Below are 51,090 nucleotides of genomic sequence, written 5' to 3'. Positions count from 1 at the left end.
AGCCGCCGCGCCCTTAGCAATCCCGGCTCCCGGCAACAAAAATCGCCGCTGCGCGGAACCTCAGATTCTGACGTCTGGCTTTCGGGTACGGCTCGACTCGGCATCCATGCCTCGTTTCGCCTCAGCCCGCCTCCCTGCGGGCTGCCCCGGCCAGACGTCAGAATCTGAGGCGATTTTTAGCCGGAACTTAAAACCCTCAGCCAAGATAAGCGTCGGGCTGGCTTATCCTGGCTGAGGGTTTGTGTATAAGAGACAGCCTTTGGAGAAAGAGTTAAGGTGAGGCCCAACTTTTTCCGCTGCTGCCGATTTCTGCTATCCTGCCCCCCGCTATCAAGGGGGCAGTATGCTTAACATCGTCTTATTCGAACCAGAGATCCCGCCGAACACCGGCAATATCATTCGCCTGTGCGCCAACACCGGCTTTCGCCTGCACATTATCGAGCCGATGGGCTTTGCCTGGGACGATAAACGCCTGCGCCGGGCGGGGCTGGACTACCACGAGTTCGCCGCCGTGCAGCGCCACGCCGACTACGCCGCCTTCCTGGCCGCTGAAGCTCCGCAGCGCCTGTTCGCCCTCACCACCAAAGGCACGCCGGCCCACAGCGCGGTGAGCTATCAGGAAGGGGACTATCTGATGTTTGGCCCGGAGACGCGCGGCCTGCCCGCCGCTATTCTTGACGCGCTGCCTGCCGGGCAGAAGATCCGCATTCCGATGATGCCGGACAGCCGCAGCATGAACCTGTCTAACGCGGTGTCGGTGGTGGTGTATGAGGCCTGGCGCCAGCTGGGATATGCCGGCGCGGTGCTCAGAGATTAGATGCCGTCGCCGTACTCAAAGGATTGGTGGCCGTTAAAGTGCTGATCCATATCCATTGACGGCATATCGCTGTCCGGCCTACCGACGATGCGCGCCGGTACGCCGGCGGCGGTGGTGTGCGGCGGTACGGGCTGCAGGACCACGGAGCCGGCGCCGATCTTAGCCCCGGCGCCCACTTCGATATTGCCGAGAATTTTTGCTCCGGCGCCGATCATTACGCCTTCGCGAATTTTCGGATGGCGATCGCCGCTGGTCTTGCCGGTCCCGCCGAGGGTGACCGACTGCAGGATTGAGACGTCGTTTTCAATCACCGCCGTTTCGCCCACGACAATGCCGGTGGCGTGGTCAAGCATGATGCCGCGGCCAATCTTCGCCGCCGGATGAATATCGACCTGAAAAGTGACCGACACCTGATTCTGCAGGAAAATCGCCAGCGCCTGGCGGCCCTGGTGCCACAGCCAGTGGCCGATGCGGTAGGCCTGCAGGGCGTGGAAGCCTTTGAGGTAAAGCAGCGGCGTGGAGTATTTATCGACGGCCGGGTCGCGGGTGCGCACCGCCTGAATGTCGCAGGCGGCGGAGGCGATCATTTCCGGATCGGCGGCGTAGGCCTCTTCGACCACTTCGCGGATGGCGATAGCGGGCATGATCGGCGACGCCAGCTTGTTCGCCAGCATATAGCTCAGGGCGCTGCCGAGGTTCTCATGTTTGAGGAGAGTTGCGTGATAGAAACTGGCCAGCATCGGCTCACAGTCGGCCAGCGCCCGGGCTTCGGCTTTAATATTTTTCCAGACAATTTCCAGTTCTACACACGGCATTGCTCACTCCAGGGACGATGGAAACGACCGGCCAGTTCTGCGCCGGCCGGGTCATTCAGGGGTTAGTCGTGGCTGCGCTCATCTTTGCGGGCGCGACCTAATAAGGTCAATGCTGCCTCGCGCGCGTTTTTTCCGCAATACAGTACCTGATATATTTCCTCGGTAATCGGCATTTCGACGCCGAAGCGCTGCGCCAGCGCCCTTACCTCTTTGGTATTGCGATAGCCTTCCACCACCTGACCAATTTCGTCCTGGGCGGTCTGCACATCCTGCCCCTGGCCGAGCTTCATGCCGAAGCGGCGGTTGCGCGACTGGTTGTCGGTACAGGTCAGCACCAGATCGCCCAGCCCCGCCATGCCCATAAAGGTGGCGGCATCGGCGCCGAGCGCCGTTCCCAGGCGGGTCATTTCCGTCAGACCGCGGGTGATCAGCGCCGTACGGGCATTGGCGCCAAAGCCGATGCCGTCTGACATCCCGGCACCGATGGCGATGACGTTCTTCACCGCGCCGCCCAGCTGTACGCCGATAAAATCGGGGTTGTTGTAGACGCGGAAGCTCTTGCCGCAGTGCAGCAGGGTCTGCAGGTCATCGGCGAACTGCGGGTCCGGGGAGGCCAGCGAGATGGCGGTCGGCAGTCCGGCGGCCAGCTCTTTGGCAAAGGTCGGGCCGGAAATCACCGCCAACGGGATCGCATCGCCCAGCGCTTCGCGGGCCACGTCCTGCAGCAGGCGGCCGGTTTCGGCCTCCAGCCCCTTGGTTGCCCACACCAGGCGCGCGTCGGGGCGCAGCAGCGGCTTCAGCTGGCGCAGCACGTCGCCAAAGACGTGGCTCGGCACCACCACCAGAATATCGCGGCTGGCGGCCAGCGCCTGCGCAAGGTCGCTTTCAAGGTGAAGCGTGTCGGGAAAAGGGACGTCGGGGAGGAAAGCCACGTTGCAGCGGTCGCGCTCAAGGGTCGCGATGTGCTGAGGGTCGTGTCCCCACAGCACCACCTCGTGGCCATTTCTTGCCAGGGTGATGGCAAGAGCGGTGCCGTACGAGCCGGCACCGATCACAGTCATTGCAGCATTACGTGCGTTCATCAGGCATCCTGATGTTGTTCAGCACCTTCGCCGCCAGCCTGCTGCTGCAGATAGTTCATAAACAGCGCATCAAAGTTGACCGGCGCAAGGTTCAGTTGCGGGAATGTGCCGCGACCCACCAGGCTTGTGATGCACTCGCGGGCATACGGGAACAGAATGTTCGGGCAGTATGCACCCAGGCAGTGCGCCAGCTGGTTGCCGTCGATACCTTCGATGGAGAAAATACCGGCCTGCTGTGCTTCGCACAGGAACGCGGTCTCTTCGCCCAGGGAAGCGGTAACGGTCACGCGCAGCACGACTTCGTACACGCCTTCTGCCAGCTGGGTAGAGGCGGTATCCAGATCAAGTTTAACCTCTGGCTGCCACTCTTTCTGGAAAACGTGCGGCGCGTTCGGTGCTTCGTAGGAAACGTCCTTGGTGTAAATGCGCTGGATCTGGAAAGTCATTTCCGGGTTGTTTTGTTCTGACATCTTTTTGTCCTTAAAAGGGAAAATTAACGCAACAGCGGATCGAGTCCACCACGCGCATCAAGTGCATACAAGTCATCGCAGCCGCCAATGTGCTGCGCATCAATAAAAATCTGCGGCACCGTGGTGCGGCCACTACGTTCAATCATCTCTTCACGCTTTGCGGCGTCGCCGTCGATAGGCAGCTCCGAAAAGCTGACGCCTTTGCTGCTCAGCAGCGCTTTCGCGCGGTGGCAGAACGGGCATGTTGCTTTGGTATAGATCTCAATATTGGCCATAAAACACCTCGATTATTTGCCACGAACGAGCGGCAGGTTCTCGCCGCTCCAGCCCGCCACGCCGTCCTTAAGAACGAATACGCGCTCGAAGCCCGCTTTGTTCAGCGCGCTTGCCGGATCCTGCGCCTGCATACCGGAACCATCAACCACAATAATGGGTTTATCTTTATGCTTTTCAAGCTCGCCCAGATTATTGGCCTTAATGTCGGTCGGCAGCAGGTTAATGGCGCTGGCGATGTGGCCTTTGCGGAAATCATCGCGCTGGCGCAGATCGACCACCACGGCGTCTTCTTTATTGATCAGGCGCGTCGCTTCACCGCGGGTGATCACTTTCACCTTCGAGGTGAGCCCTTTCAGGCTGGTAACAATGACGGCTGCCAGCAGGCCAATCCACGCGATGCTCAGAACAGGGTGGCGACCAACAAATTGCATAATTTCTTGCATGGGGGGTACAGACTCCCGACTGTGTGATTAAAAAAACCAGCAGGGAGTATACCTGTGCGTGGTGGCAAATACAGCAAAGCGAACGCCTCCGGATTTAATTTCTGCGCACCAGGCCGTGAAAATCACGGTCAAATGCGGCTGATGAAACGCCCTCCTGACCCGATCTTTGATCTTGGGCGTCAGTTTGATCGATTCAGCTGTAGTAAAATTACGCAAATTTTTTCTCTTTGAGCATAGAGGTTGTCGCAATGTCGGTTACGAAAAAACCTATGGTACTGGTGATTCTGGATGGCTACGGCTACCGCGAAGATCAGCAGGATAACGCGATTTTCAGCGCAAAAACGCCGGTGATGGATAGCCTGTGGGCAACGCGTCCGCATACCCTGATCGATGCCTCGGGCCTCGAAGTGGGTCTCCCGGACGGTCAGATGGGTAACTCCGAAGTCGGTCACGTCAACCTGGGCGCCGGCCGCATCGTCTATCAGGACCTGACGCGCCTGGACGTGGCAATCAAAGAGCGCACCTTCTTTGAAAACAGCGTCCTGACCGGCGCCGTTGATAAAGCCGTTGCCGCAGGTAAAGCCGTGCACATCATGGGCCTGCTCTCCCCCGGCGGCGTGCACAGCCACGAAGACCACATCATGGCGATGGTGGAACTGGCCGCCGAACGCGGTGCGGAAAAAATCTACCTGCACGCCTTCCTCGACGGCCGCGATACGCCGCCGCGCAGCGCCAGACCGTCGCTGGAGAAATTCGCCGCCAAATTTGCCGCGCTGGGCAAAGGCCGCATCGCCTCCCTGATTGGCCGCTACTACGCCATGGACCGCGATAACCGCTGGGACCGCGTTGAGCAGGCCTACGATCTGATGACCCTGGCTAAAGGCGAGTTTGAGTTCGACAGCGCCGTTGCCGGTCTGGACGCGGCCTACGCCCGCGATGAGAACGACGAGTTCGTTAAAGCCACCGTCATTCGCGCCGCAGGCGAAGACAGCGCGGCAATGGAAGACGGCGACGCGCTGATCTTTATGAACTTCCGCGCCGACCGCGCCCGCGAAATCACCCGCGCGTTCGTCAACAGCGACTTTGACGGCTTTGCCCGCAAAAAAGTGGTCAACCTCGACTACATCATGCTGACCGAATACGCCGCCGACATTAAAGCGCCGTGCGCCTACCCGCCCGCGTCGCTGGCGAACACCTTCGGCGAGTGGATGGCGAAGCACGATAAAACCCAGCTGCGCATCTCTGAAACCGAGAAATACGCCCACGTGACCTTCTTCTTTAACGGCGGCGTTGAAGCGCCGTTCGCCGGTGAAGAGCGCATTCTGATCAACTCGCCGAAAGTTGCCACCTACGACCTGCAGCCGGAGATGAGCTCCGCCGAGCTGACTGAAAAGCTGGTTGGCGCCATCAAGGGCGGCAAGTTCGACGCCATCATCTGTAACTACCCGAACGGCGATATGGTCGGCCATACCGGGGTGATGGAAGCCGCCGTCAAAGCGGTGGAAGCGCTGGACCACTGCATCGATGAAGTGAGCAAAGCGGTCGAGTCCGTCGGCGGCCAGCTGCTGATCACCGCCGACCACGGTAACGCCGAGCAGATGCGCGATCCCGCCACCGGCCAGGCGCACACCGCGCACACCAGCCTGCCGGTGCCGCTGATCTACGTTGGCGACAAAGCGCTGAAGCCGGTCGAAGGCGGCAAGCTGTCGGATATTGCGCCGACCATGCTGTCGCTGATGGGAATGGCGATCCCGCAAGAGATGACTGGTAAGCCGCTGTTCATCGTGGAATAATCCCTCCCCATGAGGGGAACGGCGATAAATTCCAGAACATGGATTGCGACGGTAGTCCGATCCGTATGCTACGCCAGCGCGCTCAGCGCTGGCGTATTGCTGTGCGCGTCATATGCCCGGGCCGATGACCGCGACCAGCTGAAATCCATTCAGGCCGATATCGCCGCCAAAGAGCGCGCGGTACGCCAGCAGCAGCAGCAGCGCGCCTCCCTGCTCGCCCAGCTTAAGGCCCAGGAGCAGGCCATCGCCGCCGCCGCCCGCACGCTTCGCGAGACTCAGGACTCGCTGGCGCAGATCAATAAGCAGGTTGACGCCATGAATGCGTCGCTTGCGAAGCTCGAAAAGCAGAAGGCCGTGCAGGAGAAAAATCTCGCGGCCCAGCTCGATGCCGCCTTCCGCCAGGGTGAACACACCGGAATTCAGATGATTCTGAGCGGTGAAGAGGGCCAGCGCGCCCAGCGCCTGCAGGCCTACTTCGGCTACCTCAACCAGGCCCGGCAGGAGACCATCGCCCAGCTTAAGCAAACCCGCGAAGACGTCGCCGCGCAGAAGGCGGCGCTGGAAGAGAAGCAGAGCCAGCAGCAGACCCTGCTGTACGAGCAGAAGGCCCAGCAGGCGAAGCTTGAGCAGGCGCGCAACGAGCGTAAGAAAACCCTCTCCGGACTCGAATCCTCTATTCAGGCAGGCCAGCAGCAGCTGGGCGAAATGCGCGCCAACGAGTCGCGCCTGCGCAGCAGCATCGCCCGCGCAGAGGCCGCCGCCAAGGCCCGCGCCGATCGCGAAGCGCGCGACGCCCAGGCGGTGCGCAACAAGCAGCAGGACGCCTCCCGCAAAGGCACCACCTACAAGCCGACCGAAAGCGAGCGCTCGCTGATGTCCCGCACCGGCGGGCTCGGCTCGCCGCGCGGACAGGCCTACTGGCCGGTGCGCGGCCCGATCCTCCACCGCTACGGCGAACAGCTCCAGGGTGAGCTACGCTGGAAGGGCATGGTTATCGGCGCCTCTGAAGGCACCGACGTGCGGGCCATTGCCGACGGCCGGGTGATCCTCGCCGACTGGCTGCAGGGCTACGGCCTGGTGGTGGTGGTCGAGCACGGCAAAGGCGACATGAGTCTGTACGGCTATAACCAGAGCGCGCTGGTCAGCGTCGGAACCCAGGTTCGCGCCGGCCAGCCGATTGCCCTCGTGGGCAGCAGCGGCGGCCAGGGCAGACCGTCGCTCTACTTCGAAATTCGCCGCCAGGGTCAGGCGGTCAATCCACAGCCGTGGTTGGGAAGATAAGTTTTGCTTCAATTTCGCGCTATTGTGTTATCCGCCGTCGCTGCTTTAGCGATAGCGGCTCCGGTCCACGCCGGTAAACTGGCTATCGTTATCGACGATTTCGGCTATCGCCCGCACCAGGAGAATCAGGTGCTGGCCCTGCCGAACGCGGTCTCGGTTGCCGTCCTGCCTAATGCGCCCCACGCCCATGAGATGGCGACCAAAGCCCACAGCGGCGGTCACGAGGTGCTGATCCATCTGCCGATGGCGCCGCTCAGCAAGCAGCCGCTGGAAAAAGATACCCTGCGCCCGGAGATGAGCAGCGAGGAGATCGAGCGCATCATCCGCGATGCGGTGAACAAGGTGCCCTACGCCGTGGGTCTGAACAACCATATGGGCAGCGCCATGACCTCCAGCCTGTTCGGCATGCAGAAGGTGATGCAGACCCTTAGCCACTATAATCTCTACTTCCTCGACAGCATGACCATCGGCAACAGCCAGGCCATGCGCGCCGCCGCCGGCACCGGCGTGAAGGTGATTAAGCGCCGGGTATTCCTCGACGATACCCAGAACGAGGCCGACATCCGCAGCCAGTTTAACCGCGCGGTGCAGCTGGCGCGCCGCAACGGCTCCACCATCGCCATCGGCCACCCGCACCCGACAACGGTGCGCGTGCTGCAGCAGATGATTTACAGCCTGCCGCCGGATATCACCCTCGTGCGCCCGAGCAGCCTGCTCAACGAACCGCAGGTGGATACCTCGACGCCGGGCAGCGCCCGGCCGCCGGTCAGTCAGCCCGCCCAGCCGCCGCGCAATCCGTTCCGCGCCGCGAAGCTGTGTAAGCCGAAAAAACCGATTGAGCCGGTGTACGCCAGCCGCTTCTTTGAGGTACTCGGAGAGAGCATCAGCAACAGCACGCTGGTGCAGTATATGACGCTGCAGTGGCAGGGCTGGGGTAAGTAAGGTTCTGCCCACAAACGCCCGGCGGCGCTGCGCTTACCGGGCCTACGCACTCAGACGCCGCCGGTAGTGTAGATACTTTTATGGCCTGTAAATACAAAATCCCATTCTGTACAGGATTGTGGAAGAGTTCCGTTCACTCGCAGCACTCTGCTTCTCTGTAAGAATTTCTGCGGTGAACGTGCAAAAGGGGCTCGCCGCCGCCCCCTTTGCAATCCCGGCTCCCGGCAACAAAAATCGCCGCTGCGCGGAACCTCAGATTCTGCCGTCTGGCTTTCGGGTACGGCTCGACTCGTGATTACTCGGCCCATCCCTGGGCCTCGCCCCTCCGGGGGCCAATGCTGCGCATTATTCAAAATCGTTCCGGACGATTTTGTCCATGCCTCGTTTCGCCTCAGCCCGCATCCCTGCGGGCTGCCCCGGCCAGACGGCAGAATCTGAGGCGATTTTAAGCCGGACTTTTAACACCCTCAGTAAATTAACCACCTTTGCCTGATTTTGTAGGCCGGGCAAGCGCAGCGCCGCCCGGCAAAAACCGCTCTGCTACTTCTTCAGCTGCGACAAGATCGCATGGCACTGATTGTTATCGCCTTCCGACGGTGAGATCAGCGCCAGCAGCGCCGCCGCCGGGGTGACCAGCGTCGCCAGCGCGGCGGCGACCGCGCCGCGCACGATAAGCGGCCCCGGCTTAACGCCGTAGTCCGGGTGCTTGAAGGTACCGCGCACGTACAGCGGCGAGCGCAGGGTAATCACCCGCAGACCCTTACTCTCAGGATCGATGGTTAAATCCATCTGCTCGGAGGCAAAGCGCAGATTACCGGTGACGTTGACCAGCGCGTTTTGCGTATCAAAGGCGAAGATCCGCGGCGTCACCACGCCGCTGCGGATATCGAGGTTCGCCGCCGCGCAGTTGACCCGCACCTCATCGTCGCCAAAGATCTGCCCGACGATAAAGTTGCCGACGTTGAGGCCCAGGATCTCCATCAGGTTGCGGCTCACCACCCCGTCGTTCATCAACAGCTTGAGGCTGCCGTTGCTCGAACCAAGCAGCGCCGCCACCGAGTTGCCGGTTCCCTGCAGCTTCGCGTCGCCGTTAAGCTCGCCGATGGTTTTCTGCATCATCTCCGCTTTCGGCATCAGCTCTTTGAGGCGCAGCCGCCGGGCCTGAATATCCGCCTCGCCGCGCATCGGCTTTCTGTTACCGGCGAGGTGAATATCGGCGTCAATGGTGCCGCTGGCCATGCCAAACTTGATCGGCTGCAGCCGCAGGTCGCCGTTTTCAAGGATAACGTGGGTGGAGAGATTATTCAGCGGCAGCGTCGTACCGTGCTCGATGCGGTTGCCCTTAAAGCGCACGTCCGCGTCCATGACGTCCCACTTGTCGGTCTCAAAGCGGTCGTAGGGCAGCACTTTGTCCGCAGGCTGAACGTCTTTCTTCACCTCCGCCGATTTGGTGCCCTTCCCGGAGTCCACGCCGATAAGCGGCCCCAGGTCCGCCAGCCGCAGCTGTTTCGATACCAGATCGCCGCTCAGCTTCGGGCGTGGCTTGCCGGTGGAATACTTCAGCGAGCCGTGGATGTCGCTGTCGCCGATGCGGCCGTTGAAGTCGCGGTAATCAAACACCGAGCCTTTATCGGCGTCGATTTTCGCCACCAGCCGACCGTCAGTTTCAAACGGCGGCGAGTCCGGCAGCAGCACGCCGGTGAGATCGTAGAGATTGCCGAGCGAGTCGCCGGAAAACTTCAGCCGCAGATCGACGCCGCCCATTTTCATCGGATCGTTGACCGTACCACTGAACGCCACCCGGGTATTACCGGAGCGAAAGTCCGCCTGCACCGGGAAGGGCGTCCCCTCGCTTTTAAGCGCCAGCATGCCGCCGATTTTGCCGCTGCCGGTGAGCGGCTCGCCGTTATAGCGGCCGCTGGCCTTGAGGCCAAAGACGTAGTCGCCCGCTTTTTTGTCGCCCTTGCCCGCATCGCCCGTCACTTCGCTAAACGGCAGCGGCTTGCCCAGCGGATCGACGAGGATCTCAATATCGGCGCGGGTCACCTTGTCGTCGATGGCGATCCGCCCGCGATCGAAGAGAATATTGTCGAGCCGGAAGGACCACGCGGACGGCTGTTTATCTTTATCGCCCTCTTTGTCAGAGGCCAGATTGAAGGTCCAGTTGTTGGTTTTTTCCGACAGGCGAATGATGCGCGCGTCCGGCTGCACCAGCTTGATCCACGGCAGGTAGACGGTTTTGCTCAGCAGCGACAGCGGCGCCAGGGTGGCCTCCACGCGCGGCAGATGGACCATCGTCACCTGCGGAATATCCGGCGGATTGCCGAGGATAACATCGTCGGCGTGGACGTGCGGCCACGGCACCCAGCTTCGCCAGCCGCGCTCCGAGGGCTGCCGCTCCCAGACCACCCCAAGATCGCCGCGAATGGCAAAGGGGCGGTTCAGCTCCGCCGAGACTTTCTGATTAATGGTCGGCTTGAGCCGGTTCCAGTCAAAGGTCGCAATGAAAATGATCGCAACCACAATGAGCAGCACCAGCGTCCCTGAAACGATGCTGATGGCCTTTTTGGTTTTTGTCATGCCGGGAGCACTCCTGTTTTTCCTCACCATTCATGACTATAGCTGAGGGTTGCGGATCAGGAGAGATTGAGTGCCACCTCACTCAGACGGCTGATGGGAGCCGGGCGCGATAAAAAATAGCCCTGGGCCGCGAAGGCCGGGGAGTCCTGAACGGCCCGCCACTCCTCCTCCGTTTCGACGCCTTCAACGATAACGCCGCGGCAGTAGCGGTTCATCAGCAGGATAAGCTGACCAAACAGGGTGTGCCCCTCCGGACTTTGCCGCAGCATGATGAACAGCTCCCGGGCAAGCTTAATAAAGTCGTATTTGACCTCACCAAGCGCTGAAAAATTCGCCAGACCGGTGCCGAAATCATCCAGCCACAGCGGGCCAAACTCGCTCAGGCTGGTAACCGGGGCGTCGTCCGGCAGCCGGGCATGCTCCACCAGCTCAAAGCGCAGCCACGGCGAGTCATCGATCAGCGCCATCAGAGAGGGATCCTGGCGCATCACCAGCAGCGTGGGCCCGTCAACGTTAACCGAGACCAGGATCTCGTTGCGGATAAACAGGCTGCGGTGCTCAAAGAGCATCGCCAGCTGCTCTTTCACCACGTCAAGACGCTGGCGCACGGCCACTTCGGAGAAATAGCGGTCCGGGGCGATATATTTTCCCGGATGGGCCGGATGCGTCACGACCGTCAGCAGCTCAATGGCCATCAGCCTGCCGCAGGTCCGGTAGATTGGCTGCCAGGTATATGCCCGCTCGCACTCCAGCCAGTAGCGGCGCTCCTGCAGGCTTTCAAACCCACCGTCGGGAACATTTATCTGCCGGATAACCTGACTTAACTTCATCGCCGTTTTCCTGTTAAGTACTGAATCAGTGATGATGCATTACAGCATTATCGGCAGCCCTAAGCAGAACTTTATCACTCACGACGGCGCTTTTAATACCGGAATACGCGTTAGCTCAAAGAAATAATGGAACGTTGTTTTAATATCATTGACCACCTCTGTGGCTCAGCGCACACTAGCGCTGTTTTTCGATTCCGGATTGGGTTTGACGACTATGTCTAAAAAAATTGCCGTCATCGGCGAATGCATGATTGAGCTGTCGGAACAGGGCTCCGCGGTGAATCGCGGCTTTGGCGGCGATACTTTAAACACTTCCGTCTATATTGCCCGCCAGGTAGACGAAGCAGACCTGCAGGTCTGCTACGTAACCGCGCTGGGCACTGATACCTTCAGCCAGCAGATGATGGACGCCTGGCAGGCCGAGCGGGTGCAGACGTCGCTTATCCAGCGCATGGAAAACCGTCTGCCGGGACTCTACTACATTGAAACCGATGAAACCGGCGAGCGCACGTTCTACTACTGGCGCAACGAAGCGGCGGCAAAGTTCTGGCTGGAGAGCGACCAGGCGTCTGAGATTTGCGAAGCGCTGGCGACGTTTGACTATCTCTACCTGAGCGGCATCAGCCTGGCTATCTTAAGCCCGGCCAGCCGCGAAAAGCTGTTCTCCCTGCTGCGCGAATGCCGCGCCAACGGCGGTAAGGTTATCTTTGATAACAACTATCGCCCCCGGCTGTGGGGCAGCCGCGAAGAGACGCAGCGGATCTATCAGCAGATGCTGACCTGCACCGATATCGCGTTCCTGACGCTTGATGACGAAGATGCGCTGTGGGGCGTGAAGCCGGTTGAGGAAGTGATTGCCCGCACGCAGGCCGCCGGCGTTAGCGAGGTGGTGATTAAGCGCGGCGCAGACTCCTGCCTGGTGGCAATCAGCGGCGAGGCGCTGGCGGAAGTACCGGCGGTGAAGCTGCCGAAAGAGAAGGTGGTTGATACTACTGCAGCCGGGGACTCCTTCAGCGCCGGCTATCTGGCCGTGCGTCTCACCGGCGGCAGCGCGGAAGAGGCGGCAAAGCGCGGTCACCTGACGGCCAGCACGGTGATTCAGTACCGCGGGGCAATCATTCCCCGCGAGGCCATGCCGGCCTGACCGTTCGGCCCTCTCCGGTCCGGGAGAGGGCTTTTAACATCACTGCTGTCCGGCAGGAATATCCGTCACGTCCTGATGCGCGGCGTCTGCGGCGACCGGCGCGGGTGCTGCCGACGGCGCCATCAGCTTATCCCACGTCGCCTGCAGCTCCTTCATATTAAATTCCGGCTCGCCCTTCGGCAGATGCAGCACCAGCGCCATCTCCTGCGACAGCTGCTGGCGCAGGTCCTGGTTGAGGCCGTTGAGCGTTAGCGAGTCGAGAAAGCCCTCGCGCAGCTTCTGGTACTGCTCAGGCGCAATGTCCACCACCTGATTCTGCAGCGAGCGCAGCCGCTGGCCCATCAGCACGCGGGTATCGGTGCGGGCGTAGGTGGCAAACAGCTTCTGCAGCTCAAGGTTTTTCTGCGCCACCAGCGCGTCAAACTCCTCCTGAGACAGCCCGCGATCGCGCACCTCTGCCAGCGCCTTTGCCAGCAGGTCAAGGTTGCCGTTGAGGCTGTCGTAGGGCGAGTCCAGGTTGATGCCGCACTGGGCGCGCAGCCAGATAACCCGGCAGTCGAAGCCGAGGCCGGTATCCTTCATATTATTCTTGCTCAGCTGCTGCTGGACGTGCCAGAACAGCGCTTCGCGCGCCAGGTCGGCGCGCCAGTAGCGCTCCAGCGCGGCCGAGTCGCGGATCGGCGACCACGGCGTATCCCACATAATGGCCAGCCGCGGCTGGGTCACCGTATCACTCATGATGCTGACCGGCGCGGTGGGCAGCGGCGAGAGCGTCGGCACCGGCGCCGGCGTTTCGCGTTTACCTTTCAGCTCACCGAAAGTCTTACCGATCTGCTCCGCGACGCTGCGGCTGTCAACGTTGCCGACAATCACCAGCTGCATCGCATCCGGGGTGTACCAGCGGTGGTAGAACTTTTTCAGCTGGGCAATATCGACCGGCTGCTTGACCGGGTCGGAAGGATCGTGGCCGAGCATGGCCGAGCCCTTCAGGCGATAGCGCCACCAGCCGTCCTTCGGGTCCTGCGGCCAGGTCGCCACCATATCTTCACTGCTGAGGGCGTGATTGACGGCCTCCGGCGTGATGTCGACATTGCCGCCGGCGTCCGCGAGCCACGTCAGGGCCTCTTTCAGCAGATCGCTGCGGTTGTTGGGCAGGCTGAGGCTGAACTGGGTGTAGTCATAGGAGACGACGGCGGGCGGCTGCGGGTGTGCGGGCACCATGCTCTGCTGCCACAGCGAACGCGCCTGCGTAGCCTGCAGGCTGCCGCTCTGGGTTAAGGCAAGACGGGAAAGAAGATGGCTGAAGCCGGTCTGCTGGGTACTTTCGGCGAGCGAACCGGCATTGATCTGAAAACGGACCTCGATACGGTCGCTTGGGCGTTGGGGCGTCGCCAGCACCTGCCACTGCAGGCCATTGGCCAGCGTCCCCTGCTGCCAGGCCTGATCGGGCTGGAGTGTTTCAGCCTGCGCGTAGCCAGCCGCCGCCAGTATCAGCATCCCGCCCGCGACGAGTCGAATTTTTTTGCCCTGCATATCAACCCCTGAACAATCCTGGTTATGAGAACGACTCACTGTTGCGGTGAGTTAAAGACGTGATTTAGACCGTATAAACGATTAAATGTCACACGTCTGCGAAAAATTATGGCGAATTATGCGTGGGTGCCCGCAGTCGTTCAAGGACTGCGGGCTATTTGCAGGGATAAGTTAGCGTTTAATTAGGAAATTTCACCCGTTTTCGGGGCGGGAACGCGGTTATTAAGGGTGTCATCAAGCTGCTTCGGGTCGAGTTCTTTGACCCACTTCGCGACCACGATGGTTGCCACGCCGTTTCCGACGAGGTTAGTCAGGGCGCGGGCTTCAGACATAAAGCGGTCGATACCGAGGATCAGCGCCAGCCCGGCGACCGGCAGATGCCCTACCGCAGAAATGGTGGCCGCCAGCACGATAAATCCGCTGCCCGTGACCCCGGCGGCACCTTTCGAAGAGAGCAGCAGCACCACCAGCAGCGTTACCTGATGGAAAATGTCCATATGGCTGTTAGTCGCCTGGGCGATAAACACCGCCGCCATCGTCAGGTATATCGAGGTGCCGTCAAGGTTGAAAGAGTAGCCCGTCGGGATCACCAGCCCCACCACCGATTTGCGGCAGCCGAGCTTCTCCATTTTATCGAGCATCCGCGGCAGCGCCGATTCCGAGGAGGAGGTCCCGAGGACGATCAGCAGCTCTTCGCGAATGTAGCGGATAAATTTAAAGATGCTGAAGCCCGTAGCGCGGGCAATCGAGCCGAGCACCACCACCACGAACAGAATACAGGTGATGTAGAAGCAGACGATCAGCTGCCCCAACTGCACCAGCGTACCGACGCCGTATTTACCGATAGTAAAGGCCATCGCCCCGAAGGCACCGATTGGCGCCAGGCGCATGATCATATTGATGATGCCGAAGATAACCTGCGAGAAGCTCTCGATAACGTTGAAAATCAGCTGGCCCTTGCTGCCCAGGCGATGCAGCGCAAAGCCAAACAGCACCGCAAACAGCAGCACCTGCAGAATGTTGCCGCTGGCGAAAGCGCCGATCACGCTGCCGGGAATGATATCCAGCAGGAAGGCGACGATGCCCTGATCTTTGGCCTGCGCGGCGTAGACGGCAACCGCCTTCGCATCAAGCGTGGAGGGGTCGACGTTCATGCCCGCGCCCGGCTGGACTACGTTGACGATGATAAGGCCAATGATCAGCGCGATGGTACTGACGATTTCAAAGTAGAGCAGCGCCACTGCGCCGGTACGGCCAACCGCCTTCATGCTCTCCATGCCGGCGATGCCCGTCACCACGGTACAGAAGATGACCGGGGCGATGACCATTTTGATGAGCTTAACAAACGCGTCACCAAGCGGTTTCATTTGTGCACCCAGCTCCGGGTAGAAATGGCCCAGCAAAATACCGATAGCAATGGCCGTCAATACCTGAAAATAGAGACTTTTGAACAGAGAGGTTTTCATAGGATGTCCTTAAGATAAAACCACAGGCTGGGTAAGGTTTTTATTCGCCTGCGGCCCTAAAATAACATCCTGTAAACAATTACAGATACAAACAGAAATACAAATATTAAAAACTTTGAGCTGGCTCGCGAAAGCAGGCAACAGGTCAGACGTTTTCACTCCTCTCAGGCACGCAGAGGTAATCCTGATCGAACAGTTCCGGCGGCAGCGCGCGCCCAAAAAGGAAGCCCTGCAGCACGTCGACCCCGGCGTCGCGCAGCCACGCCCGCTGGGCCTCGCTCTCCACGCCTTCGGCGACAATGCCCAGACCGAGCGCCTTCGCCAGCTGCACAATCATGGCGATCACCGTCGAATCGTCAGGCAGCGCGTCGACGAACAGCTTGTCGATTTTGAGAATATCTATCGGCAGCGCCTTCATCTGCTGCAGCTGGCTCAGTCCCGCATAGCCCATGCCGAAATCATCCAGCGCTATCCTGACGCCCGCCGTGCGCAGCGGCCTCAGCGTCGCCATCACCACCTCGGGATCGTCAATTCGCCGGCTCTCGGTCACTTCCAGCACCAGGGTGCCGGGGGCGATACGGTAGCGGTTAAGCAGCTCCAGCGCGCCGGAGAGCATATCGTGATGCATCAGCTGCAGGGCGGAGAGGTTTACCGACAGCGGCATCGCGATGCCCCGGCTCTGCCATGCGGCCAGCTGCTGACAGGCGGCCTCCAGCACCCAGTAGCCGACGGTCACCATCAGGCCGCAGGTCTCGATACGTTCAATCAGGTCGGCCGGCAGCGTCCAGCTGCCGTCGGGCTGGCGCATGCGCAGCAGCGCCTCCGCGCCGGCGACTCTGCCGCTGGCGGCATCGAACTGCGGCTGCAGCCAGAGAGCGAACTGGCGGTTATCCAGCGCGGCCAGAATGTCGCTCTCTTCGGTCAGGCGACGGCGGGCGCTCTCGGCCTGCTGCGGATCGTAGAATTCAATCTTATTCTTGCCCTTACGCCGCGCGGTAAACGCCGCGGAACAGGCCCGGTAATAGAGCTCTGCGGCGCTGAGTTCGCCGTGGAACATGGCAATTCCGATGCTGGCGGCGGGCCGCAGCTGGAACTCGTCGAGCGGCAGGCGCTCGTTTATGAGAGTGAGTACTTGCTGACTTAACGTCACGGCGTGCCCCGGCTCTTTTACGCCGTGGGCCAGAATGGCAAAGTCGCTGGCCCCCGTCTGGCATAGCGCCATGCGCGGCGAGAGCGCAGATTTGATTCTGTCCACTACCGCCAGCAGCAGCGCCTCGCGCTGGCCCTCGGTGAGCACGCCCGCCGTCTCCTGCAGCGTTTCGCAGCCGACAACGATAAGCGCCGTGGTCTTCTGGTCGCTTACCGCCCCGGCAAGCCAGAGGTCGAGAGCGGCCTTATCGGGCAATCCGGAGAGCGGATGGCGGCCGTCACCGGCCGCCAGCTCCTGCTGCAGGATCAGCTGATTGCGGTTATAGCTGCGCACCAGCATGCCGATTTCATCATCATTGTGCAGCCGGGGCTGGGTCAGCTGATGGCCGACCCGCGCCTCGGGAGAGACGTCGGTAATGTCGCGGGCAATGGCCCGCAGCGGGCGGACAATCAGGCGATTGATGCACCACGTCAGCGCCACCGTCAGCATCAGCACCAGAAGAAAGTAAGTGGTCACCAACGTGGAGAGCGCGCTCATCACGAACTTGTAGGTGCGCCAGGAGTCAGACTGCAGCACCAGATAGGCCAGCGGCTGGGGATTCGCCTGCCGCTGCAGGGAGTAGATCGGCAGCGAGATCTGCACCGGCAGCTCGAACAGCCGGGTCACGCTCACCGGCACCGGCCGCTCTTGCGTAAAGCGCATGCGCAGGGCCTGGAACTGGTTGGGCAGCACCACGTCGGCGCGGCTGACGATCCCCGCCGGCTTAATGCGCTCAAGGATGGTTTCCGCCTCGGGAATGTCGCCTTTCAGGATCGCAGATGACAGCGGTTCCCGCACCGAGCGCGCAACCGTCTCCATCTGGGTTGCCACCAGGTAGCGGTGCTGCTGGACAAAGTGGAACAGCAATATGGAACAAAAAATAAACACGAAAACCATGGTGACGCCCGCCACCATGGCCATCTGCTTGATTGTAAGTGAGCGACTGACGCGCAAAAGGAGTCTCCCCGAAATAAACCCGTACGCCCGCGGACGCAACACGATAAGCCGGGTTAACACAAATTAGCCCGGCATTTAGTGATTTTTGCCACATTATACGTCAACAAAGGGCAGAGAGAGACAGGCGCGCGCGTATTTAAGCCTATTCTGTTACCAGTCGGCGTAAGGGATGAGCGGCCTCGGCGGCATATCCATATCGCCCTGCCAGCCCGCCGCCGAGTAGCGTACGTACAGCAGGGCGTGGCTCGGGGTGTAATCCTTCGCTTCCTGGACATCAATCGCCGCGCCGACAAACCAGTTGGAGGTTACCCGCCGCTCAATCAGCGCGTGGGCGGTATAGCCCACGCCGGAGGAGGTACTGCCGTCGTCAACGAGCTGCCGTCCGGCGCTGCGGAAGTTATCCGGCAGCAGGCCGGGCTTCGGATAGCGCGGCTGGTCGTCGGTTTTCGAGTGCGACCAGGAGACCGAACCGCCCAGCTCCCACGACCAGTTCTCCGTGCGCTCGCGCCAGTTCACCGGCACCGCAAATGAGAGATACTGCTGCGGGCTGTAGTAGCCTCCCTTGCCGAGGGTGTAATCGCTGAGGTCTTTATCGTAGTGCCAGACCATGTTGTTGAGGCCCACCGTCACCCGGCGGTTATTGTCGTTAATGAGCTTATAGTAGTAGCCCGCCATCCAGCGCACGCGCCAGTTGTCTTCCACATTTTTGCCGGTGAGCGTATCCCCGCTGAGCGAGGCCCAGACGCCGTTGCGATCGCCCCGGTCGTAGCTCATGCTCACCCCGCCGCCGTCGGCGCGCACGCCGCCCCAGGTGGTTCCGGTATTGGTGTCGGTCTGGCCACCGAAGGCCAGCAGCGAGCTGGAGATGGGGCGCCGGTGCCCCTCGACGGTATAGCCGACGTGGCCGATGCTGTCGCTGTAGCTCAGGCCGCCGACCATATCTACCACGTCGAATCCCATCGGCGTGGTGCCGATGTCCATATTCCACGTCTGGTTGCGCCAGCCTACCGCCACGCTGGTGCCGGTATCGCGCTGGCGCGTGCTGCCGCCGCGGCACGGAAGGTCCCGGCAGGTGCCCCACTTCGGCGCGTAGACGCCGTTGTCGTCTGTTGAGAAGCGCCCGGCGTTCATGCTGACGAAATCGCTGCGAAAGAACATCCGCCCGTCGGCGAGCGGGGCATCCACTTCCAGCATGGTGGTATGCGCCTTGAGGTCGGAGTAGCCGCCGGTGCCGCTGGAGCCCCAGAAGTCGTGCTCAAGCGTCACGTTAAGATCCTGCTGGCGATAGAGGTCGGCGGCGTCGCTGCGAATGCCCCGCTTCAGCCAGTCGTCTTTTGCGTCATTGCGGGTCAGGCGGGTGAAGCCGTCATTATCCCGCGGGCGGTCTGGCGCGATACCCGCCGCCACCATCGCATCCTTATAGGTCTCCAGCGCCCGCTGCGGATTGCCCTGCTGGTCTTCCAGCCGGGCGGCGTCGCGCAGTACCATCGCACTCTCCATGGAGGGCGGCGCGGCCTTCGCCTTCGCCGCAATCTGGCGGAACCTGCGCGCCGCCCCCGCCTCATCGCCGGTGCGGGCCTGCACCAGCGCCATGCGCCGCTGCATATTGAGCGAAACCGCGCCAGGATCGATGCGCGACAGCTCCGCCCTGGCCGCCGTCGGCGCCTCGCCTTCGGCGTAAACTTCAGCCAGCCCGAGGTGGGCGTCGGCATTATCCGGCTCGCGGACCAGCGCCGCCCGGTAAAAGCCCGCCGCCGCCTCGCCGTCGCCCCGCTGCTGCGCCCAGTCGGCGAGCGTTAAATCGTAGCGAACGGCGGCCGGCTGCTGGCGCAGCAGGGCCACCGCCTGCGCTTCGCTGCCCGCGTCGCGCAGCTGATTAGCCCGCTGCAGGATAGCGCCCTGCCGCAGGCGCTGGTCCAGCTCGCGAATGTTGTCGTTCCAGCGGCTTTTCGCCAGGGTATTGAGATGCGCTATCGCCGCCGCGTCCCGGTCGCGCCCGGAGAGGTAGAGGCCAACCGCGTACACCTGCTGCGGATCGCCGGGTTTACGGCGGGCCAGATTGTCCATCAGGGCGTCCGCTTCGCGGTTTTCTCCGCGCTGCGAAAGATCCTTCGCCAGCCGGTAGGTGATCCACACGCTGTCGGGATCCTGAGCCAGCCGACGGCGCTGAATTTCCGCCGCCTGCGCCCAGCGCCCCTGGCTCTCCAGGGTTTCCGCCTGGCGGGCCAGCCGGTCGTCGGTCAGGCTGCGCTCGATGTCGTTGATGCTGCGCCGCTGGCGGGGAGAGAGGCCGTTAATGAACGCCGTCGCCTTGTCCGCCGACTGCTGGCGATAGATATTTGCCAGCCTGCGCACGGCGCTGCTGTTGCCGCTGTCCAGGCGCAGGGTTTGCAGATAGTAAGCCTCCGCGGCCGCGGTCTGCTGGCGCGCCAGGGCCACGTCGCCGAGGCCCAGCACCGCATAGCTATTGCCGGGATCGGTCCGCCGGGCCTGGCGGTAATAGCGCTCGGCCGCGGGGAGGTTATTCGCCTTCAGCGCCGCGTCGCCCCGGCGGATCAGCGGCCAGTAGATCTGCCAGGTCTGCGGTCGGCTGGCCTGCGCCTCAGCCACCCTTGCCGCGCGGGCCTGCCGCTCGGCGAGGGCGCGAAACTGCGGATCGGCCAGCTGTTTTTGCTGCGCTGCCAGCCGCTGGCGGGCGTCGTCGGCCTGCTCGCCGCTGTTAAAGACCTGCAAAAAGCGCTGCAGGGCCTTAACGCTGTCGGCGCTGGTCGGCTGGTTTTTGATCCGGTCGTACCAGATATCGGCGGCAGTATTACGCCCGCCGTTCGAGCGGGCCATCTGCTCAAGCAGCGCGTAGGCCTGCGGCTCGCGGTTATCGCGCAGCAGCATTCTCGCCAGCGTCGACTGCAGCTGCACGTTACCGGGCATTCTGCCGTTCAGCGCCTGCAGTTTGCCCAGCGCCTCGGCGCGCCGGGCGGGGATGCCGGCGACGGCGGTCCAGTACTCTGTCGCCAAATCGCCGTCCGGCGGCGGCCCGTTAAACAGCTTATCGTAGAGTGCCACGCCCTCCGGGACGTGCCCGGTGGCGACCTGCAGACGCGCCTGCTGCAGCGCCTGGCGGCCCGCAGGCGTGCCGACCTGCAGTTCGGCGCGCGCCGCCTGATAAATCGCCGCGTCCGCGCTCGCCTTTTGCAGCCGCGCGAGCTGCTTCTGCGCGCCGGCCAGATCGCCCTGACGCTGGAGATAGCGCATTCTGGCGGCAATCACCTGCGGATCGTCCGGGGCGATAAGCTCCAGGCGATAGAGGGACTGGCGCACCAGATCTTCCCGCTTGCTGGCCTCGCCCAGGCGGACCTGCTCAAGCAGCTGATCCTGCGCCGACGATGCGCCGTGCGCGGCGGGCAGCAGCAGACCGAAAGCCAGGGCAAGAAAACAGCTTCGCGATGCAATAACCCTTTTCATCTGCCGTTACTCGTCGTCCGCATCGAGACGGCGGCGGCTGAGGATGCGCAGCAGACGCCACAGGACCCAGGCCAGCAGCACCACGCTGATTGCCGCCAGAATGGCCAGCAGTACCGGATGCGTAGAGAGGGCAAACCAGACCCGCTCATACCAGGGCAGATGGCCGATATAGTAGACGTCGCCGACCCGCAGGCTGTTAACGCCCGATTCGCGGATCACCGCTACTGAGCCAAACATCGCCGCCCGCTTGCCGCTGTCGTTGAGCGCGCCGTTGAGCAGCTCAAAACCGCGCGGGCTGTCCGCCATAAAGGCAATGACGCTGCGCTGATCGCTGTACGGCGACTGGAAGCCAATGATGGCGGCCATCGGCCCGTTGGCGCTGACGGTGGTCTGCACCATCGCCTGGCGCTCCCGATCCGCCGGCGTAACGCTCGCCAGCTCGTGGTGGCGGGAAGGCGTCTTTACCCAGCTCTTCGCGGCATCTACCAGCAGGTCGATATGCTTATCGTCCTTTAGCGCCGGCGGAATGTTGCCGATCAGCAGGATGTCGGCATCCTGCTTCTGCATCTGCGCGCCGTCGCTGGTGATGTTCAGTTTCGCGCCGGTCAGCCCGGTCTGGCCGCCGACGGTCGCCACCACGTCCAGCAGGGTGCTCACCTGGCTGGCGGTCGGCGCCGGCGGCATGACGATCAGCGTCTCAGAGAGATCGGCCATCCGGCTGAAGGGGAAGCCGGCGTTGGCAAAAGCGCGCAGATCCGGCATCGCCATGAAGTGGTAGTAGTGCGAGAAGTCGATGGTCGAATCATCGCCAATCACCACGTAGTTTTTTACCGGCTGGAAGGTAATGCAGTTATCAATCGAGCCGCCCGGCATCGGGTTCATGTACTGAAAATCGAAGCGGATCTGGTTGGTCGCTCCCAGCCTCAGCGCCGGAATGGTGACCTCGCTTTTCCCGTCCAGCAGCCCCTGCACGATCGGCAGGTGCAGCAGCAGGCTTTTGGTATCCTGGGTTGAGCTGAGGCTCCAGGACTCGAGGAACTGGTTGTTGAGGCTGATATCCATCCGCGAACTGTCCTTAATCGCCGGCATGGTGTAGCGATACTTCAGGTCCATATCAATGCCGTTGCTGCGCAGCAGATAGAGGTCCGGGGGCAGATTGAGGGTCAGGTTAATGGAGGCCGGCTCCAGCCCCGAGGACTGCAGCTGCTCGTCATATTTTTTCAGCTCGCCGAAGGTGACCGGACGGTCGGTGCTGACCCAGTTTGGCGCATCGTAGGGCCTGCGCGGCTGCAGCGGCTTGATCTCATCCACCGTCACGCGGCTGCCGCGAAACAGAATATTGCCGGCGGCGATGCCCTGCGCGGCTTTCAGCAGATCGCTGTCATCGCGGCCAAACACCACCAGCAGCTTGACGTAGGGATTATCGGGGCTGTCCATCATCTCGATGGTCGGCGCCGCGACCGGCGGATGATCGCGCAGGAAGTCGGGCCGCCTGTCGTTGGTGGCGAAGACAATCGCATTGCTGGCAGGCACGGCGTTGTAGATAACCGGGAATGTCTGCCCGCGCCACTCGGCCTGCGCGCCAAACCACGAGGCGATGACCGCGGCGGCCTTCTGCTGCATGGTGTCCGGCGTTGCGGCAAAGACAAACGGCAGCGTCAGCTGGCGGCTGTCGCGGGCGTCAAAGAACGGCACCGGGAAGTGGGAGAGATCGTTTTTCACGTTCAGCTTCTGCACGTTCATCTCAAGCGAGGTTGCGCGGGCAACGTCCAGCCACAGCGTGGTGCTGGCCTGGTTTTCACAGACGTCGCGGTAGTGGCCGACGAACTCCAGCCGCACGTTGTTCAGATCGGTAATGTAGAGCGGATCGATAGGCACCTGGGCCATCACCTTTTTACCTAATTGCTCCTTCGTCACCGGCAGCACGCCCATCAGCTCGTCGTTGAGATAGACCTTCAGCTGCGACTCTACCGGCAGCAGCGAGGGCGACGGCGTATAAATCAGGTTCAGCACCGCGTTCGAGACCACTTCATCGCTGCGGGTGCCGAACTGCACATTGCCGTTGGGATTGGCCCCGCGCAGCGTCATGCTGCCCGGCGCCGGCGCTATCTGCGCAAAGCTGAGCTTCACGTCGCGGGAGGACGCGCCGTTGACCACCGGCGGACTGGCGGTGGCCGACATGGCGGTGGCCGCCGGCTCGTGAGCGGCATCCGCCGCCGCGGTCTCAGACCAGGACGCTGACGGGAGTAAGCTCCCTACCCCCATCGCCACGGCATACTTCCAGAATGTTTTGTTTTTCATCATCTTGTCATCATTGTTGTGCGAGTGCCTGAGCCGGCGCTGGCGTCGCGGCGCGCCGCTCGGGAGGGCGCGGCACAAACGACACGAACCAGGCGGTCGTGGCAAGGAGGAAACGGAAAAGATATTTCACCGCCGGCGGCGTGAATTCTGCCAGGTGGCGGTAGCCGTGGAAGCCAAGCCTCAGCACGTCAAACATGCTCTCAACCGGCTTATCTTCAGGAAAACTGTTCTGCCAGCGCGCCCAGGTATCGGCCCTGGCGAAGGTGCACTGCACGAAGTCGATGTGCTGGCGGGTGGTCATCGGCAGCAGGTTCAGCCCCAGCTCGCGCCCCATCACCCGGACCACCTTCGCCGGGAACATAAATTCCTGCTGCCCGCGTCTGAGCAGCAGCTTCACCTGCTGGCCCTCCACCACCAGGCTGTCGCCGTTGATGTGCAGGCCGACGCCGCCGTCGGAAAAATCGTGCAGCGTGCAGGAGAAGAGGTGGCCGTCCTGGCGGGCAATGGCCGCAGGCAGGTTGATCTCGACCCGATGGGAGCGGCGGATCTGCTTGCTCTCGACCGAAACGGCGACAGCGCCGCCGAGCACAATCAGGTTGTACATCACCCACAGCAGGCTTATCCAGACGGTGGGGATTTCATTCTCCGGACCGTAAAAGCAGCGCCAGATGCCGAAGGCAACGCCGAGCAGATTCAGCAGCACCAGCCCCAGATAGGGGCGGGAGATCACCCAGTCCACGTACTCCTCTTTAACCAGCCCGCCCTTTGCCGTGACGTTGAATTTGCCGATTTTTGGGTTGATCAGCGCCATCACGGTCGGCGGGGCGATATACCAGGCCAGCACCGTCTCATAGATTTCGCTCCAGAAAGAGTAGCGGTAGCGGCCCTGAATGCGCGACGTGGTAATACTGCCGTGAAGCATGTGCGGGATGACGAACAGGGCAATCATCAGTGCCGGGGCGTAGATGATGTAGGCGTGCAGCAGCAGAAACGCCAGCGGCGCGGTGAGAAACACCAGCCGCGGAATGCCGGAGAGAAAGTGCAGCATGGCGTTGGCGTAGCAGATGCGCTGGGCCATGGTCAGCCCCTTGCCGAGCAGCGGGTTGTCCATGCGAAAAATCTGCACCATCCCCCGCGCCCAGCGTATGCGCTGGCCGATGTGCGCAGAGAGGCTCTCCGTCGCCAGCCCCGCAGCCTGCGGAATACGGATATAGGCCGAGGTATAGCCCTTGCGGTGCAGGCGCAGAGAGGTGTGGGCATCTTCGGTGACGGTTTCTACCGCGATGCCGCCAATCTCATCGAGTGCGATGCGGCGGATAATCGCGCAGGAGCCGCAGAAGAAGGTGGCGTTCCACATATCGTTCCCATCCTGCACCAGGCCGTAAAACAGCGTGCCTTCGTTGGGCGTTTTGCGAAAGCGGCCCAGGTTGCGCTCAAAGGGATCCGGCGAGAAGAAGTGGTGCGGCGTCTGCATTACCCCCAGCTTACGGTCCTTCAGAAACCAGCCCATGGTCATCTGCAGGAAGGAGCGGGTGGGCACGTGGTCGCAGTCGAAAATCGCTACGTAATCGGCCTTCGCCCGGCTCAGGGCATTGTTGATGTTGCCCGCTTTTGCATGTTCATGGGTCGCGCGGGCGATATACTCCACGCCCACCTCCCGGGCAAATTCGCGGAAGGCCGCCCGCCCGCCGTCGTCGAGGATCCAGATGGTGAGCTTCTCTTTCGGCCAGTCGAGGCCGAGCGAAGCGTAGACGGTATTTTTAACCACCGACAGCTCTTCGTTATAGGTGGGAATGAAGATATCCACCGAGGGCCACTCTTCTGTCGACTCCGGCAGCGGCGCGGGCTTGCGGTTAAGGGGCCACACCACCTGGAAGTAGCCAAACACCAGCACGACCCACGCGTAGGTCTCGGCGACCAGCAGGATCAGGCCGCAGGTCAGGCTGACCGGATCGTCCCAGTTCAGCGTCGCGGTGTAGCGCCACCAGATGTAGCGGCAGGAGACGGTCAGCGAGAGCACGATGAGCATCAGGATCGAAAAACGACCGGGGATGCGCCGCACCAGCAGGGCAACGCCCCACAGCAGCAGCAGGAAAATAAACTGCGACAGCGGGTTGAACGGCTGGGTGACGCAGAGCAGGGCCAGCAGCAGCGAACCGCCCACCACGATACCGAGGAGTACCCGCCGCAGGCCGGGGCTCACGTCCTCCAGCGAACGTCCTTCCCGCTGGGCGATTTTACCGCTGACGCGCCCGGGCAGCAGATCCAGCCAGCCGTGATAGCGCGCCATTATCTCCCCCACCCGCTTCACGGCCCGGGGGCTTATCAGCCAGCCGTTTTGCGTCTGGCGTACCGCTATCAGCCAGAGGCTCTGAATAAGGTAGCGCAGGGGATCGAGCGGCCGCGGCCGGCGGGGATCGATATGCGGGTAGAGCGCGCGATGGTGGCTGCGGACCCGCTGCCACGGGCCGCGCTCGAGCGGCAAAAAGAGCCAGGCCAGCAGCACCCACAGGCAGCCGCAGAGCGCAGAAAACCACGAAGCGCGGCGCTGTCGCCCGGCGTCGTAGCGCAGGCGCAGGCTCTGCGCAACCTCCGCAGGTAGCAACAGGGCGGTCAGGCGGGTCACGATGATTTCTCCGCGCCGCCCGCCTGTGCCAGGCACCAGTTTGCCAGGGTCAGGATCTCTTCCGCCGCCAGCGCATCGAACCGGTATTCGCCCAGCGGCTGCTTGGCGGCCAGGCACTCGGCCACCGCCTCATCGCGATGAACAATCGTCGGCAGCAGGCGCGCCTGCGTTTGCGTCCACAGCTGGTAAAGGTCTTCCTGCAGCTGGCTGCCGGTGTTCAACATATTGACCAGCAGATGGCTCTTTTCCGGCAACACCTGCTGGTGAAGGCGAATGTGCGTGTTGGCATCAGGCGTCACCACGGTGAGATGGTAGTCGCAGGCATTGGCCAGCGGCAGAAGAGCGGGCACGGGTTCAGAGGGAAGATCGACCACAACCCAGCGATAGCCGCCCCGCTGATGCAGGGCATCAATAAGCGCCGGAAACGGCTCCACGGCTGACGACAGGGCGGGTAAATTGAGAGATTCGGCGGCAGAAAGTTTGCCAAATGACAGGAAATCGAGGCGCGAAGTGTAGCTCATTCCGGCATCCTGCCACGGCGTGCCGTCGATGAGCGCGCGCGCCCAGCCCGCATCGCGATGAATGTCATCATTGAAAAAAAAGCGCAGCATATTATTGGGACAGGCATCCACAACGATGGCGGACTCGCCCAGTACCTGCAGCGCCCAGCCCAGCGCGGCGGTCAGGGAGCTGGTGCCGACGCCTCCCCGCACGCCTTGTAATACCAGCACGGGCATTCAGATATCCTTATTTCGGCTAGCAAACTCTGATAATAGCGGCCAGCGCTGAAGCGCAGCGGCAAGATGCTCACTCTGAGATATATCATTGTAATTTATTTCGGCCAGCGAAAAGATCTGACTTAATACTAAAAAGTCATTTTGCATAGAATAGTCATTCGGGAGTTCCCGAGTTTTTTCCTCAGACATGGTTGTCAGTCCTTAGAGGGTATTACGCAAATAAGAAAAAATCCCATTAACACAGACAAGTGCAATAAAACCTCATAGCCAGGTGAGACGTCTGTGAAATTGGCGAGTATTCTATGACTGCCGTAGTTTAATTACAATATTAGTCCCCAATGACAGTTTTTACGAGTAGACTTAGCAGCAGACAATGTTGTGGATAGAGGGTAAGGTGACTCCAGTATTTTCTTTCGGGATCCAATCGTTATGGAGTGAGGTAAGCCATATGCCGGCTGGCGGCGTGTGGTGGGTTAACGTTGAGCGGCGTCAGGACGCAGTACGCCTGTTAAATCAAACGGTTGCCATGCAGGAAGAGCACGCCCGCGTCGCGGTAATTACGATGAGCGAAAATCCGCATCACATCGTAAAAATAGATCAAGATCAAGGTCCGCAAAAAATAGATTTATTTTCAATGCCCAATGAACAAGATAGTCTATACTTTTTACGCCGCGATCTTCTTTGCTCACTCAATCCGACTAATTACTTATTTATCATATTAATCGCCGATAGCATTTGGGAAAATATTCCATTAACGCGATTAAAACACTGGTTAAACAAAAACCAGCGCTGGGCCAGCGACTATCAGTGTTCGCTATTAATTTTAAATTACGGCACCGGTACCGATACCCGACAATCCGCGCTATTCAATCAGCATCAGTCTCTGTCCGGGCTTGCCCGCCTGCATTATCAGGGCGATAACCATCTCTTCGATATTACCTTCTGGCGTAATGAGCAGGGCGTCAGCGCCCACCAGCAGCTCACGATTATCAATATGGACGATCGCTGGTTAATTTCAGAGAATGAAATCGCCGACGTCCAGCCCAGAAGCGACGAACAGCAGGTGCTCTGTACGGCGATTGCGCTGGAAGGGGCGCCGCTGCTCTCTGAGTACTGGTCGGTTTTTGATTCCAATAGTGAACTGTTCAATGCCGCCCGCAGCGCCCAGGCGGCAACGCTGCTCTTCTCGGTGGAAACCATTGCCCAGATAGAGCCGCTGGCCCGCGAGATTCACACCCTGCGCCGCCAGCGCGGCAACGCCCTGAAAATCGTAGTGCGCGAGGTCATCGCCTGCCTGCGTACGCCGGACGAGCGGCTGCTGCTCGGCTGCGGCGCCAATCTGATCATTCCGTGGAATGCGCCCCTCTCGCGGGGGCTAACGCTGATTGAGAGCGTACAGCGGCAGCTGTTCCAGCGCCACGTCCCGGACGATCTGCGCCCGCTGCTGGAGATGACGCATCCCCTGGCGCTGCGCGGCTTTCAGAAATGGGATGACTTTTGCGACGGCGTGCTGAGCGTGCTGGATCACCCGCTGCTGGCGCCAGACACCCGGGGGGGTAATGGTTGCCCTGCGGCCGGTGCCCGGCCTGCGCGCCGAGCAGGCCCTGACGCTGTGCCGTCCGAGCCGTACCGGCGATATCGTAACGATCGGCAACAATACGCTGATCCTGTTTCTGGTGTTCTGCCGCATCAACGATATTGAAATCGCCCTTAACCACATTTTTCCGCTGCCCATCGGGGACATCTTTACCCACCGCAAAGTCTGGTACGAAGATCGTCAGCTTCGCAGCGAACTTATTGAGATGCAGGCGAACTCCGCAAAGGACTGGACGCCGCCGCTGCCGCCTACGGTGAAGAAAAGCGCGGTCATCAATGCGACCCACGACGGGCGCGGCTGGCGGCGCACGCCAAAGCCGCGCCGTCTGCTCGATGCTGAAGGGAGTTCCGGGAAATGATGTCCATCGCCGATATTATCCAGCTGGTGCTTCTCTGCGCGCTGCTCTTCATCCCGCTGGGCTACCTGCTGCGCAAGCACGCCAGGCGTATTGAAATTATTCTGCGGCTGACCTTCTTTCGGCCCCGATTTATCAAACCTGAAGGCGTTCTTCACCGGCAAGGCAAAAATAAAAAATGACCAACGCAACACATACGGCGCCCCGCTCCGCCTTCTGGCACTACTGGCGCGGCCTCTCGGGCTGGAATTTCTACTTTCTGGTCAAGTTCGCCCTGCTGTGGACGGGCTACCTTAACTTTCATCCGCTGCTGAATCTGATCTTTCTGGCGTTTCTGCTATTCCCCCTGCCCGGCCCGCGGCTGCACGCCTGGCGCAACCTGATCGCCATCATTCCCGGCATCGCCCTGTTCTGGCACGATACCTGGCTGCCGGGCCCGCAGAGTATTTTCAGCGAAGGCTCGCAGCTGGCGGGCTTCAGCGCCGATTATCTGCTGGACCTGGTTTCGCGCTTTATTAACTGGCAGATGGTCGGCCTGTTCTTTGTCCTGCTGGTGGCCTGGCTGTTTATCGCCCAGTGGCTGCGGGTAACGGTTTTCGTGGTGGCCATTCTGGCGTGGCTCAACATCAGCCCGCTGGTGGGCAACATCACGCTCGTGCCGCACGACGAGCCCGCAGCAGCCGTCACGACGGCGCCGGGCAGCGCACCGGCGGCTGCCGGCGATATTCCGGCGCAGACCGGGGCGCCCACGTCATCCGGGATAAGCGCCTGGCTCACCCGCTTCTATAACGCCGAAGCGCAGCGCCAGACGGCGTTTCCCACGGCGCTGCCCGCGGATGCCCAGCCCTTCGATCTGCTGGTGATCAACATCTGCTCCCTCTCCTGGGACGACATTGACGCCGCCGGACTGATGCAGCACCCGCTCTGGTCGCACTTTGATATCGTGTTTAAGCATTTTAATTCCGCCACCTCCTACAGCGGCCCGGCGGCGATACGCCTGCTGCGCGCCAGCTGCGGCCAGCCGTCGCACACCGCGCTCTACGCGCCCGCGGGCAAGCAGTGCTACCTGTTCGATAACCTGGCGGCGCTGGGCTTCAAATCGCAGCTGATGCTGGACCACAACGGCGTCTTCGGCGACTTCCTCAAGGAGCTGCGCAACGATGGCGGTATGCAGGCGCCGCTGATGGACCAGAAGGGGCTGAAGGTCGATTTGCAGGCCTTTGACAACTCGCCGGTCTACGATAATCAGGCGGTGCTCGACCGCTGGCTGGCGGGTGAAGGAGCCGCTAGCGGCGCGCGGACGGCCACCTTCTTTAATCTGCTGTCGCTGCACGACGGTAACCACTTCCCCGGCCAGAGCAAAACCGCCGACTACCGGGTTCGCGCCCAGAAGCTGTTTGACGAACTGGACAGCTTCTTCAGCGAACTGCAGAAATCGGGCCGTAAGGTGATGGTGGTGATCGTCCCCGAGCACGGCGCTGCGCTGCGCGGAGACAAAATGCAGGTCTCGGGACTGCGCGATATCCCCAGCCCGTCGATCACCAATGTGCCCGCCGCGGTGAAATTCTTCGGGATGCAGGCCCCCCATCAGGGACCGGCAATAGAGATAGACGCTCCCGCCAGCTATCTCGCCATCTCCGAGTTGGTGGCCCGCGCGGTGGACGGCAAAATGTTTACCGCCCCAAACGTTAACTGGAGCGCCTACACCGGCGGTCTGCCGCAAACCGCGCCGGTCTCCGAGAACGCCAACGCGGTGGTGCTCCAGTATCAGGGTAAACCCTATGTCCGGCTCAACGGCGGCGACTGGGTGCCCTACCCGCAGTAACCGGCAAAAAAAATCCGGAGAGGAAACCCTCTCCGGATGATAGCCGCTTCTCCTGCGCCTACTGCGGCGCCATCTTCTGCGCCAGAGAGGCCAGAATTTTCAGGCTCGCCGAGTAGTAGTCATCCTTCGCGGTAATGTAGGGATTCTCAACGTTGCTGCCCAGCGTCAGGTCGCGAACCGCCAGCAGGCCTTCATTCATTGAATAGGGCGACATATCGCTGGTGTAGACGTTAACCCACGCCGGCGTTTTACTGCGGGAAAAGCCCTGCCACCAGTTGCGCCAGGGCGTCAGCAGCGGGCTCTTAGGGTCCTGCCAGTAGATATACATCGGGATGCGCACCGCGTCATAGCTCATGCGCGGCGGCCAGCCCTGGGCGGGCGCCAGCTTGCCGTCGGCGCTCAGCGTCACCCAATCGCTGGGCAGGTGCGAACTGCCCCAGTCCATTTTGGGGAGCAGCTTTTTCGCATCGCTGCCGAGGTCGCGCCACGCCACCAGGTGCGAGCGCTGATAGAAGGCCTGCCAGGCCGGAAAGATGAAGTAGGACGGGTTGAGATTAACTTTATCGCCGAGGTTAAACCCCTGCGCGCCGGGAAGCATCAGGCGATAGCCGGCAAAGGTGATAACCGCATGCTTGAGCAGCGATCGGGTGATGGCGTCGGAGGCCTTGCCGTAGGCCGGTTCCTGCCAGCGCTGCCCGGCGCGCAGCAGCGCCCAGGCAATCATCGTATCGCCGTCGGTGGCGTTGTTGCGGTCGGCAACGGGATTGGCCGCGCCGGGCGTGTAGCGCCAGTAGAACAGGCCGTTCTGCTTGTTGCGCAGGGTCTTGTCCGTCCACTGCCAGAGTTTATCGAAGCTCTGACGATCGTTATTTTCCACCGCCATCACCATGGCGAAGCCCTGGCCCTCGGTGTGGGAGACGCCGCCGTTGCCGGTATCGACAATGCGGCCGTCCGGCTGCAGAAAGCGGGATTTATAGCTTTCCCAGGCCGCGTCCGCGTGGGCGAAAGAAGAAAACATGAGCGTTGCCGCAATCAGAATGCGCACCAGCATATTGGGGACTCACTGTGGGTTAATGTAGCGAAACTGCACGTCAGAGGCGGAGTAAATCCGCTCCCGCTGAACCATCAGGTGCGCGCCACCGCCCTGCGTCAGCAGCCAGCGCGAATACATGCCCTCCAGTATTGCACAAAAAGCGTTACACCAGCGCATCTGCCGGTCCGGGTCGCGGCTCACTGGGATCGCCTGATGGTGCAGGGTAATGCCGCTATCGGTCACCTGAAGCTCTACCACGCCCCACTTAAACAGCGTCAAAAAGTGGTTAATGTTGGCTTCCAGCTCGCCGACCGTTTCTGATTCAGGCAGCGGCCACTCCTGGGCCAGCGCATCGCCCATCTGGTGCAGAAACGGCTGGCTTTCGACCTCGCCGGCATTGCGCACCATGCCGTCAACCATCAGGGTTAACAGATCAAACCAGCCGGCAGGCGTCTGCTGCTGCTGAAACCAGGCCGAAACGGCGGATGAGGCGCTTCCCGTCATATCAATTATCTCCCAGCATGTAGCGGAAATAGAGGCCCGCCGTGCTTTCGTTGTAGTCGCCAAAGGTGTCATAGCCGAGCTGGCCGCCGATGGTCATCTGTTTATTCACTTTATAATCTGCCCCGGCGCGAACGGTATAGCCCACGCCGCTCTCGTTGCTGCTGTCATAGTAGGCCTCTTTGGCAAAACCGCCCGCCACCGCATTTTCCAGCGCATTCTGCCAGCTGGATTTGGTCGGGAAGTAGGGGCTCTTGTCTTCGCTGTAGGACTGATAGCCCACCGAGCCGCCGAGGCGCAGCGTCCAGTTGTTGAATTTCTGCGAGAAATCGACCGGCAGGGAGACGCTGACGTAGTTCTGCGGGCTGAAGTAGCCGCCCTGACCGTAGGTGAAGTAGCTGAGGTTCTTGGAGAAGTCCATGTAGCTCATGTTAATCCCGGCCTGCACGGTGCGGTAATCATCGTGCCACGGGCGCATGTAAATCCCGGCGCTGGCGTTGACGCTGTCGTTGGTCTTCACGTTCGAGCCGGTGTAGCTATAGCCGCCCGCGCCCACGTAGAAACCCGCGTCGCCGTCGTCGTAGCTGAGCTGCGCCATGCCGCCGTTTTTGGTGACCCGGCCCCAGCGCTTGCCGGAGTAATCATCCTTAAGACCGACGTAGGAAAGCAGGCTGTCGGTCAGGGAGCGGCGCTCCCCGGTCAGGATCAGCGTCAGGTAGTTGGTCAGCTTCGGCGACCACTTCACGCCGCCCACAACGGTGCTGAGATCTTCGCCGAGCGGCGTGCTGCCGATGTCGACTTTATAGCTGTCGCCGCTGAGCGCCATATTGACCTCAACGCCGTTGCCCTTCTGCGAGCCGGTCGAGACGTCGCCGGGATCGTCAACGTTCGGCTTGTTGTTCGACGCGGCGAGGAACGAGGCCACCTGGCCGTTGTCGTAGCGCCCGAGCTTCGCCAGGTTTTCCATACCGGTATCGGTAAGCACGTTGAGATCGGCGCCGTCCACCGGCCCCATTTCCGACAGCGCCTTCGCCCCCGGATTGGCGGCAAAATACTGTTGACGCTGATCCTCGGTCATCGCCGCAATCGCCTTCTGCTCATTGTTTATCGTCGAGGCAAGGTTGGAGGAGGCGTTGGCCAGCGGATTCGAACCGGAGCGCCGCCAGGCGTCGCCCTTGGCGCTGCCCGCGTTGAGGGTGATCGGCGTGACCGTAAAGTCCAGCCGCGACTCGCCAAACGGCGACGAAGACCAGGTCAGGGGCGCCTTCAGCTCGCGCAGTTTACTGTTGCCGGATTCGCCGTCGCGGCTGCGCGCCATCGGATTGGCCTGCAGCCAGGTGCCGGTCTTCTCCTCCATCTGCTCGATCATGTTATCGACCTGGCGCAGCGTCCGGGTCTGGGCGGTTTCTACCGGAAGATCGGTGCGCTGAATGCCGGGCAGCACCGTCGAATCAGCCGACGTCTGGCCGACCTGCCAGGGCATAATGGCCCCGTACTGCGAGGCCACTCTCTGCGGCTGCGGGGTTTTTGAGGTGCTGATGAAAGGGTTGTCCGCCATCAGCAGGCCGCCGATGCTCGGCGTACCGGCGCCGTTGCTGGAGGAGAGCCCCACCAGCCGCCCGCGGGCGTTGCGCAGGTAGGTCATCGCCTGCTGGTGATTGCCCTGCGCCTCTTCGACCCGCGCCAGCAGCAGCAGGCGGTCCGGCGTGTTGTTGTTGCGCAGGCCCTTCGCCAGCGCAGCGGCCTTGTCGTTGTCGCCGGCGGCCAGCGCAATATCGATAGCGCCCGAGCGCGCGGCCTGATCCGGCGTGTCGCGGGTCATCAGATAGTCGTAGACCACCCCGGCCTCTTTGTTCATTTTGCCGCTCTGATAGAGCCGCGCCATGGCAAACATCAGATCGGTATTCTGCGGATCGTTTTGCAGGGCGCCCATCAGCCTGTCGTAGGCGGTGGCGTAGTTGCCCTGCTCGCGCAGGCGGTCGGCCTCCTGAATAACGTAGCCGTTGCGGATCCCCGCCAGCTGCGTCGGCGTGCTGTCCGCCTGCAGCGTCGGGTTGGAGACCAGCGCCTGGGCCTCGCCGGTCAGCCCGGCCTGGTTGAGCACGGTAATCTGATCGGCGTAGTCGCCGACGTTGCCCTTCACGCCGCGGCTGATATTACCGTGCACCAGCGAGACGGCGGTATTGAGATCGCCGCTGTCCGCCAGCAGGCGCGCCAGTTTGCCGACGTCCGCCGGATCGTCCGGCGGCGTGCCGGAGAGGGCCTTGAGGGTGTTAACTGCCGCGATATTGTTGCCCTGAGCCAGATAGTTCTGGGCCGTCGCCATCTGCAGATTGAAGTTGACCCGCTGGCGCAGGCTGCGCATCGGCGCCGTCTGGCTGCGGGCGGGAATGCGCGCCAGCAGCGTCTGCGCCTGCTGCCAGCCGTCGTTTTCGCTGGCAAACAGCGCCGCGGCGTACAGCGAACTGCTGCTGGCGCCGGGCCGCCAGGCCTGGGCCATCAGGGAAGAGGCCTCGTTGCTGGCGCCCGACTTTTGCAGCAGGCGGGCCAGATCGAGGCGCATCCAGACGTCGTCCGGATAGCGCGACACGCCCTGGCGCAGGGTAGCAATGGCCTGCGCGGTATTACCGCCGGCGGCCTGCTGCTGCGCCAGGCGGCGCACGCCGTCGCCGGGCGCGCCGGTGGCGCCGGGCCGCGGCTGCAGCCGGTTCTGCAGGCCCTGCGGCAAGGTTTGCAGCACCTCCTGGGCCTCGGCGGATTTATTCTCCGCCCGCAGGACGTAGTAGAGGTTCTCCTGCGCCGACGCGTTGCCGGGATCTTCCTCCAGCAGCGCGCGCAGGGTCTGCTCGGCCTGGGGATAATTTTTGCTCTGCCGCAGCACGTCGGCGCGGAACAGCTTCGCCGCCGTGCCGCGCTTGCCGCTCTGGGCCGCCAGAGACTCGGAGAGCGCCAGCGCCTGGGCTACGTTGCCCTGCTTAAAGGCGGTCTGCGCTTCGGCCAGCTGGCCGTAGAACTGGGCGTCGGCCGCCTGCTCGCCGCGCTCGCCCGAGGCGCTGCCGCCCTGCTGCGCCGCGCGCTGGAGATAGTCGGCCGCCGCTTTATAGTCGCCGCTGCGCTGGGCGGCGTAGCCCATCCCCGCCAGCGCGTCGGCGTCGTTGGGGTTCGCCTGCAGCACCTGCTCGAACTGGCGCTTCGCCGCGTCGGTGTTGCCGCTGTTGAGATCGCTATAGCCCTGGCCTTTGGCCTGGCCGCCGATGTGCTCGCGGTAGTACGCCAGCACGTCGTTGTCCTGCGGGTGGCGCTGCATCCACAGATTGTAATACTGCTGGTCGCTCTCTTTCGGTCCCAGCCACAGCAGCGCCTGGCGCAGCCCGGCGTCGGCGTCTTTGCTGCCGCTGGCCATCTGCTGCAGCATCTCGATGCCGTCCCGGCGGGTATTCTCCCGCCAGGTGAGCATTTTACCGAGCGCCACCTTCGAGGCCGTATCCTGCGGATTTTGCGCAATGAAGTTTTGTATCTCGCTGACCGCCTGCGGATAGAGCGATTTATCGCTGGCCATGGTCATGTAGTATTCGGCGGCCAGCCCCGCCGGCGGCACGCTGCCGTTAAACATGCCGCGCCAGGTTTCCAGCGCCGCCGGTACGTTGCCGCTGCGCGCCTGCCTGCGGGCCAGGGTCAGCTGGCCCTGCGGCACCTGCGCCAGTTTGCGGGCGTTCTCCAGCTCCTGCAGCCCGGCGCTATTGGGCGCCGCTTTGGTCAGCCGCTCGCGCCAGCGGGACGCCTCCTGCATATCGCCGTTCTGCTGCGCCCAGAGGGCCAGCAGGTAGAGCGCCTGCGCGTTGTTGGGCTCCACCATCAGCACTTTCTGCAGCGACTGCGCCGCCAGCTCGTCGTGGGACTTGCCGTGCCAGTAGTTGGCCTGATCGAACAGGGCCTTCAGCGCCGCATCGTTAGGGCCGGCCAGCGCGAGGTCTGAGAGGCCCAGCGACAGCGAGATCGAGAGACACAGGGTGGAGAACCTGCGGGTTTTATTATTTTTCATTATTCATCATCCCCCGGATTCAAACGCTTATGAGCATGCTGTTTGAACATCGCGGTCAGGGCCAGACCGATAATCGAGGTCATCAGCAGCGCCAGAATGGCGAGGAAGCCCGAGTGCTGGTTGGCATACCAGATGACCATCTGATACCAGGGCATCTGTCCGCTCGGGAACTGCGGCGCGACCTGGAAACTGCGCACGTTATCGTTAGTGATAATCGCCGTGTCGCCGCGAATGCTGGCGTTAATGCGCGCCGAGCTGAGATCGCCGTTAAGGTGTCCGAGCTGCTCGTCGCTGCTGCCGAGCGCCACCACCACCACCCGTTCGCTGTTCCACGGCGAGCGGTAGCTAATAAAGCCGCGCCAGGCGTTGTTGGAGGAGAGGTAGCGGTCCGCCTCAAGGGCATCAATATTCCAGTCGCCGAGCAGCCAGCGCTGCGCTTTTTGCCACAGCGTCTGGTTACGCACGCTGAGGGTGCTGTCGCTGACGTAATAGGGCGAATCATCGAGCAGGCTCTGGTTAAACAGCTTCTGATCGAGACCGCTCACCGCCAGCACGTCGCGCTGGCGCAGGTACTCCAGACTGGCGCCGCCGGAGGGTATGCCCATCACCACCCGGTTATTGCCCAGCACGGTTCCCGTCGCGGTGCCGGAGCGGGCGGCCATATTCAGCAACGTGCCCACCTCCGTTTCCGATGGCCTGTCCGGCAGCAGCAGCAGCGTCTGCGAATAGTCGGCCAGGCGGCTGAACGGGAAGGAAGCGCCGACAAAGTAGGAGAGATTCGGCAGCATCGAGAAGTGCCGGGTATGGCTCAGGTCGATCCACGAATCCTCGGCAATGCGGCTCTTAATGTTGTTATTCAGCAGCACATTGCACGGCGCATTGTCTTTCGGCACCACGTTGAAGTAGAGCTGCAGCTGGTTGTCGCCGTAGATCAGATAGGGCGCCAGCGGAATGGTCAGCTTTTCCTGGCGCGCGTCGCCGCCGAGGCGGCGCCACAGCGACTCCAGAATGCCCTGTTTGATCATCGGCAGGTTGCGCAGGAAGGTATTGTTCAGCGTCACGCTCAGCTGCGAGCGCTGCTCGTTGATCCAGCTCTCCGACGGGAAACGGTAGCTTATCTGCAGCGGAATGCTCTCGCCGTCCCACAGATAGAGGTCCGGCGCGGCGCGGAAAGCGACGCGCAGCGGTTCGTGCCAGACGCCGCTGACCGTCATGCTCTGGTCTTTACGCAGCAGCTCGCTGATTTTGACCGGCCTGTCGGTAGTTATCCAGCGCGGGGCGTCGTAGGGCTTGCTCAACGGAACGGTCTGTGCCGCCACCTCCAGGCTGCCCGCCTGCGGCGCAAAATCGCCGCGCGTCAGCCGCCAGGCCGCCGCCCGCAGGGCGTTGTCGTCGCTGCCGACGATCAGCAGCAACTTGTAGACCGGGTTATTCGGGTTATCAACGATGCGCAGCAGCGGCTTGCTGGTCTGCGGCAGCGTCAGCTCGCCCACCTGCTCGCCGGGATGGCCAATCACGATGCCGTGCTTTTCCGGCAGCTTGTTACGCAGCGCATTGAAGGAGATACCGCGATAGTCGGTCTGGATGCCGAACCAGGAGGAGACCAGCGCCGCGGCGCTCACCTCTTCGCTGCTCATCTTTTCCGGGAAGCTGATGCTGATGCTGGCGGGCGTCATCTGCATATTGTCGAAGAAGGGGCGCGGGAAGTGGCTTAAGTCAGCCCCTACGTCCAGCTGCTGCCCCTCCCAGGAGAAGCGGGACTCGGGCAGGATCGTGACGCCATAGCGGTTGGTCAGATCGCGCATGCACTGCTGGGCGTCGCCGTCGTTAATGCGAAAGCTCAGGTTGTTGCTTGAGACCATCAGCGGGCCCGGCACGTCGAGCTGGTAGTGGGAGACGTCGTCCCCTTCCGCGCCGAGCGGTACACTGCCCAGCGACTGGCCGTTAAGCATCAGCTCAAGCGTGGCGTTGCGCGCCGCCATCTCCGGGGTCACTTTAACGTCCAGCCGCAGCTGGGCGCTGGTGACCACCTGGTCGCCGGGAAGGGTGAAGTTGGCGCCGCCGAGCAGCTGGCCGCCGCTCAGCTGCACGCCTTTCGGCATGCCCATCTGCGCAAAGGTCAGGCTGCTGACCACCGTCGGCGCGAGGCCGGCGGCGGCAGGCTCGGCGGCGCTATCGCTGACCGGCGGCAGCGCCGGAGGCGCGTCGGGCGGCGCGGCGCTGGCGTCGGATGCGGCAGGCGCCGGGGTTACCGGCGTATCGGCGGTTGAGCCGGCGCCAGCAGCTGGCGCAGCCGTACCGGTAGCCGGTGGCTCGCCGTTTGCTGCGGCAGCAGGTGCTGAGGTAGCCGCCTCGGCGGCGGCCGGGGCCGCAGGCGCGCTATCGCCCGCGCCTTGCCCGCTGGCGGGACTGTTATCGGGAACCAGCGACGGGAAGCTGAGCGTGCGCTCCTCCTGCGGCGCAGCCTCTTCACCGTGCAGCGGGGCGGTCAGCAGGCTGCCTGCCACCAGCGTCAGAAGCGTCAGGCGTCTCATAGTCCACCCTCTTCTTCTGCGGTTGCCGCAGCGCGGGCGACGGCGGCGGTGCGCCGCAGGCGTCGGTTCTCTCTGCGCGTTTTCCAGCTCAGCCAGAACAGCTCAAATACCGATTTCAGAATGGTGCCAAAGGAGCGGAAAGGGTTGTCCTGCGGGCGCGGCGGCTGGATCCACGCATCGGCGCGGGCAAGCACAACGCGCACCAATTCGCGGCGGCGGCTAAGCGGAATATCGGCATCAAACATCAGGCGAATAAAACGATCGTCGGAGGAGACCATCTTCGCCGGGATCGAAATCGAGCCCGACTCAAGCATCAGCTCCACCTCCTCAACGGCATCCGTCAGGTGCCTGTCGTCCGGCGCCTGAATGCGGCAGCCGCCCATGGAGAGGTCAACGCTGGCGCTGCGGGAGACCACGCCGCTGGCGTAGTGGATCAGTACCGGGATGCTGACGTCAATGCGGATGGTTTTGCGCACCTGGCGGGTTTCCCGCGCCACCGCAATCGCCGCCAGCAGGAAGATAAGGCTGTACAGCCCCCAGCCGACGTTGAGCGCAATAACCCAGGGGTCAACGTCAAAATATTGATAGCCCACGGCGCGGGTAATACCGGCGATGATGGCGATGCCAAGCAGCGTGGCGACAATAATGTGTGGCCGCACCACGCGGAAGTCGAAATAGCCGACGTCCAGCAGCGCCCCTTTGTCGGTAACGTTGAATTTACCGCGCTTGGGGAAAATCATGGTGATCATGGTGGGCAGAACCAGGTGGAACGCCAGCACGATATCGTAGATTTCGCCCCAGAAGCTGTAGCGATAGCGCCCGTTCATCCGCGAGCCGACGTAGATGGCGAGGAACAGGTGCGGCAGCGAGTAGGCCATAATCTGGGCCGCCGAGGCGTGAATAATGTTGAGGTTAAACAGCAGGTACGCCAGCGGCGCGGTGACGAACACCACCCTCGGCAGGGCAAACTGGTAATAGAGCATGGCGCTGAGGTAACAGCAGCGCTGCTGGAAGGTCAGCCCGCGCCCGAGAAGCGGATTATCGACGCGGAAAATCTGCGTCATGCCGCGCGCCCAGCGGGTACGCTGAATCACGTGCAGCACCAGGCGCTCGGTGGCGAGGCCCGCCGCCAGCGGAATGGCGAGGAACGATGACTTCCAGCCCAGGCGCTGCATTTTCAGCGCGGTGTGCGCATCCTCGGTGACCGTTTCTACCGCAAAGCCGCCGATCTCATCCAGCGCGGCGCGGCGGATAACGGCGCAGGAGCCGCAGAAGAAGGTGGCGTTCCAGTTGTCGTTGCCCTTCTGGATCGGACCGTAAAACAGCATCCCTTCGTTGGGAATATTGCGCCCGACCGAGAGGTTGCGCTCAAACGGGTCCGGGGAGTAGAAGTAGTGCGGCGTCTGCACCAGCGCCAGCTTCGGATCCTCCAGGAAGCCGCCGACCGTTGATTGCAGGAACATGCGCGTCGCCACGTGATCGCAGTCGAACACGCAGATAAGCTCCCCTTTGGTGAGCGTCATGGCGTGGTTGAGGTTACCGGCCTTCGCGTGGTTGTGTTCGGCGCGGGTGATGTAGCCCACGCCCACGTCGGCGGCAAATACCGCAAACTCGCTGCGCGAACCGTCATCAAGAATATAGATTTTCATCTTGTCGCGCGGATAGTCGATGCACTGCGCGGCGAGCACGGTATCGCGCACCACGTCCAGCGGTTCGTTATAGGTAGGAATATAAACATCGACCGTCGGCCACGTCGACATATCATCCGGCAGCGGCACAATCCCGCGATTGAGGGGCCAGACGGTTTGCAAATAGTTAAGCAGAAGCATCACCCAAATATAAATTTCCGCGATAAATAGCCCCAGACCGAGGATCGTTTCTATTTCGGAATTAAAGTGCAGGGTTTGCGTCAGGCGGAAATACATATAGCGGGTGGACATCAGTAGCGATGTCACGACCATAATGACTGAAATACTGCGTTTTTTACTAATGCCAAGCAGCAGCAAAATACCAATACTGAGCAAGCCAAAAATAAACTGTTTTTCACTGTCCATCGGCGTCGTGATGATCAGCAAGGCGACCGGCGTCAGTGCCAGCATCAGCATCCAGAAAAGAAACTTTTTCATATGTGGCCCTGAATAAATTAAAGCCCGGACATGCGCGGCATCGCGTGAACTGTGCCGTCCCCCACCTGAATGCCCAGTTTCGCGGCTATCTTTTTGGCAATTATTTCAATATCGAATGCCGCCGCAGAATTTGGATTAAAGTCAAAAATGGACTTTTGCGAGGCATTTGCTTCAATCACACTCTCATCGCGATGCACAATCCCCAGCAGGCGATCGCCCAGCCGCTGCTCCATAAACGCGGTGGTGTCGCGGCTGACCTGGCGCCGGTTATCGCTCTGGTTGATGACGTAATACTGTCCGCTGCGGCTGTTGAGCGGCTCGCCGGTCAGGCGGTTATTCTCAACGTGCGGCAGCACCGCCATGGAGGCGGCATCGGCCAGCAGGGTAATGACGTGCAAATCGGCCAGCGGCGAGAGGGCCTTCAGGGCAGCCGACGGTCCCGGCGGCAGATCGGCAATGATAACCAGCCCCGGGTAGTTAAGCAGGGCGCTCAGCCCCCGGCGGAGAAAGTGCGGATCGTGGGCCAGCTTGTCTTCAAATTCCAGGCGCTGCGCCTCGGTGACTTCACCGTAGGGCAGCACAAAAATATTGCCGCTGGCGCTCAGCACGCTCTGGCTCCAGTCGGATGACTCGGCGGAGGTGGCCACGTAGCCGCGCTCGTCGGCCAGCGGGACGCCAAACTGCAGCCTGAGCGCATTCTGCACGTCAAAGTCGAGTGCCAGCACTTTGCTGCCCGTGCGCGCCAGGGCATAAGTTAAGTTGGCCGCAAGAGTCGTTTTTCCAACGCCTCCTTTTGGCGAGCAGACGCAAATTAGCGGCATGAAGCGATCCTTTCCAGCAGTGATTTCAGAGGCAGATCTTTTGCCTGATTCTCCGTTTTATCCGCAGCGGGCGCGTTTTTGGCGGCAAAAAGTCGGGCATAGTTCACGGCACCGGTCGCCGCCGGGCGAGGGGCGCGAACGGGCTGAACGTCCGGCGGTGGCGGCGCGACAACGGGCGACGCTACGGGCTCAGAAGCTGGCGCTACGGCGGGGGGAACCGGCGTTGCTGCGACAAGAGGCGCGGCCCGCTGCTGCGGGGCCGGCTGCGGCTCTACCGCAGGGATAGAGTGAAAATCAAAGGCGGTGCTGGAAACCGGCTGGGGAATGATGTGGGAGATCGAGCCCCCGGTGCCAAGCGTTTTTTTTTCATCGCCCGCGCCGGGAGAGAGCTGATTAATTATCGCCCAGTCGCCGCGCTCGGCGACGGATGATTGCCCGGAGAGGTCCTTAAACGCCAGCTTTTGCGTGCGGGTTTTGTCCTTAAACCGCTGCAAATCATCATAATGGTTCATGTTAACCCCATGATTCAAAAAGATTAAATGCACTAGTAGATTATTGTTATAAAACATCTCTCACGTACAGCATAGTGTATTTTCAGGCGTTGGGTATAAACGCCTTGTGAGAATATTAATTGCTTACGTGATTATTAAAGCCAGTATGAAATCATGTTACGCACAACCACAGGATGCGTTGAGTGTGTCCCGCTATCTCGTTGACTTAAAGAAATTTTTCATACCCGACATTGAAACAGAATTTCATCCTATAAAAAAAGAATATCATCACATTTTATAGGTGTTAAAACGATGGCTCATAATATAAATAAATGTGGGGGTAAGTCAGTAATATATTCTCTATTATATTTATCGTATAAGAATGGCAAACGCGAACACGGTCAGGCCCAATAAAATGTTTACCGGCGTATCTGAAAAAACCGGAGCATTGCGCTCCGGTTTCGATGCCGATCAGGCAGACGGCGGTTCGCCGCTCTCATCCTTATCCACAGCAAAGCAGGCCACCAGCTGCCCGCCGTACTCTTTCAGCTGCGGCTGCAGCTGGGTGCAGGGGCCGAAGCGGCGGCGGCAGCGGGCGCTGAAGGCGCAGCCCGGCGGCGGATTGAGCGGGCTCGGCAACTCTCCGGTGAGCTTAATGCGTTCGCGCCTGTCGTCCGGATTGAGGCGCGGCGTGGCCGACAGCAGCGCCTGGGTATACGGATGGCGCGGGTTGTTGAAGATCTGATCCTTAGTGCCTTTCTCCACGCAGCGGCCGAGATACATCACCATCACCTCGTCGGCAATGTGCTCCACCACCGACAGGTCGTGCGATATAAACACGTAGGAAAGCCCCATCTCCTGCTGCAGATCCATCATCAGGTTCAGCACCTGCGCCCGTACCGAAACATCCAGCGCCGATACCGGCTCGTCGGCAATCACCACGTCGGGATCGAGCATCAGCCCGCGGGCGATGGCAATACGCTGCCGCTGGCCGCCGGAAAACATGTGCGGATAGCGGTCGTAGTGCTCGGTCTTGAGCCCCACTTTCGCCATCATCTCCAGCGCCTTTTCCCGGCGCTGCGCCTTGCTCAGCGCGGTGTTGATCAGCAGCGGCTCTTCGAGGATCTGCCCCACCTTTTTGCGGGGGTTCAGCGATCCGTAGGGATTCTGAAACACGATCTGGATCTTCTGGCGGCGCAGCTTCTGCGCCGCCGGATCCGGCTTGAGCAGATCCTGGCCCTGATAATAAAGCTCGCCGCCGGTGGGCGTTTCGATCATCGTCAGCAGGCGGCCCAGCGTGGACTTGCCGCAGCCGGACTCGCCGACCACCGCCAGGGTTTTCCCGCGCTCCAGCGTGAAGGAGACGCCGTCCAGCGCTTTAACCAGCCTTTCGGGCGCAAACAGCCCCTTCTTCACCGGATAGTGTTTTTTCAGATCGATGGCCTTCAGCAGCAGCGGCTGCTGCAGGGTGGCCTCTTGCGTGCTCATCGTGTGGGCCTCCCGGCATCATCAAGGGGAAAGTGGCATTTGGACTGGCGGCCGCCGGCGAGCAGGGCCAGCCCGGGCTCCTCGCTACGGCACTTATCCGTCGCGTAGGGGCAGCGCGGGTTGAGCAGGCAGCCGCCGGGCCGGTCGTATTTGCCCGGCACCACGCCCGGCAGCGAGGCCAGGCGGGCCTTATCCTGCGCAAACTCCGGCAGCGCCCGCAGCAGCGCCTGGGTGTAGGGATGGCGCGGAGCGCGGAAAATCTCCGCCGCCGCGCCGGTTTCGACCACCTGACCGGCATACATAACGATAATTTTGTGCGCCGCTTCGGCCACCAGCGCCAGGTCGTGGGTGATCAGCACCAGGGCCATGTTCTCCTGCTGCTGCAGTTCGAGCAGCAGTTCGATGATCTGCGCCTGAATGGTGACGTCCAGCGCGGTCGTCGGTTCGTCGGCAATCAGCAGCTTGGGACGGCAGGCGATGGCCATCGCAATCATTACGCGCTGGCTCATGCCGCCGGAGAGCTGGTGCGGATAGACATCGAGCCGCGAGCCCGGATCGGGAATGCCGACCTGGTTGAGCAGGTCAATGGCCCGCTGGCGGCGGGTTTTGCGGTTGCCGCCCTGGTGTACCTTGATGGCTTCCATAATCTGGTAGCCGACGGTATAGCAGGGATTGAGGCTGGTCATCGGGTCCTGGAAGATCATCGCCACTTCCGCGCCCACCAGCTGGCGGCGCTCTTTTTCGGAGATGCGCTGCAGGTCGCGGTCGTTAAACGACAGCTTTTCCGCCGACACCCGGCCTGGGTAGTCAATCAGGCCCATGATCGCCAGCGAGCTGACGGATTTTCCGGAGCCGGATTCGCCGACGATGCCGACCACTTCCCCCTGATTCACGCTGTAGCTGATGCGGTCCACGGCGCGGAACGGCGTACCTTCATCACCGAAGTGCACCGATAATTTATCTACATTTAATAACGCCATCGGCTGCCTCTTACTGCTTCAGTTTCGGATCGAGCGCGTCGCGTAGACCGTCACCCATCAGGTTAAATGCCAGCACCGTCAGAAGGATGGCGAGACCGGGGAAGGTCACCACCCACCAGGCGCTTTGCGCGAACTGCAGCACGTCGGAGAGCATGGTGCCCCACTCCGGCGTCGGCGGCTGCGCACCCATGCCCAGAAAACCAAGCGCCGCCATATCAAGAATGGCGTTAGAGAAGCCGAGCGACGCCTGGACGATCAGCGGCGCCAGGCAGTTGGGGAAGATGTTGACGAACATCTGGCGCATCGCGCCGGCGCCCGCCACCCGCGAGGCGGTAACGTAGTCGCGGTTAACCTCCACCAGCACCGCCGCGCGGGTTAAGCGCACGTAGTGCGGCAGCGCCACGAAGGTGAGCGCCAGCGCGGCGTTGCCGATCGACGGACCAAAAATCGCCACCAGCACGAGGGCCAGCAGCAGGCTCGGCAGGGCCAGCATGATATCGACGATGCGCATAATGATGTTATCGACAATACCGCCGAAATAGCCGGCCACCAGGCCGAGCACAATGCCCAGCACCAGCGACAGGACCACCACCAGGCAGCCCACCAGCAGCGACAGGCGCGCGCCGTACATCAGGCGCGACAGCACGTCGCGGCCAACGTCGTCGGTGCCGAGCAGGTGGCTCAGCGTGCCGCCCTCCTGCCAGGCCGGCGGTGCCAGCAGCGCGTCGCGGAACTGCTCCGCCGGATTATGCGGAGCAATAACGTTGGCGAAAATGGCGATAAGCATCACCACTACGACGTAAACCAGGCCAATTACCGCGCCTTTATTACGTTTGAAATAGTGCCAGAACTCCTGAAGCGGGGTCATCGGCACCGGTGCAGCAATTTTATGTTCAGTGACTTGTGACATGACGGCCCCTTACTTCTTATGTCGGATGCGCGGGTTCACCACGCCGTACAGCAGATCGACCAGCAGGTTGACGAGGATAATCAGCGTCGCAATCAGCAGCACGCCCCCCTGCACCACCGGATAGTCGCGACGCTGCAGAGCGTCAATCAGCCAGCGCCCGAGGCCCGGCCAGGAGAAGATGGTCTCGGTGAGGATCGCTCCCGCCAGCAGCGTGCCGACCTGCAGGCCGATCACCGTCACCACCGGCAGCATGGCGTTGCGCAGGGCGTGAACGATAATGACGCGCATGCGGGTCAGGCCCTTGGCGCGGGCGGTGCGGATATAGTCCTCGCCGAGAACTTCCAGCATCGACGAGCGGGTCATACGCACAATCACCGCCAGCGGAATGGTGCCGAGTACGATAGCCGGCAGCACCATGTGCGCCAGCGCGTCGAGGAACTCACCCTGTTCGCCCCAGATGGCGGTATCAATCAGCATAAAGCCGGTCAGCGGCAGGGTATCGTCGAGGAATACCGAATCGCTGATGCGCCCGGAGACCGGGGCCAGGTTCAGCTGCACCGACACCAGCATGATGAGCATCATGCCCCACCAGAAAATGGGCATCGAGTAGCCGGTCAGGGCCAGGCCTACGGCGGTGTGATCGAAGATAGAACCGCGCTTTACGGCGGCCAGCACGCCAACCGGAATACCGACGGCAACGGCAAACAGCATCGCGCAGATGCCGAGCTCCAGCGTCGCTTTAAAGCGCGGCACGAACTCGTCCCACACCGGCAGGCGGCTCTTTAGCGAGATGCCTAAGTCGCCGTGCAGCACGCCCCAGATATAGTGTAAATACTGCTGCCACATCGGCTTATCGAGGCCCAGTTCGGCCAGCAGCTGTGCATGACGCTCAGGGGAGATCCCGCGTTCGCCGGCCATGATCATCACCGGATCGCCGGGGATCATGTGGACAAATGCGAAGGTGAGCAGGGTGATACCGATAAACGTCGGGATAACCAGTCCCAGACGTCGGAGGATGAACTGCAGCATATCCCGGATTCTCTGTAGTGACGACGGGCCTGGAGCCGCCGTCTGTATTGCTCAAATGCTACTCCCTCTCTTTCTGTCGAAAGAGAGGGATGGCGTAGTGCTTTTTTAATTATTCGATAGAGACATTTTCGAAGTGGTGCTTGCCTAACGGATCGACCACATAGCCTTTGACCTCTTTACGCACCGGCTCATAGACGGTGGAGTGGGCGATGATCAGCGCCGGAGCCTGGTCATGCATCACTACCTGAGCCTGTTTGTAGAGTTCAATGCGCTTGTTGTGATCGTCAGTGGCGCGCGCCGGCTGGATCAGGTCTTCAAACGGCTTATAGCACCAGCGGGAGTAGTTGGAGCCATCTTTCGCCGCATCGCAGCTGAACAGGGTAGCGAAGAAGTTATCCGGATCCCCGTTGTCGCCGGTCCAGCCCATCATCACGGTCTGGTGCTCGCCCGCTTTCGCGCGCTTGAGGTACTCGCCCCACTCGTAGGTGACGATGTTGGCTTTGACGCCCACTTTCGCCCAGTCGGCCTGGATCATTTCGGCCATGCGGCGGGCGTTCGGGTTGTACGGACGCTGTACCGGCATCGCCCACAGGTCGATGCTGAAGCCTTTATCCATGCCCGCTTCTTTCAGCAGCTGTTTAGCTTTCTCCGGATCGTAGGTGTAATCCTTAACGTCATCGTTGTAGCCCCACATGGTCGGCGGGATCAGGTTTTTCGCGGCAACGCCCGCGCCCTGGTATACCGCCTTGATGATGGCTTCTTTGTTCACCGCGTAGGTCAGCGCCTGGCGAACTTTAACGTTATCCAGCGGCTTCTTCTCGGTGTTGAAGGAGAGGTAGCCAACGTTGAGGCCCGCCTGCTCCATCAGGTTGATGTTTTTGTCCTGCTTCATGCGCGCAATATCGGCCGGGTTCGGGTACGGCATCACCTGGCACTCATTTTTCTGCAGCTTGGCGTAGCGCACGGAGGCATCCGGCGTGATGGAGAATACCAGGCGATCGATCTTCGGCTTGGTGCCCCAGTAGCCCGGGAAGGCTTTATACAGGATGCGGGAGTCTTTCTGGTACTGCAGCAGCTGGAACGGACCGGTACCGATCGGATTGAGGTCGACTTTTTCCGGCGTGCCGGCTTTCAGCATGTTATCGGCGTACTCTTTGGACAGAATGGAGGCGAAGTCCATTGCCAGATCGGCGAGGAACGGCGACTCCGGACGGGTCAGCACGAACTGGACGGTATTATCGTCCACCTTTTTCACTTCGCTGATCAGGTCCGGCAGACCCATGCCTTCAAAGTATTCATAGCTGCCGCCGGAAACCTTGTGGTACGGGTTTTTGTCATTCTTTTGACGGTCGAAAGAGAAGACCACATCGTCGGCGTTAAAATCACGGGTGGGTTTGAACTCTTTATTGTCCTGCCACTTCACGCCTTTACGCAGGTGGAAGGTGTAGGTTTTGCCATCGTCGCTGACGTCCCACTTCTCGGCCAGGCCGGGGACGATTTCAGTGGTGCCGGTTTTGAACTCGACCAGGCGGTTATAGATAGGCACGGAGCTGGCGTCGTAGGTGGTACCAGAGGTGAAGAGCTGTGGGTTAAAGCCTTCCGGCGAGCCTTCAGAACAGTAAACCAGGGTTTTTGCCTGCACGCTAGCTGCCACGGTCATCGCCACCAGGCTAAGACCAAGCTTCAGCATCCCTGACTTTTTCAAGGAAATACTCATTATTCTGCTCCAAATGTGATGTCGTTGTTGTGTTTGCCGCCGGACCTTTATTTGTGTTTTACCCGGTCTGGTCGGCTGCGCCCGAAGGCAGTGAGAAGCGTGGAGATTCCTTTCAGAAGAACAGCGGAGTTGCAGCGCAGATCCTCCCTGAAATGCCCCTCGTGCCCTACAATCTGTCAATAGAATGTCAAAACGTCAATACAGGTAACGGGGATTTACATCGGTGATGAGAATCGACAGACAAAGATTAAAAAAACTCCATCGTCCTGTTCTCAGCAGAGAAATTTATGCTATCGGCTTAACATCAGCACAAATGACCTTATACCTTGCAATAACCAGTGATTAACAACAGCGAAAGAAGATAAAAAATTCTTGCGGGATGGCGATTATATGACCGATAAATATCGTGAATAGTGAGGCTGACAGGGGAAAATGCCAGGCTTATCCATAAGCAACGCAAAATAAGTACCACTGTAATATAAAAAAATACAATGGAATGTGTCACAAAACAGCGAGCTCGTACTGTTAAGCCAAGATGAGGGGGATTTTGTTTAGTTAATTAAAAATTATCTTCCGCGCTCTGAGACCGGGTGCCGGGCAGCACCCAATCTGGAGATCTTTATTCGGCGCTGCGCAGGGAGATCTCGCCGCCCATCCAGGGCTTAATCTCGCCGTCCTGCTCAAGCAGCAGCGCGCCCTGCGGACCTATACCGCGCGAAATACCGAAGATCTCTTTGTCCCCGATAATCAGCTTCACCGGCCGATGAATAAAGTTGTCGAGCTTTTCCCAGCGCGTGAGCCAGGGGGACAATCCCTCCTGCTCAAACTGCGCCAGGGCGACGCGCAGCGCTTTGATCAGGCGAACCGCCAGCGTGTTGCGGTCAATCGCGATGCCCGCTTCCTGCAGGTTGATCCAGCCCTGATTGACGATATCTTCTTCGATGCGCCGCATGGCAAGGTTAATCCCGGCGCCGATCACGATCTGCGCCGCATCACCGGTTTTACCCGTCAGTTCTACCAGGATGCCGGCAAGTTTGCGATCGTTAAGATAGAGGTCGTTAGGCCACTTTACCCGCACGTTATCGGCGCCCAGGCTTTGTAATACTTCCGCCATCACGATGCCGATCGCCAGGCTCAGGCCAATGGCCGCCGCCGGTCCCTGCTCCAGGCGCCAGTACATGGAGAGATAGAGGTTGGCACCGAACGGCGAGAACCACTTACGCCCGCGGCGCCCGCGCCCGGCCTGCTGATATTCGGCAATGCAGGCGTCTCCGGAGCGCAGCGTCGCAATCCTGTCGAGCAGATACTGGTTGGTGGAGTCGATCACCGGCAGTACGGTAACGGAATCATCGCCGATCTGGCTGCGGATAAAGTCGGCCTCCAGCAGCTGGATGGGCTCCGGGAGGCTGTAACCTTTGCCGGGGACGGTAAATACGTCAATGCCCCAGTCGCGCAGGGTCTGGATATGCTTATTGATGGCCGCCCGGCTCATGCCCAGGGTCTCACCCAGCTGTTCGCCGGAGTGAAATTCGCCGTTTGAGAGGATCGCGATGAGCGTCAGCGGAACGGTATTGTCCTTCATGAAATCACCTCTACGGCGTTAACTTCGCCGATCTTACCCATAAAGCGTACCTCCGGCTCAAGCCAGACGGCAAACTTTGCGCCGACCTGCTGGCGCACGTAGCGGGCCAGGCTGACGACATCGGCGCTGGTGGCGTTATTTTCGTTGACCAGCACCAGCGCCTGCTGGCGGTGAACCGCGGCCCCGCCGATGGTTTTCCCTTTCAGCTGGCACTGGTCAATGAGCCAGCCGGCGGCGAGCTTAACGTCACCGTTCGCCTGCGGATAGTGGGGCGCGTTGGGGAAAGCGGCCAGCAGCCTTTGCGCGACATCGGCGCCGACAACGGGATTTTTAAAGAAGCTGCCCGCGTTGCCGCTGACTTTTGGATCCGGCAGTTTGCTGGTGCGCATCTGACACACGGCATCAAAGACCTGGCGCGGCGTCACGGTCGCGGGATCGAGCCGGATCAGGTCGCCGTAGCTCAGCACCGGCCGCCACTGCTTAGCCAGCCGCAGACCGACGGCGACAATGGCGTAAGTGTCCTGGTATTCGTGTTTGAAGATGCTGTCCCGGTAGCCAAAGCGGCACTCTGCGGCAGAGAGCCTTTTGCTTACGCCCGTAGCCGACTCGATGCAGTCGACATATTCGCAAACCTGCTTAAGCTCAATGCCGTAGGCGCCGATGTTCTGGATGGGTGAAGATCCTGCGCAGCCGGGGATCAGGGCGAGGTTTTCCAGCCCCGCCATGCCGTTATCAAGGGTGAACTTCACCAGGCCGTGCCAGTTTTCGCCCGCGCCGACGTGCAGGTGCCAGGCGTCCGGCTGCTCTGTCACCTCGATGCCCCTGATGCGGTTAATCAGCACCGCGCCGGCATAATCTTCCAGAAACAGGACGTTACTCCCTTCTCCCAGGATCAGCGGCGGCAGACCGTCAGCCGCGGCCTGCTGCCAGGCATCTGTTAACTGCGTGGCCGTGTCAACGGTGACGATCCGCGCGGCGCGGCGATCGATACCAAAGGTATTCCAGGGTTTTAAGGAGAGATTCATAGTGGCTTCCGGATGCAAAAACCCGGCTAGTTTACCGTATTCATGCGGGGAAGGCTTGTGGATATGTTTGTGGAAACGGTATGTATAAACGCGAAAAAGCCCCATGCTTTCGCATGAGGCTTTCACGTTTATTTGATGCCTGGCAGTTCCCTACTCTCACATGGGGAGACCCCACACTACCATCGGCGCTACGGCGTTTCACTTCTGAGTTCGGCATGGGGTCAGGTGGGACCACCGCGCTGTTGCCGCCAGGCAAATTCTGTTACCAACGTCGAAATCTTCCACGTCAG

General features: G+C 61.2%; 36 protein-coding genes, 1 rRNA gene and 1 pseudogene. 8 read left to right on the top strand and 30 right to left on the bottom strand.

The annotated features are described in order from the left end of the window. Nucleotides 1-343 precede the first annotated feature (343 nt). On the top strand, nucleotides 344-817 hold the full coding sequence (trmL, locus tag ENGE1_RS20955; protein ID WP_043081075.1) for a tRNA (uridine(34)/cytosine(34)/5-carboxymethylaminomethyluridine(34)-2'-O)-methyltransferase TrmL: 474 nt from the start codon (nucleotides 344-346) through the stop codon (nucleotides 815-817). Here trmL and cysE read toward each other — a convergent pair. The 5 genes from cysE to ENGE1_RS20930 form a co-directional block, all read right to left on the bottom strand. Then, a complete protein-coding gene (gene cysE / locus ENGE1_RS20950) occupies nucleotides 814-1,632 on the bottom strand; it encodes a serine O-acetyltransferase (RefSeq protein ID WP_043081076.1) in 819 nt (272 codons plus the stop codon). The genes trmL and cysE overlap by 4 nt on opposite strands. 62 nt (nucleotides 1,633-1,694) lie before the next feature. After that, nucleotides 1,695-2,714: an NAD(P)H-dependent glycerol-3-phosphate dehydrogenase gene (gpsA, locus tag ENGE1_RS20945; protein ID WP_048255033.1), complete on the bottom strand. Its 1,020-nt coding sequence runs from the start codon at nucleotides 2,712-2,714 to the stop codon at nucleotides 1,695-1,697. After that, nucleotides 2,714-3,184: a protein-export chaperone SecB gene (gene secB, locus ENGE1_RS20940; protein ID WP_043081078.1), complete on the bottom strand. Its 471-nt coding sequence runs from the start codon at nucleotides 3,182-3,184 to the stop codon at nucleotides 2,714-2,716. The genes gpsA and secB overlap by 1 nt, the downstream gene beginning before the upstream one ends. Before the next feature lie 23 nt (nucleotides 3,185-3,207). Next, nucleotides 3,208-3,459 (bottom strand): glutaredoxin 3, encoded by a 252-nt coding sequence (gene grxC, locus ENGE1_RS20935; RefSeq protein WP_045290640.1) that lies wholly within the window; start codon nucleotides 3,457-3,459, stop codon nucleotides 3,208-3,210. Nucleotides 3,460-3,471: 12 nt separating this feature from the next. After that, nucleotides 3,472-3,903 (bottom strand): rhodanese-like domain-containing protein, encoded by a 432-nt coding sequence (locus tag ENGE1_RS20930; protein WP_043081080.1) that lies wholly within the window; start codon nucleotides 3,901-3,903, stop codon nucleotides 3,472-3,474. A gap of 248 nt (nucleotides 3,904-4,151) precedes the next feature. Here ENGE1_RS20930 and gpmM point away from each other — a divergent pair, with 248 nt between their 5' ends. From gpmM to ENGE1_RS20915, 3 genes are read left to right on the top strand one after another with little or no spacing between them, the layout of a single operon-like run. After that, nucleotides 4,152-5,696 carry a 2,3-bisphosphoglycerate-independent phosphoglycerate mutase gene (gene gpmM / locus ENGE1_RS20925; protein WP_048255036.1) on the top strand — a complete coding sequence of 515 codons (1,545 nt, stop codon included), beginning with the start codon at nucleotides 4,152-4,154 and terminating at the stop codon, nucleotides 5,694-5,696. Nucleotides 5,697-5,705: 9 nt separating this feature from the next. Next, nucleotides 5,706-6,977: a murein hydrolase activator EnvC gene (gene envC / locus ENGE1_RS20920; protein WP_048255038.1), complete on the top strand. Its 1,272-nt coding sequence runs from the start codon at nucleotides 5,706-5,708 to the stop codon at nucleotides 6,975-6,977. A 3-nt stretch (nucleotides 6,978-6,980) separates the two neighbouring features. After that, nucleotides 6,981-7,919: a divergent polysaccharide deacetylase family protein gene (locus ENGE1_RS20915; RefSeq protein WP_043081083.1), complete on the top strand. Its 939-nt coding sequence runs from the start codon at nucleotides 6,981-6,983 to the stop codon at nucleotides 7,917-7,919. Nucleotides 7,920-8,459: 540 nt separating this feature from the next. Here ENGE1_RS20915 and ENGE1_RS20910 read toward each other — a convergent pair. Then, complete coding sequence (locus ENGE1_RS20910) at nucleotides 8,460-10,499, bottom strand: AsmA family protein (RefSeq protein WP_048255039.1); 2,040 nt, start codon at nucleotides 10,497-10,499, stop codon at nucleotides 8,460-8,462. A gap of 56 nt (nucleotides 10,500-10,555) precedes the next feature. After that, on the bottom strand, nucleotides 10,556-11,329 hold the full coding sequence (pdeH, locus tag ENGE1_RS20905; protein WP_048255041.1) for a cyclic-guanylate-specific phosphodiesterase: 774 nt from the start codon (nucleotides 11,327-11,329) through the stop codon (nucleotides 10,556-10,558). 214 nt (nucleotides 11,330-11,543) lie between these two features. Between pdeH and kdgK the strand changes: the two genes are divergently transcribed. Beyond that, complete coding sequence (gene kdgK / locus ENGE1_RS20900; RefSeq protein WP_043081086.1) at nucleotides 11,544-12,473, top strand: 2-dehydro-3-deoxygluconokinase; 930 nt, start codon at nucleotides 11,544-11,546, stop codon at nucleotides 12,471-12,473. A 39-nt stretch (nucleotides 12,474-12,512) separates the two neighbouring features. Here the strand turns inward: kdgK and ENGE1_RS20895 are convergent, their stop codons facing one another. The 8 genes from ENGE1_RS20895 to bcsR form a co-directional block, all read right to left on the bottom strand. Then, a complete protein-coding gene (locus ENGE1_RS20895; protein ID WP_048255043.1) occupies nucleotides 12,513-14,006 on the bottom strand; it encodes a M16 family metallopeptidase in 1,494 nt (497 codons plus the stop codon). Nucleotides 14,007-14,188: 182 nt separating this feature from the next. Then, a complete protein-coding gene (locus tag ENGE1_RS20890) occupies nucleotides 14,189-15,472 on the bottom strand; it encodes a dicarboxylate/amino acid:cation symporter (protein WP_043081088.1) in 1,284 nt (427 codons plus the stop codon). A 145-nt stretch (nucleotides 15,473-15,617) separates the two neighbouring features. Further along, nucleotides 15,618-17,615 carry a sensor domain-containing phosphodiesterase gene (locus tag ENGE1_RS20885; RefSeq protein ID WP_043081089.1) on the bottom strand — a complete coding sequence of 666 codons (1,998 nt, stop codon included), beginning with the start codon at nucleotides 17,613-17,615 and terminating at the stop codon, nucleotides 15,618-15,620. Between the two features lie 153 nt (nucleotides 17,616-17,768). Beyond that, complete coding sequence (gene bcsC, locus ENGE1_RS20880; RefSeq protein WP_048255045.1) at nucleotides 17,769-21,080, bottom strand: cellulose synthase complex outer membrane protein BcsC; 3,312 nt, start codon at nucleotides 21,078-21,080, stop codon at nucleotides 17,769-17,771. A gap of 6 nt (nucleotides 21,081-21,086) precedes the next feature. After that, on the bottom strand, nucleotides 21,087-23,381 hold the full coding sequence (gene bcsB / locus ENGE1_RS20875) for a cellulose biosynthesis cyclic di-GMP-binding regulatory protein BcsB (protein WP_048255062.1): 2,295 nt from the start codon (nucleotides 23,379-23,381) through the stop codon (nucleotides 21,087-21,089). Between the two features lie 10 nt (nucleotides 23,382-23,391). Next, nucleotides 23,392-26,007: a UDP-forming cellulose synthase catalytic subunit gene (gene bcsA, locus ENGE1_RS20870; protein WP_048273382.1), complete on the bottom strand. Its 2,616-nt coding sequence runs from the start codon at nucleotides 26,005-26,007 to the stop codon at nucleotides 23,392-23,394. Beyond that, nucleotides 26,004-26,744, bottom strand: a complete 741-nt coding sequence (gene bcsQ / locus ENGE1_RS20865) for a cellulose biosynthesis protein BcsQ (RefSeq protein ID WP_048255048.1) — start codon at nucleotides 26,742-26,744, stop codon at nucleotides 26,004-26,006. The genes bcsA (ENGE1_RS20870) and bcsQ (ENGE1_RS20865) overlap by 4 nt, the downstream gene beginning before the upstream one ends. Beyond that, nucleotides 26,745-26,933, bottom strand: a complete 189-nt coding sequence (bcsR, locus tag ENGE1_RS20860) for a cellulose biosynthesis protein BcsR (RefSeq protein WP_043081093.1) — start codon at nucleotides 26,931-26,933, stop codon at nucleotides 26,745-26,747. A 205-nt stretch (nucleotides 26,934-27,138) separates the two neighbouring features. Here bcsR and bcsE point away from each other — a divergent pair. The 3 genes and pseudogenes from bcsE (at nucleotide 27,139) to bcsG (ending at nucleotide 30,521) form a co-directional block, all read left to right on the top strand. Beyond that, nucleotides 27,139-28,699, top strand: a pseudogene (gene bcsE, locus ENGE1_RS20855) (cellulose biosynthesis protein BcsE). Beyond that, complete coding sequence (bcsF, locus tag ENGE1_RS20850; protein ID WP_043081094.1) at nucleotides 28,696-28,878, top strand: cellulose biosynthesis protein BcsF; 183 nt, start codon at nucleotides 28,696-28,698, stop codon at nucleotides 28,876-28,878. The pseudogene bcsE and the gene bcsF overlap by 4 nt, the downstream one beginning before the upstream one ends. Beyond that, nucleotides 28,875-30,521, top strand: coding sequence for a cellulose biosynthesis protein BcsG (gene bcsG, locus ENGE1_RS20845; RefSeq protein ID WP_048255050.1), 1,647 nt, complete (start codon nucleotides 28,875-28,877; stop codon nucleotides 30,519-30,521). Before bcsF ends, bcsG begins: the two co-directional genes overlap by 4 nt. 58 nt (nucleotides 30,522-30,579) lie before the next feature. Here bcsG and ENGE1_RS20840 read toward each other — a convergent pair whose 3' ends face one another. From ENGE1_RS20840 to rrf, 15 genes are all read right to left on the bottom strand, one after another. Then, nucleotides 30,580-31,572, bottom strand: a complete 993-nt coding sequence (locus ENGE1_RS20840; RefSeq protein WP_043081097.1) for a glycosyl hydrolase family 8 — start codon at nucleotides 31,570-31,572, stop codon at nucleotides 30,580-30,582. A 9-nt stretch (nucleotides 31,573-31,581) separates the two neighbouring features. Further along, nucleotides 31,582-32,058, bottom strand: a complete 477-nt coding sequence (gene bcsD / locus ENGE1_RS20835; protein ID WP_043081098.1) for a cellulose biosynthesis protein BcsD — start codon at nucleotides 32,056-32,058, stop codon at nucleotides 31,582-31,584. Nucleotide 32,059: 1 nt separating this feature from the next. Continuing rightward, nucleotides 32,060-36,097: a cellulose biosynthesis protein BcsC gene (locus ENGE1_RS20830; RefSeq protein WP_043081099.1), complete on the bottom strand. Its 4,038-nt coding sequence runs from the start codon at nucleotides 36,095-36,097 to the stop codon at nucleotides 32,060-32,062. Beyond that, a complete protein-coding gene (gene bcsB, locus ENGE1_RS20825; RefSeq protein WP_048255051.1) occupies nucleotides 36,097-38,631 on the bottom strand; it encodes a cellulose biosynthesis cyclic di-GMP-binding regulatory protein BcsB in 2,535 nt (844 codons plus the stop codon). Before bcsB (ENGE1_RS20825) ends, ENGE1_RS20830 begins: the two co-directional genes overlap by 1 nt. Beyond that, a complete protein-coding gene (bcsA, locus tag ENGE1_RS20820; RefSeq protein WP_052097826.1) occupies nucleotides 38,628-40,757 on the bottom strand; it encodes a UDP-forming cellulose synthase catalytic subunit in 2,130 nt (709 codons plus the stop codon). The genes bcsB (ENGE1_RS20825) and bcsA (ENGE1_RS20820) overlap by 4 nt, the downstream gene beginning before the upstream one ends. A 17-nt stretch (nucleotides 40,758-40,774) precedes the next feature. Beyond that, nucleotides 40,775-41,578, bottom strand: coding sequence for a cellulose biosynthesis protein BcsQ (gene bcsQ / locus ENGE1_RS20815; protein ID WP_043081101.1), 804 nt, complete (start codon nucleotides 41,576-41,578; stop codon nucleotides 40,775-40,777). Further along, nucleotides 41,569-42,090 carry a cellulose biosynthesis protein BcsO gene (gene bcsO / locus ENGE1_RS20810; protein ID WP_048255053.1) on the bottom strand — a complete coding sequence of 174 codons (522 nt, stop codon included), beginning with the start codon at nucleotides 42,088-42,090 and terminating at the stop codon, nucleotides 41,569-41,571. The genes bcsQ (ENGE1_RS20815) and bcsO overlap by 10 nt, the downstream gene beginning before the upstream one ends. A 450-nt stretch (nucleotides 42,091-42,540) precedes the next feature. Beyond that, complete coding sequence (gene dppF, locus ENGE1_RS20805; protein WP_043081102.1) at nucleotides 42,541-43,557, bottom strand: dipeptide ABC transporter ATP-binding subunit DppF; 1,017 nt, start codon at nucleotides 43,555-43,557, stop codon at nucleotides 42,541-42,543. Beyond that, complete coding sequence (gene dppD / locus ENGE1_RS20800) at nucleotides 43,554-44,537, bottom strand: dipeptide ABC transporter ATP-binding protein (RefSeq protein WP_048255055.1); 984 nt, start codon at nucleotides 44,535-44,537, stop codon at nucleotides 43,554-43,556. The genes dppF and dppD overlap by 4 nt, the downstream gene beginning before the upstream one ends. A 10-nt stretch (nucleotides 44,538-44,547) precedes the next feature. Next, a complete protein-coding gene (dppC, locus tag ENGE1_RS20795; protein WP_043081104.1) occupies nucleotides 44,548-45,447 on the bottom strand; it encodes a dipeptide ABC transporter permease DppC in 900 nt (299 codons plus the stop codon). A 9-nt stretch (nucleotides 45,448-45,456) separates the two neighbouring features. Continuing rightward, complete coding sequence (gene dppB / locus ENGE1_RS20790; protein WP_043081105.1) at nucleotides 45,457-46,476, bottom strand: dipeptide ABC transporter permease DppB; 1,020 nt, start codon at nucleotides 46,474-46,476, stop codon at nucleotides 45,457-45,459. Nucleotides 46,477-46,585: 109 nt separating this feature from the next. Further along, complete coding sequence (dppA, locus tag ENGE1_RS20785) at nucleotides 46,586-48,193, bottom strand: dipeptide ABC transporter periplasmic-binding protein DppA (protein ID WP_048255057.1); 1,608 nt, start codon at nucleotides 48,191-48,193, stop codon at nucleotides 46,586-46,588. Between the two features lie 619 nt (nucleotides 48,194-48,812). Then, the gene (gene birA / locus ENGE1_RS20780; RefSeq protein WP_043081107.1) at nucleotides 48,813-49,775 is read right to left on the bottom strand and encodes a bifunctional biotin--[acetyl-CoA-carboxylase] ligase/biotin operon repressor BirA; all 963 of its coding nucleotides are present in this window, start codon (nucleotides 49,773-49,775) and stop codon (nucleotides 48,813-48,815) included. Next, on the bottom strand, nucleotides 49,772-50,800 hold the full coding sequence (gene murB, locus ENGE1_RS20775; protein WP_048255060.1) for a UDP-N-acetylmuramate dehydrogenase: 1,029 nt from the start codon (nucleotides 50,798-50,800) through the stop codon (nucleotides 49,772-49,774). The genes birA and murB overlap by 4 nt, the downstream gene beginning before the upstream one ends. A 137-nt stretch (nucleotides 50,801-50,937) precedes the next feature. Continuing rightward, nucleotides 50,938-51,053, bottom strand: a 5S ribosomal RNA gene (gene rrf, locus ENGE1_RS20770). Nucleotides 51,054-51,090: the final 37 nt, after the last annotated feature.

Origin of the sequence: Pluralibacter gergoviae ATCC 33028 = NBRC 105706 (assembly GCF_001598855.1) — a bacterium.
In the GTDB taxonomy this organism is placed as follows: Bacteria; Pseudomonadota; Gammaproteobacteria; order Enterobacterales; family Enterobacteriaceae; genus Pluralibacter; species Pluralibacter gergoviae.
The sequence above is the reverse complement of the archived record's forward strand: the minus strand, read 5'-3'. Positions and strand labels throughout refer to the sequence as shown.

Bases quoted from the DNA above. Each gene is read 5' to 3' on its own strand.
- envC (WP_048255038.1), top strand. From the start codon at position 5,706: ATGAGGGGAACGGCGATAAATTCCAGAACATGGATTGCGACGGTAGTC.
- kdgK (WP_043081086.1), top strand. From the start codon at position 11,544: ATGTCTAAAAAAATTGCCGTCATCGGCGAATGCATGATTGAGCTGTCG.
- bcsQ (WP_043081101.1), bottom strand. From the start codon at position 41,578: ATGCCGCTAATTTGCGTCTGCTCGCCAAAAGGAGGCGTTGGAAAAACG.
- dppD (WP_048255055.1), bottom strand. From the start codon at position 44,537: ATGGCGTTATTAAATGTAGATAAATTATCGGTGCACTTCGGTGATGAA.
- ENGE1_RS20890 (WP_043081088.1), bottom strand. From the start codon at position 15,472: ATGAAAACCTCTCTGTTCAAAAGTCTCTATTTTCAGGTATTGACGGCC.
- bcsA (WP_052097826.1), bottom strand. From the start codon at position 40,757: ATGAAAAAGTTTCTTTTCTGGATGCTGATGCTGGCACTGACGCCGGTC.
- grxC (WP_045290640.1), bottom strand. From the start codon at position 3,459: ATGGCCAATATTGAGATCTATACCAAAGCAACATGCCCGTTCTGCCAC.
- bcsC (WP_048255045.1), bottom strand. From the start codon at position 21,080: ATGAAAAGGGTTATTGCATCGCGAAGCTGTTTTCTTGCCCTGGCTTTC.
- bcsR (WP_043081093.1), bottom strand. From the start codon at position 26,933: ATGTCTGAGGAAAAAACTCGGGAACTCCCGAATGACTATTCTATGCAA.
- bcsD (WP_043081098.1), bottom strand. From the start codon at position 32,058: ATGACGGGAAGCGCCTCATCCGCCGTTTCGGCCTGGTTTCAGCAGCAG.
- bcsO (WP_048255053.1), bottom strand. From the start codon at position 42,090: ATGAACCATTATGATGATTTGCAGCGGTTTAAGGACAAAACCCGCACG.
- bcsQ (WP_048255048.1), bottom strand. From the start codon at position 26,744: ATGCCCGTGCTGGTATTACAAGGCGTGCGGGGAGGCGTCGGCACCAGC.
- ENGE1_RS20895 (WP_048255043.1), bottom strand. From the start codon at position 14,006: ATGCAGGGCAAAAAAATTCGACTCGTCGCGGGCGGGATGCTGATACTG.
- dppF (WP_043081102.1), bottom strand. From the start codon at position 43,557: ATGAGCACGCAAGAGGCCACCCTGCAGCAGCCGCTGCTGCTGAAGGCC.
- ENGE1_RS20930 (WP_043081080.1), bottom strand. From the start codon at position 3,903: ATGCAAGAAATTATGCAATTTGTTGGTCGCCACCCTGTTCTGAGCATC.
- bcsG (WP_048255050.1), top strand. From the start codon at position 28,875: ATGACCAACGCAACACATACGGCGCCCCGCTCCGCCTTCTGGCACTAC.
- birA (WP_043081107.1), bottom strand. From the start codon at position 49,775: ATGAAGGACAATACCGTTCCGCTGACGCTCATCGCGATCCTCTCAAAC.
- pdeH (WP_048255041.1), bottom strand. From the start codon at position 11,329: ATGAAGTTAAGTCAGGTTATCCGGCAGATAAATGTTCCCGACGGTGGG.
- gpsA (WP_048255033.1), bottom strand. From the start codon at position 2,714: ATGAACGCACGTAATGCTGCAATGACTGTGATCGGTGCCGGCTCGTAC.
- bcsF (WP_043081094.1), top strand. From the start codon at position 28,696: ATGATGTCCATCGCCGATATTATCCAGCTGGTGCTTCTCTGCGCGCTG.
- secB (WP_043081078.1), bottom strand. From the start codon at position 3,184: ATGTCAGAACAAAACAACCCGGAAATGACTTTCCAGATCCAGCGCATT.
- ENGE1_RS20840 (WP_043081097.1), bottom strand. From the start codon at position 31,572: ATGCTGGTGCGCATTCTGATTGCGGCAACGCTCATGTTTTCTTCTTTC.
- dppB (WP_043081105.1), bottom strand. From the start codon at position 46,476: ATGCTGCAGTTCATCCTCCGACGTCTGGGACTGGTTATCCCGACGTTT.
- gpmM (WP_048255036.1), top strand. From the start codon at position 4,152: ATGTCGGTTACGAAAAAACCTATGGTACTGGTGATTCTGGATGGCTAC.
- ENGE1_RS20910 (WP_048255039.1), bottom strand. From the start codon at position 10,499: ATGACAAAAACCAAAAAGGCCATCAGCATCGTTTCAGGGACGCTGGTG.
- cysE (WP_043081076.1), bottom strand. From the start codon at position 1,632: ATGCCGTGTGTAGAACTGGAAATTGTCTGGAAAAATATTAAAGCCGAA.
- dppC (WP_043081104.1), bottom strand. From the start codon at position 45,447: ATGTCACAAGTCACTGAACATAAAATTGCTGCACCGGTGCCGATGACC.
- trmL (WP_043081075.1), top strand. From the start codon at position 344: ATGCTTAACATCGTCTTATTCGAACCAGAGATCCCGCCGAACACCGGC.
- dppA (WP_048255057.1), bottom strand. From the start codon at position 48,193: ATGAGTATTTCCTTGAAAAAGTCAGGGATGCTGAAGCTTGGTCTTAGC.
- ENGE1_RS20830 (WP_043081099.1), bottom strand. From the start codon at position 36,097: ATGAAAAATAATAAAACCCGCAGGTTCTCCACCCTGTGTCTCTCGATC.
- murB (WP_048255060.1), bottom strand. From the start codon at position 50,800: ATGAATCTCTCCTTAAAACCCTGGAATACCTTTGGTATCGATCGCCGC.
- bcsB (WP_048255062.1), bottom strand. From the start codon at position 23,381: ATGAAAAACAAAACATTCTGGAAGTATGCCGTGGCGATGGGGGTAGGG.
- bcsB (WP_048255051.1), bottom strand. From the start codon at position 38,631: ATGAGACGCCTGACGCTTCTGACGCTGGTGGCAGGCAGCCTGCTGACC.